The organism is Gordonia otitidis NBRC 100426, from assembly GCF_000248075.1.
GTDB lineage: Bacteria > Actinomycetota > Actinomycetes > Mycobacteriales > Mycobacteriaceae > Gordonia > Gordonia otitidis.
Genome location: NZ_BAFB01000204.1, coordinates 1 through 43,961 on the forward strand (window position 1 = coordinate 1; position 43,961 = coordinate 43,961).

Below are 43,961 nucleotides of genomic sequence, written 5' to 3' on the forward strand. Positions count from 1 at the left end.
AGTACTTCACCGGACCCGACGGCAAGAAGCATCTTATGGTAGCGAGCTCTCCAAGGCCGCCCTGGCGGGCTGGGAGCTCATCAGTCTGAACGTCGAGGAATACAGGCACTTCGACTCTGCCCGCGACAAGCGGGGGCTACAGCTTGGCCGAATACCCGTATCAGCAGACGAGGGCCATTAAACAGCGCGCCGTCTTCAAGAAGCCCTGACCAACCCTCACCCTGAGATCCCCGGTTGCCCAATGGTGCGGGGGTCTCATCTTTCTGCGGTTCCATCTAAGACGGACGTGCCGATAGGTCCAGATGATCGCAAGTGATCGTTCCAGACATCGTCACGGTAGAGATCTTGGCAATCGCCTCTTCGCCGGCGGTTGCCGATGCGGGGGCCGCGACGCCAGCGCCGGCGAAGGTTACAGTCTTGCGATCCGCGCTGATCGCGATACGGTCCGGCCCGAGTTCCATGTCGGTAAGACTGCTCGCCGTCCAGGATGTCCCCTGTGGGACTTCGGCGTCGATGAAGTTGACCGTCACGGTCGGATTTCGCTCGCCCTCCACCCCCTCCGACCAGGTGATTCTAATGGCCGCATCCCCCGCGGGCCCTTTGCCCGCCACGAACTCCCACCCGACCGGATCATCGTCGACATATCCGTACTTTGCGATGCAGGCAGCTTTGCTGGCCTGCACTATGCCGGTCCAACTGCCGCCGATCACGGCATTCGCACCAGGTCGCGCCAGCGGCCTCAGCGGCGGTACCGGCGGCGGCAGTGGATCGGGTTCGACACGGCGAACGAAGCGCAGCGCGGGTGGACGTTGAGGTCTGGCGCTCAACGTCGCCGCGGACGACGTCGGTGGTCGAGTCGGTGCCATCGCTGTCGGTGATGGCACAACGGCGCTGAACACTGGGCCAGCCGATTCAGACCCGCCGGGATCGTCGATCGAGCATCCCGCCAGTGCTGATGCCGTCACGACAAGCATCACCGATAGCCGACACCCGATGCCCCAGCCACGCGTTACCATGGCGTGATCATGCCAGGAGCGACCACTGCCTGAGTCGTCGCATCTCTAGTGCATCAGTCCGACCATCCGGCCGTCACCGCGTGTCCGCAAGGCGGTCGTTCAGCGAGACACCCTTCGGACGGCCGGCGGATAGCCAGGCCGACTAGGTCGCGCAGTCTCATAAGCCCCGTACGGTGGCGTGTCCCGAAAGCTGCTCCCTATTCGGCGTCCGGTGCCCTTTGAACTGCGTGACATCCTTGGCAATAGCGTCCTTTGGCCATTCAGCAACGCGGGATGTAGCCGAAGTGCGAAGTGCGAGTCGTCGATTCTACGTCAGATCACGGCGTCCCAACATGCCTGCTTCGCGAGATCCATCGGTGTTTCGTACGTCGATTCGAACCAGTCCTCGAAGGATTCGCTGCGCTCGCCGACGGTTAGATACGCCCTCAGATCGGCCACAGCCTTGTAGGCTTGCTTGACCGCGGGGAAGTGGAGATTGGGCCTCACAGTATTATCATCCTCGTCAACAATGAGCCGACCCTGCTTGTTCTCAGTTTCGATATCGTCACACCTATCTGGGAAGTTGTAACGTTCCGGTGTGCGCATTTCTTGACCGGCGGCCTCGTGCCACACGGCCTCAGCAACTACCGTGCTCAATTTGCGAAGTGCCGTTGCTACGGTATCGCGTAGCGCCGCGAATCGCTCGTATTCATCGGCAGGAAGGTCGGCTTCCTGAATCGCAGCTTCGGTTTTGGCCTTCTTGAGTTTCGCGTAGCGATCCTTCAGTTTCGTCAGTTCGTCGTTCTTCTTGTCAAGTAGCTCCTCTGTGCTTTTGAGTTCCTCCTCGAGGCGCTGCATGTCATCAGCGCTGGGCGGAGCCTTCAGCGGCGCAGGCACAAGCCCCTTACGTAGCTCCGACTTCCATTCGGCCTTACCCTCACCGAACGACGTCGACTGAAACTCGAAACCCAGCTCACGGATCCGATCGGACAACTCCTCCAGAACGGCACTGTCGTCAGCTTGCTTAATCAAAAGGCCGGGCAGTACGCCCTCCAACTCGGACCTATCCATCCCCGGCGCAAGGACAGGGAAGAGCACATCACGGGCCCAGGCCGCGCCCAGTTCCGCCACACACACTGGCCGTGCCTGGTAGGTCGGAGTGACCATGGCGATGATGAGCGCGGAGCCGGAAGCCTCACGGTGTACTCGATCCATCAAGGGCTCGCCCGATGAAACGCCCATGTCCGCAGCCGATGAATAGAAGATGTCGCGTGCATGGAGAGCTGCGCCCCGCACCAAGATGCTTGTTACGAACTTCTTTACGTATTCACCGTCCGCGTGCGCGTGCGAGACGAAGATCCGTGGCCCATGCTTGTTGTCACTCAACTGAATCCCCTTGCAGTGATGATTGTGCCATTCGGACCCTAATGGGTTAAAGGCCAAAGTGTGTGTACAGATCCCCAGATTTCGACCTCGGGTGATGGCGGGTTAGACATGCGCTGAAAGCATGTTCGGTGTCAGGTCGTCGGAAATCACCGGTGTGTGGTGTACGCGGCCATAAGCTCGTCAAGAACGGAACCACCAGCGTCGGCCGGACCCGCTGGCGCTGCAAAGACTGCGGCGCCTCCAGCACCCAGAAGCGCCCCGACATTACCCGCAAAGCCGAACTCACTGCTTTCCACACCTGGCTCCTCGACGGTCGACAACCCGACCACGTCAGTACCCGCACCTTCCGCCGCTCACGCTCCTGGTGCTGGAACATCGACGTCTCACCACCCACGCCAACGACCGAACCCGCACACGTTGTTGATGCTCGATGGCACCTACTTCCAATCCTATGCCTGCTGATCGCCTTCGACGGCACTCACGTCGTCGACTGGCAATGGTGCGACCGCGAGAAGGGGTCGCTGGCAACAGATCCTGCAACGCAAACCCGCACCGCACATCGCGGCCATCGACGGCGGCCAAGGACTGCGCGCAGCGATCGCCGACGACTGGCCCACCACCAGGGTCCAACGCTGCTACTTCCACACATTCCAGACCGTCCGCCGCCACCACACCTACAACCCGAGAACCGATGCCGGACGCGGAATCGTCACACTGACAACAGCTTTGATGAACATCCGCAACGCCGACCAAGCCGTGCTGTGGCTGCAGGCCTACAACGACTGAGAACAGGAACACGACCGATTCTCCGACATCGGACCTAAGCCCGCACACACACCGACCGCCCCAAAGGCGTCGCCGAGGCCAGCACCTGGTGGTACACCCACCGCGATCTACGCAAGACACGCAGCCTGTTCCTAAAGCTCATCGCCGCCGACCACCTGTTCACCTGGATCGACCCCCGACTGACCAACGAAGAGCACCCGCTGCCGCGGACGACCTCGCCGCTTGAGGGCGGCCCCAACAAGGCCCTGTTCCGCGCGCATCGCGGATTCCTCACCGAACACGCCCGCCGCGCCGCGGAATGAATACTTAACAGCCTCACCGCCCATCACCACGACCCGTGGAGCATGGTCCGCGCCGAGCACTACAACCCTCCACCTGCGCGACCCAAGCAAACATCGCTCGACGACGAACACATCGGCCCCGCCACCGACGACGCCGGCTTCAACTGGGAAGATGGCAACGGCATCCAACACGGTTGGGGAGGCCGAAACCGATAAACCGCCCCCACGCCACGCCCGGGCCGTACACACATCTTCGCCTTTAACCCCACAGCCGGTCGGCCGCTTGGTGCGGATCTGTAGCGCCCCATAACCATTTATGTCTGATCCCAGACTACCGAGACTCCGCGAGTAACCACAGCCATGCCGATTCCTGAGTACCGCACAAGAACCGCGACCCCTCGCCACAAGCCTCATCGGAAAGCAGAAAACCCGCCGTGACCAGCGGGTTTATCTTCGTGGTCCCGGCTGGGATCGAACCAGCGACCTCCCCGGTGTGAACGGGACGCTCTTCCACTGAGCCACGGGACCGCGCGCGACGCCGCAAGGCGTCGGTGCACGAGGGGAAAGACTACACGGATCGACGCCGGGAACCCAAATCGCGGTCTACGTGTGCGTCCCGGTGCGATCGCGACTCCCACCCGCTGCACACTTCCTACTTTTCGAGCCTCTGACCAGGCGATTTGGTAGAAGCGTGTCCGTCGGATAATGTTCTGCATCGCATCGCGAGCAACAAACGGTCCACAAGATCAGCTCGCGAAGCATGCGGATGTAGCGCAGCTGGTAGCGCATCACCTTGCCAAGGTGAGGGTCGCGGGTTCGAATCCCGTCATCCGCTCGGCGCGAGTCGACTCGCATCTGGTGGTGTGGCCGAGTGGTGAGGCAACGGCCTGCAAAGCCGTGTACACGGGTTCGATTCCCGTCGCCACCTCCAAACCACCAATTTCATACCCGCGCGATTAGCTCAGTGGGAGAGCGCTTCCCTGACACGGAAGAGGTCACTGGTTCAATCCCAGTATCGCGCACCATGAGATCCCGCTGTTCGCAGCGGGATCTTTTCGATTCGCGCCAGGTTCCAGTTGTGTGGGATGCAGGGGTACAAAAATGCCCCCGAGGATCCCACGCAACACCGGACCTACCCCCTCCGGATGGCTTCGACACTGCGTTGCGCAATGACTGCCTCATCCAGAGACGCGGGGCGCACACCATTCGGCCGGCCCGCGAGCTGATCAAGGAAACTGAGCAATGCCGTTCTGGCGTCTGGGCCGGACGCCTCGACGACGAGGTCGTCGTTCACCCGCAGAGTCCCGTCGTCGACCCGATAGAGGCGACCGACATCGTCACGCGCCGCCACATAGAATCCGAATGCGACTTCTGCGGACACCTGGACATGGACCTCCGCCGCTCCGACACGCAGCAAGGCGCGCCCACCGCTGTCACTCAATCCATCAGTGGCTGAATAGAATTCAGTGTCAATCACCTCCACTTCCGTATTCGGCCAGATGAGATCAATGAGGTGAGTCAGGTGTATCCCGAGATCGACAAACGATCCCGATCCTCCGCTGCGGGGATCGACCATCCACGACGCGTCGCCGTCGAACACGCCACGACGTCTGCCGTCGTGTCCGAAGGTGAACGACGCACTCACTGGGGGCGCGGCAAGGAGTTCCAGGAAGCGCGCCACGGCAGGCACGTGGTGTAAGAAGAAGCCTGTCGCCGTCGGCACGTCACGCAGCGTTGCCGCAACGACCAGAGCCTCGTCCTCAGTGCGGCCCAACGGCTTTTCGATGAAGCATGCGACGTGCGCACTCGCCACCTCGCGCGCCTGGCGCAGGTGAGCAGTGGTGTTTCCGTTCAGGATCACTGCGTCGACGGAGGCGAGACAGTGAGGTGTCTGGTCCGCGGGGATGACATCGACCATCCCTACGGCAGGATGTGCGTCGAGAGCAGCGAGATGGTCGCTGACGTGGACGTGGGTTCCACCCCACAAAAGAACTCGCACGTCTTCACGCTACGAGTTCTGTGCGGTGCGTGCGTTGTGCTTGCGTTCGCCGCCCGAGTGCGATCTGATGACCGACTGACACGGGGTGCCGACACGAGGTCGGCTGAGATCACACCCGTCGAACCTGCTCCAGCTAACACTGGCGAAGGGATGGTCTGGAAATGCCTGTGGCGCTACCACTTTCCGAGCATGTCGTGATCATCACCGGAGCCGGGCGGGGTCTGGGTGCCGCCATCGCACGTGCCGCCTCCGCCGAGGGCTCCCGAGTGGTGATCAATTACCGGAACAGCGCCGACGCGGCGCTGGCACTCGCCGACGAACTCGGGGATCGTGCCCTCGCCGTGCGCGCAGATGTCACCGATCCCGCAGCCGTACGCACCATGGTCGACGAGGCGAGCGCGTACTTCGGCGCACCGATCACCGCGGTCGTCAACAACGCGCTGCCCGATTACTCGTTCAACGGTGACGCCCGGTCCACCGCCGACACCCTCACGACCACTGAACTCGACGCACAGTTCCGTGGGATCGTCGGCGGCGCGCTCACCGTCACGCAGTCCGTTCTCCCCGGCATGCGGGAAGCCGGCATCGGACGCATCGTCAACATCGGGACGAATCTCGTGCAGAACCCGGTCGTCCCCTACCACGACTACACCGCGGCCAAGGCCGCACTCCTGGCGCTGACACGCACCCTGGCCGCCGACCTCGGGCCCGACAACATCACCGTCAACATGGTCTCGGGCGGGCTGCTGCGCACCACGGACGCGAGCTCCGCCACACCGCCGGAGATCTTCGACGCGATCGCGGCGTCGACCCCGCTGCGGTCGGTCACGACTCCCGAGGAATTCGCCGACGCGACACTGTTCTTCCTGTCGCCGTGGTCGAGGTCCGTGACCGGCCAGAACTTGGTGGTCGACGGCGGTCTCGTCAAGGACTGACCGATCGCAGGCATACTGCGACCATGAACATCGACTACCGCGCGGGAAGTTTCACCGTCTTCGACGCCGCGGGCAACGGCACGAGATTCGACGGCGACAGCCACAAGTGGGAGATCACCGACGGCATGTTGATCGTCAACTCCACGACGACCACCGGCGACACCGGTGCGATGGCCTACGAAGTCACCGAACTCCGTGAGGTGTTCGCGGGATCGTGGCGCCTGCAGATCGAATGACGGCACACAGCAGGAGTGCCGGGCAAACGACGGTTCGACGCAGCGGGCGAGAACTACACTGATATGCATGGATGCTCATATGACTGCGCCCGCGTGTGACAACCCCGACTGCACCTGCGGTCCCGAGTGCCAGTGCGGGGACAACTGCACGTGCGGAAAGAAGTAACGCCGATCCCGTCGAATCGTTCGGTCGAGGTCGGATCCGTCGGGAACGCCGACAGGTCAGACGCGGATGGCGAGACCCGACAGGTGGTCGTCGAACTCGTCTCCGATCCCTCAGAGGCTCCCGACGTGGCCGCCGTTGCGGCAGCGACCTTTCCGCTCGCCTGTCCCCCGCATTCGGCACCCGGCGACATCACCGAGTTCATCCGAACCAGCCTCGACGCACAGTCCTTCGCCGACTACATCGCCAGCGACCAGAGTGACGTCCTCGTGGCGCGCACCGGAGAAGGCACGATCGTCGGCTACTCGCTGGTGCACCATCGACCCCCCTCCTCGCCGGAGGTGGCTGCTGTGATCCACGAGCGGCAGTCCTCGGAGATCTCGAAGATGTACGTGCTTCCCGATCACCACGCCCGCGGGCGGAGCACCTCACCGTCGCGAGCGCTGATGGCCGCCGCGCTCGACGCCGCCCGCGCGCGTGGCAGTGTACTCGCCTGGCTCGGGGTGAACCAGGAAAACACTCGCGCACAACGGTTCTACGCCAAGATGGGATTTCAGCGCGCAGGCGTGAAGACCTTCGACCTCAACGGCAGCATCGAACACGACTACATCCTGACCCGGCCCTTGTGACCGCTCGTCTGTGATGATCGCTCGGTGGGGATCGCTCTGTGGTGATCGCTCTGTGGTGATCGCTCTGTGGTGATCGGCGACGGTCAGCGCACCGGAACGTCGAGCGCCCTTGCGAGAGTCGGCCATGCGCGGTGCAGATCCTCGTTCCAGTAGCCCCACGAGTGCAGTCCCTGCCGAAAGTTGTAGGTGATCGTCACGCCTGCGCGATCAGCCTTCTGCTTGAACGCCTCGGTGCACCGCAATGCCGCGTTCTCGAGGACACCTCCGACCGGCGATGCGATCCCGGCGATGCCGAGTGAGAGGTCGGGCAGCCCGTTGCCGACGGCAACGTAGATCGGCTTGCCGCGCAGCGCCGCGATGTGTTCGGCGGGGTCGTGCGCCGCCCACAACGGGTCGGTGATCGGCCCCCACATGTTGTCGGGATTGCCGCCGCGGGTCTGCACGGTTGCCGCCGTGGCGCGACGGAAGTCGGGCGTTCCCTGGTCCAGACATCCGCTGAACGCCGCTACGCCCGAATACATCTGCGGGTTACGTACCGCGATCGACATCGCGCCCAGTGCACCCATCGACAGCCCGCCGATCGCGGCGACGCCATTGGTGTCGAACCGCTGCGCGATCAGCGGCGGCAACTCTTTGGTCAGGAACGTCTCCCACCGGTTGTTTTTCAGGACCGGGTCACTCGAACGCCAATCGGTGTAATAGGAGCCCGTGCCACCGATCGGAAGCACCACGTACACCTGCTTGTCGGCCATGAACTTCTCGATGTCGGTCTGATCGGTCCAGCCGCTCTCGGTGTAGTTGGTGTAGACACCTCCGTCGATACCGTCGAGAAGATACAGCGTCGGATGCGGCTTCGAGCGATCGCGCGGCATCAGCACACTGACGGTGATCCGTCGTTTCATCGCCGCGGAGTACGTCGTCACCTGCGCGCGCGTCGCGGTAGCCATCCGTACTGCCTCGATGCGCGACGCATCGGTGGCGACGGCCGGTGCCGCGGACGCCGGTGCCGAGACCGCCACCCCCGCACCCACCATTCCCGAGCACAGTGCCATCACACACGCGGCAACAGTCATCTTCAGACGCACAATCAGCCCCCCAGGATCGAGTTGGGCGAGATGCCGACACACCTCGCCGCCGAGCGTGCGGGTCTCGCCCCCGATTCCGCCACGCTACTGACGAGTAAGTACATCATCTCGGGGCTTCAGTGCACACGTGAACACTGAAATTCGCACCGCGCCGACGATCCAGCGCCTCCGCGCCCATGCGGCGTCGACAATCGACGTCAGCCCACGCACTGGCGACGCCAGCAACGGGATGCGAGTCGGGTGGATTCGGTCCAACGACCGCGAAAAACGGTCAGCCGATGGCTGATTCAGACGATCGCGACAGAGCGAGGAGACGCGACGTCGCGCGCAGATACTTCTTGCGATATCCGCCTGCGAGCATCTCGTCGGTGAAGATCTCGTCCAGCTTCCCGCCGGAGACCGTCACCGGGATGTCGGCGTCGTATAGGCGGTCGGCGAGTACGACGAGACGCAGCGCCACGGACTGGTCCTTCGCGGGGTGCACACCACTGATGCAGACCAGCGAGACGCCGTCGACCAGCGCCTTGTACTTCGACGGATGCAGCGTGCTCAGATGCTCGCAGAGCGCGTCGAAGTCGTCGAGTGTCGCGCCCGGCGTCGACTCCGCCAGAGCGACCAGATCGGTCTCGCTGCGCGGATCCGGGGCGGGCGGCAGGTCACGATGTCGGTAGTCGGGACCGTCGACACGGACGGTTTCGAACACTGACGCGAGTTTGCGGATCTCGCGCAGGAAGTCCTGCGCCGCGAAACGGCCCTCACCGAGTTGTCCGGGGAGCGTGTTCGACGTCGCCGCGATCGAGACGCCCTGTGCGGTGAGTTCGGCGAGCAACCGCGAGATGAGCATGGTGTCGCCGGGATCGTCGAGTTCGAATTCGTCGATACACAACACCGAGTGATCGGAGAGCCGCTCCACGGCCTGCATGAATCCGAGCGCGCCCACGAGATGGGTCACTTCGACGAACGTCGCGAACGACTTCGGCTCGGGCATCGCGTGGTAGATCGACGCCAACAGGTGCGTCTTGCCGACGCCGAACCCGCCGTCGAGGTAGAGGCCGATGCCCTGCTGTTGTTTGTTGCGGGAGAACAGCCCGCGTTTGCCGCTGCGGACCTTGCGTGCGCGCGTCACGAAGTCACGTGCCGCGGCGACCGCCTCCGACTGCGTAGGCTCGTTCGGGTCAGGGATGTAGGAGTCGAAGCTGACCTCGTCAAAGGTCGGCGGCGGCACCATCTCATCGATGAGAGCGTCGGGAGACACGACCGGATTGCGGTCGACAAGACTGGCCACCATAACCGGAGCCTAGCGATAGCTGTCGGAAGGACGGGATGCTCTACCTGCAGAAAGCGACCCAGGTCACATTCTCGCCGGACAACGACCTCGACGGTCTGGCTGATCTGTACGCCTATCCATCCGATCTGGATGGGTCGTGGTTGCGGGTCAACATGGTGTCGACGCTCGACGGCGCGTCGGCGTTCCAGAACAAGTCGGGCGGCCTCGGGGGTGCGGGAGACAAGGCGATCTTCCGGGTTCTCCGCGGTCTGTGCGACGTCGTACTCGTCGGCGCGCGCACCGCGACCGCCGAGGGATACGGTCAGCCTGAACCCGACACCGCCTTCACCGAACGGAGGTCGGCGGCGGGTCAGCGACCCGCACCCCGCCTGGCCCTGACGACGCGGTCGCTGACGATCGACCCCGACTTCGCGCCACTGCGCGATCCCGGCACAGTCGTCATCACCACCGCCGGAGCCGACCCCGAGCGTCGGGCACGCCTCGTCGACGCCGGCGCCACGCTCGTCGATTGCGGCGACGACTCGCTCGATCCCCACGTCGTCACGAACTACCTGGCCGCCAGTGGGTCCCCGCGAATCCTGTGCGAGGGAGGCCCGAGCCTGCTCGGCTCGTTCGTCGACGCCGATCTGGTCGACGAACTCTGCCTCACGATCAGCCCGAACCTGGTGTCCGGCGACGCGCCGCGTATCGCCCACAGCGACAACGACGACGCGGCACTGCACCGTCTGCGCCCCGTGCATCTCCTCACCGACACCGACGGCTATGTCTTCAGCCGGTGGAGCCGTTGACTACGCTCGCCCCCATGCGATCTGCGCGAGGCGGACACCGACGGTCCGGACGATTCCGCCACCCGTGGACGTCCGCTGCCGTCGGCATCTGCGCAGTCATCATCGGTCTCGTGACGTCGTCGTGTGCGGTCGGACCCGACACCGGGCCCGGGCTGGTGCCTGCCGGCGAGGGTGGCGGCGGACAGTCGGCGCCACCGTCGAGTGCCGCACCGCAGATCCCGGCGCTGCAGACACCGCGCAACGACCTCGACTGGAAGGACTGCGGCACTCGCGTCGCCGCCGACTACGCGACGTCGGCGCCCGGTGGGGTCACGATCGAGTGCGCGAGTCTGCCCTCGCCGATCGACCCCGACCGTCCGGGAGACACCATCGACGTCGCCCTCACGCGCGCGCGGATCTCATCCACCCCCGCCGACGCCCCTCCCCTGGTGCTGACGTCGGGTTCCGACCTCCCGTCGTCGCGCACCCTCCTGCTTCTCGCGGGCGGCGCGGGCAAGAAACTGCTCGCAAGCAACCCGGTGGTGGCGGTCGACAGGCGCGGAATCCAACAGAGCGGCGCCCTTGACTGCCTGACGCGCGACGAACGCCAGACGATCCAGAACAACGGGCTGACCAGCGGCTCGCCGGAGACGCCTGCGCGGCTGACGCGGCTGTCGGCAGCGGCGTCGACCGCTTCGGACGGCTGCACCGAGACACTGACACCCAACCAACTCCACTTCGGCATCTCCTACGCCGCATCCGATCTCGAATCGTTGCGTAAGCGATGGGGCGTCGACAGGCTCGGGCTGATCGGCGTGGGCGAAGGCTCCGACGTGGTGATCGCCTATGCCGCCCAGTACGGGGGGCGCACCGGGCGCATGATCCTCGACACTCCGACGCCGTTCGGCGCGAATGCTCGCGACACGGGCGCCAGCAAGGCGACCGGGGTCCAAGCGGCACTGCGGACCTTTGCACAGCGCTGCGCCTCGCTGCCGTCGTGTGCTTTCGGCGCGAACGGAACCCAAACCATGCAGAGCGTGCTCGACAAGGGTCGCGACGGCAGATTGGGGGCGCTGTCGGACACCGACGCGCTCGCCGCGATCACCACCGCCCTGGCCCTGGCCCCCAACGACGCGGACGGCATCGATTCGGTGGCCTCAGCCATCGAATCCGCTGACAACGGCGATACCCGCGCACTCGCCGGGTTCGCCGCAGACGCGACCTCGTTGCGAACCTCCGACGGACAGATCGTGGCCGCGTGCAACGACGTTTCCGGTCCGATCGGCCAGAACGAGATACCCGGACTCGCCACGACGTGGAGCAAGCAGAACCCGCTCACCGGAACCAACACGGCTCTGTCACTCGGTCGGTGTCTCGGCTGGGCGTCGACGCCCACGGTCAATCCACCAAACTCCTACCCCGTTCCACCGCTGCTCCTCAACGGCTCCGGCGACCCGATCAACGGTGGCGACGGCATCGCGACCGTCACCACTGTGCTGACCAAGGCCGGCGCTGAGTCGGTCAGCGTGACGTGGGACGGCCTCGGCTACTCGGTGCTCGCCCGCAGCGACTGCGCGGCCGACGCGGTGGCCGACTACGTCAGGCAGGCGCCGCTGAGCGGACCGTCGGAGCGCGGCTGTCCGGCGTGACCGCCCTCTGCTGCGCAGACGGGCGAATTGCACGGTGATCACTCGGCGGGGCCGCCTCGGTGTCGCGGGCCACTCGTAGTACGGTTCGCGGGTGGCCTCTCTCGACCGGATTCTCTACCCACAGATGAACGTCCAGCGGATCATCCCACTGGTGCTGTGGCCGCTCACGATCATGACGGCCATCCACCGGTCGGTGATCCTCGCCGTCAACGGCGACCGCACCGACGACTTCACGCCTGTCTATCAGGCGGCGCTGCGGTTCATGAACAACCAACCGGTCTACAACGAGAACCTCAACACCGTCGATCCCCACTATTTGTATCCGCCGTCGGGGACGCTGTTGATGGCGCCCATCTCCGTGATCGACCCGCAGACGTCACGCTGGGTCTTCATCGGGGTCAGCGTGCTGGCGCTGGTGATTTCGGCGATTCTGCTGACCAAGCTGTTCGGCTACTCGATCAAGTCGTGGGTGTTGCCGACCATCCTCTTCTTCTTCTTCATGACGGAGTCGACGGCACACACTCTGATCTTCACAAACTTCAACGCCTTTGTGCTGCTTGGCATGTCGGCATTCATGCTGCTGATGATGAAGCGCCAGGACCTCTGGGCCGGGGTGCCGATCGGCCTGACCATCGCGGTCAAGCCGGTCCTCGCACCGCTGCTACTACTTCCGCTGCTCAATCGTCAGTGGCGCATTCTCGTCACCGGAATCGGTGTGCCGCTGATCCTGACGATCATCGCGTGGCCGTTGTCGGCCGATCCGGACGCCTTCATCCACAGAACACTTCCCTACCTCGGTGAGGCCCGCGACTACTACAACAGCTCGATCGCGGGCAACGGCGCCTACTTCGGCGTCGCACCGTGGCTGGTGCTCGTCCTGCGCATCGCGTTCGTCCTGATGGCAGTGTTCGCCCTCTGGTTCCTGTATCGGTACTACCGGACCACCAACGAACTGCTGTGGCTGACGACATCGTCCGGGGTGCTACTGACGACGACGTTCCTGGTGGGCGCTCTCGGCCAGGGCTACTACTCGATGCTGCTGTTCCCGCTACTGATGACCGTCCTGATCCCCGGGTCGACGATGCGGAACTGGCCAGCCTGGCTCGGCGTGTACGGATGCATGACGTTCGACTCCTTCTATTCGCAGAAGTGGACGGCCTTCGGCTGGATGCTCGAGTACAACAAGGTCACCTACGGCTGGTCGTTGTTGATGATCGCCGTGTTCTGTTCACTGTTGTTCCGCTACCTCGACATCCGCGGCCAGGGCCACTCAGTGGTGCAGCGCAGGCCCGAGGTGTCCGCAGCCACGTCAACGCCGAAGGAGTCGGCCGCGGCCACACCGTGACTCGGCTTGCCGGTGGTGGCGGAGCCACCCCTCCACTCGTACCGTTGGGGTATGACCTCTGAGCTTTCCGGAAACCCGTCGACGTCGGATCCGCAGACGCCCGACCAGCTGTCCGACCTCACCGATGAACAATGGCGCGAACGCCTCTCCCCACAGGAGTACCGCGTCCTGCGGCAGGCGGGTACAGAAGCCCCGTTCGTCGGCGAGTACACCGACACCAAGACCACCGGCGTCTATCGCTGCCGGGCATGCGGCGCCGAACTGTTCCGCAGCGATCAGAAGTTCGACTCGCACTGCGGCTGGCCGTCGTTCTTCTCACCGTTGGCTGGTGACGCGATCATCGAACGCACCGATGATTCGTTGGGAATGACACGCACCGAGGTGCTGTGCGCGAACTGCGGAAGCCACCTCGGCCACGTGTTCGCCGGCGAGGGATACGACACGCCCACCGATCTGCGCTACTGCATCAACTCGATCAGCCTGACCTTGGAGCCGGACGAGGACTGAGCAGCCCGGCCGATCAGCAGCCGAGTTGATCGGCCAGGTCGTCAAAGCCCGTGGCGCGGAAGTCGTCGAGGGGATTCGGGGTTTCATCCTTGTGTACCGCTCCCCACTCCCGGGGGCGTTCGATGTAGGCGGTGCGCAGCCCGCACGCTCGAGCCGCGTCGAGGTCCGACGCGTGCGTGGCGACCATCAGGACATCTGACGGCTCCACCTGCATGAGGCGCGCGATCCCGAGATATACCGCCCGCGAAGGTTTGTAGTGCCGCCACAGGTCAGCCCCACCGAGAAAATCCCAGTCGAATCCGTTGTGCTTGGCCATCTCGGAGAGCAGTGCCACGTTGCCGTTGCTCAACGCGGAGACGACGAACTTCGACGTCAGTCTGCGAATTCCGTCTGCCGAGTCGGGCCACCCCGGGATGACGTGCCAGGCGTGGACGGCGGTGTCCAACTGCTTCGGAGTCGCCGTGATGCCGTATGAGTCCCGCAGTAATTCGCGGTGCAGATCGTCGAGCAGTGTCCACTGCCTGGCACCTGATTCGACCTCCCCCAGCGCCGGCGCGTAGGTGCCTCGCCAGTCGCGTGCGAGCTGCGCGCTGTCGACAGTCGGAAACTGTTCGGCCAGAACGGCGCTCACACCGGAATGCCAATCGGTGACGGTACCGAAGGTGTCGACGGCCAGGACCGTGACCACGTGCCCTCCTTCTTGACCTGAGGAGTTCTTGAGCTGAGGGTCTTTGGCCTAGGGCAGTGCGTCGACGAGGTCGGTGACCTCGGTGCGTGGCCCCGTGAAGAACGGGACCTCCTCGCGCACGTGACGGCGCGCCTCGGTGGCACGCAGGTCACGCATGAGGTCGACGATGCGGTGGAGTTCGGGCGCCTCGAAGGCGAGCAGCCACTCGTAGTCGCCGAGCGCGAACGACGCGACGGTGTTGGCGCGCACGTCCTTGTAGCCGCGCGCGGCCATGCCGTGCTCGGCGAGGATCGTGCGCCGCTCGTCGTCGGGCAGCAGGTACCAGTCGTACGACCGCACGAAGGGGTAGACGCAGATGTACTTGCCCGCCTCCTCGCCCGCCAGGAACGCGGGGACGTGGCTCTTGTTGAATTCGGCGGGACGGTGCAGAGCGGCGGCACTCCACACCGGGTCACATGCCTGGCCGAGCAGGGTCTCGCGGCGGAATCGGCTGTAAGCGGCCTGTAACTGTTCGATGGTCTCGGCGTGCCACCAGATCATGAAGTCGGCATCGGCACGCAGTCCGGACACGTCGTACACGCCGCGCACCACCACCCCCTCGTCCTCCAGCGACTTGAAGAAGTCGGTGGCATCGGACTTCGCCTGGTCGCGGTCGTCGCCGAGCTCACCGGGGCGCACAGCGAAGACCGAGAACATCAGGTAGCGAATCGTCGAGTTCAGTGCGGAGTAATCGAGGCGGCTCATACGGTCAATCGTGCCACCGCGGTGCTGATCGGCGACAGTCAGGTGGCGGTCTCGACAAGCTCGACCAGTGGGGCCTCTACGTGGGCCTCTACGTTCCGAGTTCGGCGACGAGACGTTCGACGGAGCGGCCCGCCTGACCGATGCATGCGGGCACTCCGACGCCCCGCACCGCGTTGCCCGCGAGGACCAGCCCGGCGGGGAGTGCCTCTTCGGCCACGGCCATCACGGCGAGATGGCCCGGTGCGTACCGCGGGAGCGTCCACCGTTGCACCACCGTGTCGACGACGTGTCCTGCCACCGGCTCGATGCCCGCGGCCACGCACACGCGGTCGAGATCAGCCATCGCCCACTCGCGCAGCCGCCCGTTGATGCCGGGCTGCCGATCCTCGTCGGGAATCGGTTGCCCGTACCGCCCGAACGAGGCACGAACCGACACCGGCGCGCCGGACTCACCGAGGTGCGCCCATTTGCGTGAGCTGAGAGTGAATGCCTTGGCGCGCAGATCTTCTCCCGTCGCGACGAGGACACCGGAGTTGTCGGGGAGCGCGGTGTGCGGTGCGAGCGTGATGGACACGACCACCGACTTCGCCTGCTCGACGGCAAGCAGCGCCGAGGCGACCGTCGACGCCGCATGCCGCAACATGTGTCCCGTGGCCCAGGCGGGCGCGGCGAGAACGACACCGTCGTAGGTCGCGTCGGCGGCTGCCGGTCGATCACCGGTGAACAGTGCCCACCGCCCGCCGTCGCGTCGGATGTCGGTGACTGCGGTGGAGAAGCGCACATCGGGGCGTGCGGCGTCGGCCAGCGCATCGACGAGCACACGGTAGCCGCCGACGAGGGTGCCGAACACCGGTCCCGACGCAGTCGGGTTGTCGAGGAGTGCGCGCACGGCTGCGGTCAGGCTCGTTGCCCCCGCGTCGAGCCGTGCCGCCAGGGCGGGAAGCGCCTCGCGCAGCCCGATGTCGGCGGCGAGGCTCGAGTACACACCACCGAGCATCGGATCGACACTGCGCGACACGACCGTCGGTCCGAACCGATCGGCGACGAGGTCTCCCACCGAGGCGTCTGTGCCCGGCACCCAGTCGAGCGGGCGCTCGGGTTCGGCCGCCATCCGCGCGAGATCGGCCGGATCGACCAGGTCAGCGACCGCGTCGGGGGTGGCGGGGATTCCCATCAGCGCCGGGCGCGGCATGTCGTGCAGGCCGCCGCAAACCCAGAGCCCGGGACGGCGTCCGGTCGGCGACACCATCCGGTCGGCCAGACCGAGTTCGGTCACCAGACCCAGCGCCTCCGGGCGTCGCACGATGAACGCCTCCGCCCCGACGTCGACGCCCGCCGAATCCACGCCCGCACCACCGGCGTCGACGGTCTTGAGGATCCCACCCATCCGCTCGCCCGCCTCGTAGACGTCGATGCGCGAATCAGGACCGAGTCGCTGCCGCAACCGATATGCCGCGGTGAGGCCCGAGATGCCCGCACCGACAACGGCGACGTCGATGGTCATGTCCTCGCCTCCCGAGCGTTCAGATCGAGTGGACCAGTTCGACGGTCCGCGTGATCACGTCGGGATCGGTTCCCGGGAGCACACCGTGTCCGAGGTTGAAGATGTGTCCTGTCGCGCCGTGCACGATCGCGCGCTCACCCTCGGCGACGATACGTCGCACATGCTCGTCGACAGCGGCATCGCCCGCGAAAAGCACTGTGGGATCGAGGTTTCCCTGGACGGCGACTCCCCCACCCACCCGACGCGCGGCCTCGTCGAGCGGCAACCGCCAATCGACGCCGATGACGTCGGCCCCGACCTTGGTCATCGAGGAGAGCAGTTCCCCGGTTCCGACGCCGAAGTGGATGCGCGGGACCCCGAAGTCGGAGACCTCGGCGAGCACGCGGGCGCTGTGCGGCGCGACGAACGTCCGATAGTCGGCATCCGACAGTGCTCCCGCCCACGAGTCGAAGAGCTGGATGGCGTCGACTCCGGCGTCGAGTTGCGTGCGCAGGAAGGTGATCGTGATGTCGGCGAGGCGTCCCATCAGCGCGTGCCAGAGCTCCGGGGCGGAGTACATCATCGCCTTGGTGATCGTGTAGTTGCGGCTCGGCCCACCCTCGATGAGATAGGAGGCAAGGGTGAAGGGCGCGCCTGCGAATCCGATGAGCGCGGTCTCGTCGTCGAGTTCGCCGAGGATCAGCTCCACCGCATGTGCGATCGCGCCCACCGACTGCGGGTCGAGAGCCGGAACGTTCGCGACGTCGTCGGCGGTGCGTACCGGGTGCGCGATGACCGGGCCGGTGCCTGCGACGATGTCGAGATCGACACCCGCGGCCTTGAGTGGCACGACGATGTCGGAGAACAGGATGGCCGCGTCGACGTCGTGTCGACGTACGGGTTGCATCGTGATCTCACAGACCATCGCGGGGTCGAAACACGACTCGAGCATGCCGTGGTCGGCGCGGATCGCCCGGTACTCCGGCAGTGAGCGCCCCGCCTGCCGCATGAACCACACCGGGCGGCGGGTGGGCCGGCCACCGGTCGCTGCGGTGATCAGCGGCATCGTGGCATGACTTCGTCGGGTGCGGGCGGTGTGTGACATCACCGCTCACTCTGCCATGCAGGACGAAGCCGCAGGCCGATGAGGTCGACCTTGCCCGGCGCGCCTCCTGTCGGTGTCGCCGACCTGCCCTTACCGTCGAGGTGTGACCTCCTCTGGAGCTCCGACGGAGCCTGCTGACTTCCGCACCGCGGTCGAGTCGCTGCACACCGCCCAGATCCGGCGCGATATCGAGGTCGGCCCGATCCGTCCGCCGCAGCGCCTTGCCCCCTACAGCTACGCGGTCGGTGCCGAAGTTCGCGTCCCCGACGTCGACGACGACGTGCCGGTCGACTCGTCGGGAAGCGCATTCGGTCGATTGGTCCTGCTGTACGACCCGGACGGACAGGACGCGTGGAACGGCACGATGAGGCTCGTGGCGTACATCCAGGCGGAGGTCGAGGCGGCACTCGCCATGGATCCACTGCTCCCCGAGGTGGCGTGGAGTTGGTTGGCCGACGCGCTCGGCGTCGAGGTGGGCGCGACGTCGACCGACGGCACCCAGACCTCGCGTACCGGCGAACTGATCGTCGTCACCGCGCTCGGCGGTACCGTCACGTCGACGACGTCGGTGCGCTACGGCGACATCGCGGGCCCGCCGCGCGCTCACCAACTCGAACTGCGCGCGTCCTGGACCGCGCCGACCTCCGATGGCCTCGGCGGTCATCTCGAGGCGTTTTGCGACGTGCTCTCCTCAGCGGCGGGCCTGCCACCGGTCGGGGTCACCGAGCTCGGCTCGGTATGAGCGCGCCGGACGACCCCCGCGAACAGATCGACGCGGAGCAACCCTCGGCGGTTGAGACCGAGGCCGAGGCCGTTGTCGAGCCACTGCTCACACCGGTGGACGGAGTGCCGCCGGTGTTGTCGCACGCAACGGAATTCGCCGAGGTCGCCGAACGCCTGGCCGCCGGAACCGGACCGATCGCCGTCGACACCGAACGCGCGTCGGGTTACCGATACTCACAGCGGGCCTACCTGGTGCAACTACGTCGCGCCGGATCGGGAAGCTTTCTGCTCGATCCGATCAGCGAACCCGACGCACTGGCCCCGGTGATCGAGGCCCTCGACGGACCGGAATGGGTTCTGCATGCCGCCGACCAGGATCTCCCCTGTCTGCGCGAACTGGGCTTCCGGTGCGAGACGGTGTTCGACACAGAACTCGCGGGACGGCTACTCGGCGTTCCCAAGGTCAATCTGGCGGCGATGGTGTCGACGTTCCTCGGCCTTGGCCTTCAGAAGGGCCACGGCGCCGCCGACTGGTCGCGACGCCCCCTTCCCGACGACTGGCTCAACTATGCCGCGCTCGACGTCGAGGTTCTCGTCGAACTGCGTGATGCCGTGCAGCAGGCACTGCTGGAGGCGGGTAAGGACGAGTGGGCGCGAGAGGAATTCCGCTATGTCCTGGATCGCCCGGCACCTGCACCGCGTACCGACCGGTGGCGACGGACGGCCAATGTGCACACTGTGAAAAGCCCTCGTTCGTTGGCCGCGGTTCGCGAACTGTGGACCGCGCGTGAGGAACTCGCACAGCGAAGGGATGTCGCACCCGGCCGGGTCCTCCCCGACTCGGCCATCGTCACGGCCGCCAACGCCATGCCGACGTCGATCGCCGACCTGACCCGACTGCCGGTGTTCGGCGGGCCCCGCCAGCGGCGTCAAGCGCACGTCTGGTTCGGTGCGATCGAACGGGCGCGAGCGCTGCCGGAGTCGCAGTTGCCATCGAAACGCGGCCAGACCACCGGACTTCCGCCGATCAGCAGGTGGGAACAGCGCAACCCTGAGGCGGCCAGACGCATCGCACGGGTACGGCCGACAGTCAAGGACATCGCGGAGGCCAACGCGGTGCCCGTCGAGAACCTGCTCGCACCCGACCTGATGCGTCAACTGGCGTGGGACGGAGTCGAGCTGCCCGCGACCCCGGACATCGTCGATGCTCATCTCGCCACCGGCGGTGCCAGGCCCTGGCAGCGCGAACTCGTCGACGAGGCGCTGGCGGACGCACTCAACACCGCAGAGACACCCGCGGCGCCACAGCGCGATTCGACGAGCTAGATCGCAGTCAGCTGCGGTCGCCCTCTGTGGTCTCGACCTCTTGTTTCGGCGCATCGCTGTCGTCGAGGATCTCGCGCCCCGAGTCGCGAGCACTGACGGGCTCGTCGGCGTGCTCGAGTTCGGGCACCGTCTCCATGCCCGACACCGTCGCCGTGATCGAACGGGCGACGTCCTGGGCGGTGAGCCCGAGATCGGTGAGGATCTCGCCGCGTGACGAATGGGCGACGAACCGCTGCGGGACCCCGCGGACCTGGACCGGCACATGGACGTCGGCGTCGGCGAGCAGTGCGCTCACCGCGGCACCGACGCCACCGCTGACACCGCCGTCCTCGAGAGTCACCACCAGCCGGTGCCTGCGGGCGAGATCGATGATCGACGACGGCACGGGCAGCACCCACCGCGGATCGACGACCGTTGCCTCGATGCCCTGCTTGGCCAACCGGTCGGCGGCGTCGACGGCGAGGCCGCAGAATGCGCCGACCGCGACGATGAGGACGTCACCGGTGGCCGCGCCTACTCCCGGGGACGAACGTCGGAGCACGTCCACCCCGTCGTCGAGTCGCTCGACGGCTCGGATGTCTTCGGGTACAGCGCCTTTCGAGAAGCGCAGCGCGGTCGGACCGTCGTCGACGGCGAGTGCCTCGTCGAATTCCTCGCGCAGTCGCACGGCGTCGCGCGGAGTGGCCACCCGCAGGCCGGGGACCATGGCCATGAGCGAGAGATCCCACATACCGTGGTGACTGGGGCCGTCGGGCCCGGTGATTCCCGCGCGGTCGAGCACGAGCGTCACCGGTTGCCGTAACAGAGCAACGTCCATCAGGAGCTGGTCGAAGGCGCGGTTGAGGAACGTCGAGTAGATCGCGACGACGGGGTGCATGCCACCGAGTGCGAGTCCTGCCGCGGAGGTCAACGCATGTTGTTCGGCGATCCCGACGTCGAACATCCGGTCGGGGAACTTCTCGCCGAACGGTGCGAGGCCCGTGGGGCCGGGCATCGCGGCGGTGATGGCGACCACGTCCGGACGGGTCGCGCCGGCTTCGAGCAACGCTGCGGAGAACACCGATGTCCAGTCCTGCGCCGACACCGACTTCGCGCGGCCCGTCTTGGGGTCGATCACACCGGTCGAGTGCATCTGATCCGCCACGTGATTTTCCGCGTGCACATAGCCGTTGCCCTTGCGCGTGACGGTGTGCACGATCACCGGACCCCCGAACGACCGCGCGTGGGTGAATGCGGCCTCGAGCGCTTCGACGTCGTGTCCGTCGACCGGGCCGACGTACTTGAGTCCGAGATCGGTGAACATCTGCTGCGGCGCGAGGAGGTCTTTGATACCGCTCTTCATGCCGTGCAGAACCGCGTACGCGGGGCCTCCCACGACGGGCAGCATCTGCATCACGCGCCGACCCTCGTCGAGCAATCGCTCGTATCCGGGCTGCAGCCGCAGACCCGACAGGTGCTTGGCGACGCCGCCGATGGTCGGTGCATAGGAGCGGCCGTTGTCGTTGACGACGATCACGACGGGACGGTCGGAGTCGGCGATGTTGTTGATCGCCTCCCAGCACATGCCGCCGGTGAGCGCTCCGTCGCCGACGACGGCGACCACGGTGCGGTCCTGACCGGTCAGCGCGAACGACTTCGCCAGCCCGTCGGCGTAACTGAGCGCGGCGGACGCGTGCGACGACTCGACCCAGTCGTGTTCGCTCTCGGCGCGATCCTGATACCCGGTGAGCCCATCGCGTTGGCGCAACACGTCGAAGCCCGCCGCCCGGCCGGTGACGATCTTGTGCACGTACGACTGGTGACCGGTGTCGAAGATCACCGGGTCGACGGGCGAATCGAAGACGCGGTGCAGCGCGAGCGTGAGTTCGACCACGCCGAGGTTCGGGCCGAGGTGACCACCGGTCGCCGACACCTTCTCGACGAGGAACTCACGGATCTCCTCGGCGAGAACAACGACCTCCTCGGGCGACAACGCCTTCAGGTCGGCCGGAGACGAGATCCGCTCGAGCACACTCATCGAGTCCTCCTACTACGCGCACCGGCCGCGCGGGCTTGTCGCGGTCGTGTCGCACAGTCTACGGATCTCGGGGCAGTGCCCTGGGTCACCACAACGGGGAGTTCCTCACACATCGGCCGACGCGATGGGCACGAGCAGTGCGATCGCCTCGACGTGGTGCGTGAGCGGGAACGCGTCGAATGCGCGCATCTGAGTGACCGCGTAGCCGCGCTCGCCGAACAGTGCCAGATCGCGCGCGAACCGTGCCGCGTCGCACCCGACGTAGACGACGGCTTCCGGCAATGCGGCGACGATCCGGTCGACGACCCGGGTGCCAGCACCGGTTCGCGGCGGGTCGAGGACCACCACGTCCGGGGACGGCAACGCCTCGATGACCTCGGCGACCTCGCCGCGATGTGTGGTGACGGGCGAACCCTCCGCGGCGAACACCTCGTCGGCCGCGTGCAGGGCCGCCGCGTCGGAGTCGACGATGTGCACCGCGCGAGGGGCGATGGTGTCGAGGAGCGCGCCCGCGAAGATCCCGGCGCCGCCGTAGAGATCCCAGCACGTCGCCGACCGCGTGGTCGACGTCGAGCTCACGAACTCGGCCACCGTGGCGGCATAGACGGTCGGAGCAGCGCTGTGCGCCTGCCAGAATCCCGTCACGGGGATCGTCCACTCGCGGTGCCCCACGCGCTGACGTGCAGCCTCGTCTCCCTCGAGGACTGTTGTCGCCCTGCGCGATTCGACACGTCGACGTCGTCGTTGCGCTGCGCTCCTGCCACGGTCACGGCGTGCGCCGCGGCGGGTCGGCTCGACGGGCGCGAGTTCGGTGATGTGCCTGCGACCTTCGTCGTCGGCGACGATCGCCAACTCACCACCGGGGGTGAAACGTCGCTCGTCGAGTCCGTCGAGCAGCCCGGTCACGGGTTGCACACAGTCGACGCCGACGACGAGTTCGCCGCTGTGGAAGCGGTGCTGCCCGCAGCGACCCGCGTCGTCGACCGCCAGTCGGGTGCGCACGCGCCAGCCCGTGGCGTCGTCGGACAGCGAACGAATGCCGATGGCCGGCGGCGCGTCGGGATCGGCGTCGACCGCGCACCAGTCGTGCACGCGGTCGGCGGCGAAGTGGCCCACGCGCACGAGCACGTCCTCGAGTGCCTGCGCCTTCAACGTGCGTGCGTGACCCGGCTCGATGAACGCCAGATCACAACACCCCGCACCGTGCGCCGCTGCCGGGCAGATGACGTCGACGCGGTGCGGCGACGGGTCGAGGATGTCGACCGCCTCCGCTCGCCAGAAGGAGTCGGAGCGGGTGTCGACCACCCGCGCCTCGACCATCTCGCCGGGGATGGCGCCGCGGACGAAGACCACGCGGCCGTCCTCGAGCCGTCCGACCGCGTCCCCCCCGTTGGCCGGACGGTCGACCCGCACGGTGACCACGGGCATCGACCCGGGCCGCTGCGACGGGGAACTCACTGGCCGCCGAGAGCACGTCGGGTGTCTCCCGGTGCGTTGTATTCGAGATCGTCGCGTCGACGATCCGACGAGGTGAGCTGCCAGGGCACGGAGGTGACCATGACGCCGGGCTCAAACAGCAGCCGGGTCTTGAGCCGCAGCGCCGACTGATTGTGCAGGATCTGCTCCCACCAGTGTCCGACCACGTACTCGGGGATGAAGACCGTGATCACGTCCCGCGGATGCTCGCGCCGGACGCGGCGGACGTATTCGATGACAGGTCGGGTGATCTCTCGGTAGGGCGATGCGATCACTTTCAGCGGCACCTTGATGTCGCTTTCCTCCCACTGCGACACGAGGATGCGTGTGTCGCGGTCGTCGACGTTGACCGTGATGGCCTCGAGCACGTCCGGTCGTGTCGCGCGGGCGTAGAGCAGCGCACGCTTGGTGGCCATGTGCAGCGTCGACACCAAGACGATCGAGTGCGTGCGACTCGGCAGTACCTGCTCGTCCTCGGCTTCGACTCGCTCGAGTTCACGCTGCACCGACGCGTAATGATGGTGGATCAGCTTCATCAGCACGAAGAGGATGACCATGGCCAGGATCGCGATCCAGGCGCCCGCGGTGAACTTGGTGATGAGGACCACCACGAGCACGGTCGCCGTCATCACGAGGCCGACCGAGTTGATGATCCGGGACTGCTTCATCCGACGCCGCGCACGCGGGTCGGTCTCGGTGCGCAACAGGCGCGTCCAATGTCGCACCATCCCCGCCTGGCTGAGCGTGAACGACACGAACACACCGACGATGTAGAGCTGGATGAGCGCTGTCACCTCACCGCCGAAAGCCACCACGAACGCGATGGCCGCGACGGCGAGGAAGATGATCCCGTTACTGAAGGCGAGCCGGTCACCGCGGGTGTGCAGCTGACGGGGCAGAAACCGGTCCTGGGCAAGGACGGAGCCCAGGACGGGGAACCCGTTGAACGCCGTGTTCGCGGCCAGCATCAGGATGAGCGCCGTGGCCACCGCGACGAAATAGAACCCGAACGGGAAACTCTCGAACACCGCCTGCGCCAACTGCGCGATGAGCGCTTCCTGCTGATATCCCGGCGGTGCCCCGATCAGATCCCGCGCGGGATCTGACACGTACTTCGCGCCCACCCGCTCGGCGAGCATCACGATGCCCAGCAGCAGGATGATCGCGATGGTCCCGAGCATGAGCAGCGTCGTCGCCGCGTTGCGAGACTTGGGTTTCCGGAACGCCGGTACGCCGTTGCTGATGGCCTCGACACCGGTCAGCGCCGCGGAACCGGACGAGAAGGCCCGCGCGACCAGGAAGATGAATGCGATGCCGGCGAGATGTGTGTTCTCGGCGCGGATTTCGAAATCGGCGGTCTCGGCACGCACGTCCTCGCCGAGAACGAAGATCTCGATGACCCCCCACAACAGCATTGCGATCACGCCGAAGATGAACGCATAGGTCGGGATCGCCAGCACCGAACCGGATTCCTTGATGCCGCGCAGATTGACCGCGGCGAGCACGACGATCGCGGCGACGCAGAACCACACCCGGTGTTCGTGCACGAACGGCAGCGCCGACCCGATGTTCTCCGCGGCGGAGGAGATCGACACGGCGACGGTGAGCACGTAGTCGACCAACAGTGCGCTGCCGACGACCAGCCCGGCGTTGGAGCCGAGATTGACCGTCGCGACCTCGTAGTCACCGCCCCCGGACGGATATGCGTGCACGTTCTGCCGATAGCTGGCGACAACGACGGCCATCACGACCGCGACCGCGAGAGCGATCCACGGGGCAAGCGTCATGGCTGACAGGCCCGCGACCGAGAGCACCAGGAAGATCTCCTGGGGCGCGTAGGCGACCGACGACATGGCGTCAGAAGCGAAGACGGGTAGCGCGATCCGCTTGGGCAGCAGCGTGTGGCCCAATGTGTCGCTCCGGAAGGGTCTGCCGAGAAGCAGCCGTTTCGTCGCGACAGACGCCTTTGACACGGTGGACACCACGCAACACTAAGACCTCGCGCTGGTCTGCGGCCACTACGGTCCCGAGGTCCCCTGTTTCGCGCCACAGCGGGCTCGTCTCCGCGCGTCTCGGACGAGTTCGAGCGGCCGGATGTCGCCGAGGTGATCGGGCGGGTAGGTTCAAGTCGCGGAGGATCGGCCACAGCTGCCGGTTTCGACGTCCTCCGCGCGTCCGGAGCCGGTGTCCCCACGAAAGGATCGATGTGCGCGTAGTCATCATGGGGTGCGGACGCGTCGGGTCGTCCCTGGCGATGGCCATGCAGAAGCGTGGCCATCAGGTGGCCATCATCGATCGCGATCCGACTGCCTTCACGCGACTTCCCGACGACTTCGCCGGCGAGCAGATCGTCGGTGTCGGGTTCGATCGTGACGTCCTCGGACGGGCGGGAATCGAGGAGGCGGATGCGTTCGCCGCGGTCTCGTCCGGCGACAACTCCAACATCATCGCCGCACGGGTGGCCCGCGAGACCTTCGACGTCCCCCGCGTCGTCGCCAGGATCTACGACGCCAAGCGGGCACAGGTCTACGAGCGATTGGGTATCCCAACTGTGGCGACGGTGCCATGGACGACCGAGCGTTTCGTCTCGGCACTCGGCGAGACGTCGACGACGACCGAGTGGCGCGATCCGTCGGGGACCATCGCGATCGCCCAACTCGACGTGCACGAATCGTGGATCGGTATCAGCTCGGGGAAATTCCAGGAGCTCAGCGGGGCTCGCCTGGCATTCCTCAACCGACACGGCAAACCGATCCTGCCCGAAGCGAAAACGGTTCTGCAGCAGGACGACATCGTCTTCGCGTCGGTCCGCCTCGACGATCTCGCTGCGGTACGAGCACTCGTCGCCGCCCCGCTGGCACATGCCGATTAGCGGCCCTGAGCGTCGACGTCGACCAGCGGGCCCACAGCCCATGCCGAACAGAGGAGAGACATGAAAGTCGCCATCGCCGGTGCGGGCGCCGTCGGCCGTTCGATCGCCCGTGAACTCATCGCAGCCGGTCACGAGGTGACCCTGTTCGAACGGCTCGCGAGTCACATCGACGTCGACGCCGTGCGCGGAGCCACATGGCTGTTGGCCGACGCCTGCGAACTGGCCAACCTCGAACGGGCCAACCTGCAGTCGTTCGACGTGATGATCGCCGCCACCGGTGACGACAAGGCGAACCTCGTCGTCAGTCTGCTCGCGAAGACCGAATTCGCCGTCAGCAGAGTCGTCGCCCGGGTGAACGATCCGCGCAACGAGTGGTTGTTCGGCGAGGACTGGGGCGTCGACGTCGCCGTGTCCACCCCCCGCCTGCTGGCCTCGCTCGTCGAGGAAGCCGTATCGGTCGGTGACCTCGTTCGGCTCATGACGTTCCGCCAGGGGCAGGCCAACCTCGTCGAGCTCACACTCCCGCCCGATACCCCGCTCGCGGGCAAACCCGTACGCAAGATCGACCTGCCCCGCGACGCCGCCCTGGTGGCCATCCTGCGAGGAGGCCGAGTGATCGTGCCCGAACGCGACGACCCACTCGAGGGCGGCGACGAACTCGTCTTCGTTGCCGCCGTCGAGGTCGAACCCGACCTCCACACGGCGATCCACGTCAGCTGAGCGTCGCGCGCGGCGTCTCCTACTCCGCGTCTCCTACTCCGTGCGCGTGACGCGCTCGACGGACTCACGTGCAGCCCGTCGGACGAGCAGGACCGTCACGACGACCGCGAGCACAGTCAAAGGCCAGCCCATCGCGATCCGGGCAAGAGCAAGCCAGCCGGTGTCGCCGCTGTCGTAGAGCGACGACTGTGCGAGGTACCGACCCGCGAACACCAGCATCCAGAACGCCGTCGCCACGTCGTAGGCGATCAGCGTCCTGCGGTTGCGCCGCCACGCGACACCCGCGCCGGTGGCGTAGTTCCACACCACGCCGATCAGCGGCCAGCGCACCAGAATCGAGGCGAGCAGGACGCCCGCATACGCGAGCGAGGTCCAGATACCGAAGAGAAAATAGCCCTTGGCGTCACCCACGCGGTGGGCGATGAAGACGCAGATCGCCACACCGAGGAAACCGGAGAGGGCGGGGGCGAGTCCCTCGTGTCGGAGCAGACGGACACCAGTGATCACCCCCGCCGCGACGAGAGCGGCGATCGTCGCCGCCGTCAGACCCGACAGCGCGTTGGCGGGAACGAACACCACGACCGGGATGGTCGACGAGATGAGGCCGGACACGCCGCCGAGTTGGTCGAGGACCGTCGGCGCCGGATGATCGCTCGGCGCGGCTGCGCCGGTGTGCGGCGGAGCGTCGGAGCTGTCAGTCTTCTCCGGCGCCATGCAGCTCGTAGTCGGGGTTGTAGATCACCTTGGTGCCGTTGTGCTCTCCGACACGTCCGCTCACCGTGATCTTGCGGCCGGGCTCGATGCCGGGGATTCGGTTGCGGCCGAGCCACTTGAGGAACACCACGTCGCTGCCGTCGAAGAACTCGGCCTTGACCCCGCTCTTGGCGGTTCGCGAACAGGTCTCGACCGCGCGCAACTCGCCGTGCATCGTGACCTCGTCGCCGCGGGAACACTCCACCGCGCGCTGGGCGCCGGTGGCGGCGGATTCTGCGGCGATCTTCTCCGCATCGGCCTCGCCGAGGTCTTCGGTGAGCCGCTTCGTCAGCCGCTTGAGGTAACCGGCTGTGGGCATCACAACCTCCAGGTAGACGTTGTCTTGCGGGCCCGGCCAACCGAGCCACTTCCGGCCAGCGTAGACCCCTGCGTTCCTTCTGGACAACGCACGGCATCATCAGTTCATGCCCTCAGCCGACGCCGCGTCCCCACCAGCACCGACGGCGCTGGTCGTGATGCCGGGAACCGGCTCGGACGACGACTACGCGCGGCGGGAATTCGGCGTCGCCGCGGAGCTCCTCGGCGTCGAACTGATCACGCCGGCACCATCTGCCGACCTGATCGACGGGTATCTGCGCGACATGGACGCCGCGGTGCGTGAGCACGGCGCGATCCTGGTCGGAGGTGTGTCGATCGGCGCGGTAGCAGCGCTGCGATGGGCGCTGCAGCAGCAGTCCGCGCATCGTTCCCCCGGAACGTGCTCGGGTGTTCTCGCGGCACTGCCGCCGTGGAGCGGCGAGCCGACAGGGGCCGTGGCCGCCGCGAGCGCTCGCCTGACCGCTGATGCTGTCGACCGCGACGGTCTCGATGCGACGATCGCCGCAATGGTGTCGACGAGTCCCGATTGGCTCGGCGTCGAATTGAGCCGCTCCTGGCGCGCGCAGGCCGACCATCTGGTCGAACAACTGCGCGCCGCGGCGGACTGCGTCGCGCCGACGCCTGCAGACATCTCGAAATTGGCTGTGCCCCTGGCGATCACCGCCTCCATCGACGATCCACTTCATCCCTGGGAAGTGGCACAGCAGTGGGCGTCCGCTGCGGGTTGCGCAGCGGTCGTCGGCGTTGAACTGTCCCGTTGGGGCACCGACCCCGCTGTGCTCGGCACGTCATGCGCACGCACCTGGCTGCGATTGCGTCACAGCGAGACGGCCGAGTGAGCCGGCCGCCGTGCCAGCCGGGCGTCATGCCACCCGGCCGTCGATTCAGCGACGCCGACGGAAGCGCTGCATGGCCGATCCGGCCGAACGCGGCTCTTCGTCCGCGAACGAACCGTCCTCGTCGGCGGTGTGTGTCGACTCGACGGCGGGCGCGTCCGCGACGGGGTCGGGGACACCACCGGAGCGCTGCTGATCGTCGCCCGCGACCGCCTGCGCGCTGTCGGACTCACCGACCTGAGTCGGGCTCTCGCCGCCCTGAGCGCCGTCGAACATCTGCTGCTGTGCAGCCGCGACCTGCTCGGCGAGAACCGGCGGAAGTACCAGCGGCAACATCTCCCGGGGTGGTGCCGGATCGGTGCCACGCCGGACAACGGATTCGGCGAGAACGGCACGCGAGAGTTGGGCCAATTCGCCCGCGGTCTCGTCTGGACCACTCGCGACCAGTCGGACCATCCAGCGGGGACCGTCGACACCGATGAAGCGATGACTCCCGCCGGGAACCTCCGCGACGATTTCGCGGCCCCAGTGACCGTCTTCGATGCTCGTGGTCGCGCCGTCGTTCTTCAGTGAATCGACGAGCTCGCCGACCACCTCGCGCCACAGGCCGGGCGATTTGGGCGCCGCGAACGCCGCGACGGTGATGCGACCGTACGGGGTCACGAGATACACGGCCTCGGGCTGATGGTCGGCACTCATCTCGACCGTTACCTGCCCGCCCTCTACGACAGGCACGAGGACGGCGCCGAGATCGAGGTGGGACTTCTCGAGATCGTCGGCGGGCGTGTCGAGTTCGGTGATGTCGTACGGACCTCGTGCCTGACCGATGAGCAGCGGCTCATCGGATGCGTCCGATGCCGACTTCGATTCGGGATCTCGTGCCATCACGTCGGGTTCTCCTCGCTCGCGTTGTCATCTGCGGACTCCGAGCCAGCGCCCGGGTCGACGGGTCCCCCGCTCGTCAGTATGGCGTGTCCACCGCTCGATCCGTAGCCACCATCGCCGCGTGCCGTCTCGTCGAGTGCGTCGACCTCCGCGAAGTCGGCGAGCTCGACCCGTTGGATCAGCAGCTGTGCGATCCGATCGCCGCGCGCGATGCTGATCGTCTCCGACGGGTCGAGGTTGATCAGACACACCTTGATCTCGCCGCGGTACCCGGCGTCGATGGTCCCCGGTGTGTTGACGATGGACAAACCCGCACGTGCGGCGAGTCCGGACCTGGGGTGGATCAGCCCGACCATCCCGAACGGCAGGGCAACGGCTATGCCCGTACCGACGAGCTGTCGGCGTCCGGGGGGTAGTTCGAGATCTATCGTCGAACACAGGTCGACGCCCGCGTCACCGGCGTGTGCGCGTGTGGGCAGCGGAATGTCGGGATCGAGTCGCTTCACCGGGATGGGACCGATCGCTGCAGCGCCAGGGGTGGATTCTGCGGTCACGCACGCAGACTACGCTGACCGGTGTGAGCTCATCCGAACCACCCGAGGACACCGGGAACCTTTCTTCAGGACCGGCCGATCCGGCAGCAGATCGCTACAGCGAGCGTCTGTGGGTGCCCCTGTGGTGGTGGCCGGCCGCCGCTGTGGTGACCGCCGTGGCCGGATACGAGATCCAGCTCTCGGCGCATCGCTCGTCGTGGAGCTTCGTCGGCTATATCGCCGTGGGCCTGCTGTGCGCATTACTGCTGTGGTCGATGGGCCGGACCCAGGTCAGGGTGAGCGCCGACGGCGTGTTGCACGCCGGAAAGGCACAACTGCCCAACTCGGTGATCGCGCGCGGCGCGAGTATCCCCGCATCGGCGAAGAGCGCTGCTCTCGGCCGCCAGCTCGACCCGGCGGCGTATCTGGTCCACCACGCGTGGATCAAGACGATGGTGTTACTGGTGTTGGACGACCCCGACGATCCCACGCCGTACTGGCTGGTGTCGACGCGTCATCCCGAGCAGGTTCTGGCCGCACTCGGCATCCCTGATGCCAGCGCGACCGACGCCGTGAACCCACAGCGCTCGGACCACGAACAGGGCTGAGCCTGGGACGTCCGAGCTGCACGGAGAGACCTCAGACGAGGTCTCTCCGGGTACCGCTCAGTGCAGGTGCCGGTGTCCGGCACGACGTAGAGCCCTCAGGCGCAGTCGACGCAAATGAGCGAACTGCCGTTCTCGCGGGCGAGACGACTGCGGTGGTACACGAGGAAGCAGCTGCTGCAGGTAAACTCGTCAGCCTGCTTGGGGATCACACGGACCGACAGCTCCTCACCGGAGAGGTCGGCACCCGGGAGCTCGAACGATTCCGCGGTGTCGGTTTCGTCGACATCCACCGCGGAGGACTGGGCCTCACTGCGGCGAGCCTTCAGCTCTTCGAGCGAGTCCTCGTTCAGATCTTCGGTCTCCGTACGCCGTGGCGCGTCGTAATCAGTAGCCATTGTGTGCCTTACTTGGTTGGAGTGGGAGCCGAGGTGGACTGGCTTGTGGCCGGTCGACCAATGAGCACGATGCCTTGCCGGGGGACTGTTTTCGCCGACGTCACAACAACTCGTGGCGCCTGCAATTCGTTACCCGCGACCGAACAGATTTATGTGATGTGCGTCACATAAGCCGTGGCTTGTCCGACCTCTGTCGAGGACGGGGCGCCCGAACTGTAGTGCATCGCTTGTCCGCGGTCAACATCACGTGTACGCCGATTCATTCCCCGACTTCGGTGAAACGCTCGACTCGCGCAGGCGGCACCTTGCCCACACGCACGTGTCGACGCTCTACAGTGAAGCTCATGCCGCTCGCCGCGCGATGAGCGCGGGCGTGCGTCGACGAGAGAAGGAGCAGGTCACCGGTGGTCTCGAGGATTACGGTTGGTTACCCCACCGACGACAAGGGACGGCCTTATCGACGTCGGCACGCGAGACCCGCCGTCATCGTCGCGGTCATCCTGCTCGTCGTCGGCGTGATCGCGTGGGCTGTCGCGCTGTCGAAGTCGACGGCGGATGCCACCCCCACCAGTTGCAATCAACCGACCCCCGCCAGCTCGTCCGTCGCAGCACCGCCCGCGGCGAACGGTCCCGCTGCACCGTCGGCGAAGACACCGAAACTGACCGTCGTCAGTCGTGACGACATGCTCGAGGTCGCTCCCGCGGCGCTGTCGACCTTCCAGGTGCGCGTATTGAACGCGTCGACGGAGCGCGGTGAAGCCCAGACGGTCTCCGACGATCTGACAGCGCAGGGTTTCAACCCCGTTCCCGACGGCGCGTACGCCGACGACGCCCTCTACCCCAACCACGACCTCGACTGTGTGGCGCAGATCCGATTCGGTCCCGCGGGCAAGGCGGCCGCGGCGTCGGTCTGGATCGCGATCCCGTGTGCCGAACTCGTCGACGACGGCCGCACGGGCACCTCCGTCGACGTCGCACTCGGCCAGTACTACAAGGCACGCGAGCAGTCACAGGACACACAGGCCGCCCTCGAAGCGCTTCGGTCGGCCGATCCTCAGAACCCCAAGACAGGCGCCGACCCGGGCGTCGTGCGGGCAGTTCACGCCCAATCCTGTTGATCTGAGGGGAGATTCAGCGCCGTCAGGTGCGAGGCCGGCCTGGGGTCGACGCCGTGAGGGGTGCCAGCGCACCGATCTCATCGAGGAGTCCGAAGAATTCGTCGGCAATTCCCGGCGCGACCGCCACGGTGGCGTCGCCGTCGGCCGATCGGGACTCCGGCGGAGGCGTGCGCACCACCGCTCCCGCCTCGGCGGCGACGAGCGCTCCGGCGGCCCAGTCCCACGGACTCAGACCGTGCTCGATATGTGCGTCCACAGCCCCGGACGCGACCATGCACAGATCGAGGGCCGCTGCGCCGACGCGTCGGAGATCACGCACGCGCGGCAGAAGCCGTGCCATGAGTTGGCCCTGCGCACGCCGACGGTCGACGTCGTAGCCGAATCCTGTCGCGACGAGCGCCAGGTCGGCGCGCGAGATGGGATTGGCCCGGAGCCGGACACGTTCACCGTCGCGTAGCTCGTACGCGCCGCCTCCCGATGTGGCCGTGTAGACGACGTCGCGCGCGACATCGACGACAGCACCGGCCACCGATCTGCCGTCGATCTGCGCTGCGACGGACACCGCGTACGCGGGAATACCGTAGAGAAAATTGACCGTGCCGTCGATGGGATCGATCACCCATCGCACACCTGACGGCACCTCGACAGTGCCGCCCTCCTCCTCCCCGAGGACGGCGTCGTCCGGGCGCAGTCGGTGCAGGCGCGAGCGGATGAGTTCCTCGGATTCGGTGTCGGCAAGCGTCACGGGATCCGTGGGCGTCGATTTCGTGGACACCGCCGTATTCGAGTCGTCGCCGGTCACCGTCGAAGTTCCGGTGCGACCGAACAACTCCGGGCGACGACGCCGTACGTGGCGAGCCGCATCGGTGGCGACCTCGAGTGCCACTGCGCCGAGCTGTGCCACGTCGACACCGGCGATGGTCGGAATCGTCTCGACTTTCTCGCGTGGGATGTTCACCAGACCATCATGTCAGCCGCCTGTCGCCGGACCGGGTCGGCGCCCGCCGGCCACTCGGCGGTCACGCACTCGTCACCATGCGACACGATTTCCGGCAAGGTCCGCCCGCTTGACCTCACGCGTGGATAGCCTGAATAGCGCACGATTGCGGACACCGCGATCCCCCGAGAGAGGAAGCCGTCATGACCGACTCATCCACCTCCGCGAAGGACTCCGCCGGACCCCGTGCATTCGGAGTCGACGTAGGAGGGTCGGGGATCAAGGGCGGGATCGTCGATCTCACGACGGGCCAGCTGGTCGGTGAACGATACAAGGTGCTCACCCCCCAACCCGCGACGCCCGAGGCTGTCTCGAAAGGTGTTGCCGAGGTGGTCGGCCACTTCAACTGGGAAGGGCCTGTGGGGATCACGCTGCCCGGAGTCATCACCGACGGGACCATGCGCACCGCGGCGAACATCGACAAGGGCTGGATCGGCACCAACACCTACGACCTGTTCAGCAAGGATCTCGGCGGGCGGCCGCTCTCCGTCGTCAATGACGCCGACGCCGCAGGCATGGCCGAAGACGCGCACGGAGCCGGAAGCGGCGTCGACGGCGTGGTCATGCTGTTGACGTTCGGCACGGGCATCGGCTCGGCGATCCTGGTGAATGGCACGCTCGTGCCGAACACCGAGCTCGGACACCTTGTCGTCGGCAAGAAGGAGGCCGAGCACCAGGCGTCGTCTCGCATCAAGGACGAGAAGGGCTGGTCGTACAAGAAGTGGTCGAAGAAGGTCAGCAGGGTTCTCGAGGAATACGAAGCACTGTTCTGGCCGACGTTGTTCATCGCGGGCGGTGGGATCAGCCGTAAGGCCGACAAGTGGATTCCCCTGCTGACCAACGACACCAAGGTGGTCCCGGCGGCCCTGCAGAACACCGCCGGGATCGTCGGCGCGGCGATGGCGGTCGATCAGGGTCTCAGGCCCTGACCCGACCGGCGTCAGTCCCTCTCCCGTGGGGCTGACGCCGATACCCGACACGCCCGCGATGACCGCTTTCGCGGGCGGGCGACAGCCTGCCTGACCTGGCATTTGTCACATTCGGAGTGATGTTGTCGTTACAATGGGTTCCACCGGTGACGATGCACCGAGAAACCAGCCCGATCCGCAGCGGTTCCCCGCTGTGAATCAGCGTGTCAGATTTTGTTCGGAAAGGTTGTACGTGGCAGCCACCCAGACCCGCCAGAGCGACGCCGAAGCCGAGGATTCGACGGCGACGTCGGCCCCGGCTGCAGAGAAGGCAACGCCGAGAAAGACCGCCAAGAAGGCGGCCAAGAAGGCCACTGCTCGTAAGGCTCCCGCCAAGAAGGCCGCGAAGAAGGCCGCCCCCGCGAAGAAGTCGGCCAAGAAGACGACAGGTCCCGCCGACGGCGTCGACGAGGCCGACGGCGCAGAGGATCTCGACGACGGCGGCTCGATCGACGACATCGACGGCCCTGACGCCGAACTCGACGACGTCGAGATCGACGACGAGGATCTCGACGTCGACGACGACGATGTCGAGGATTCCGCCGAAGACGACGAGGACACCGCCGAGGAGACCGAGACTCCGGCGAAGACCACCGCCGGTGCAACACCTCCCGTGGCACCTCCCGCCGACAAGTCCACGAAGGACGCCGACGCGAAGACCGCAGGCGACTTCGTCTGGGACGAGGAAGAATCCGAGGCTCTCCGCCAGGCACGCAAAGATGCCGAGCTCACCGCCTCCGCGGACTCGGTTCGCGCCTATCTCAAGCAGATCGGCAAGGTCGCCCTCCTCAATGCCGAGGAGGAGGTCGAACTCGCCAAGCGTATCGAGGCAGGCCTGTACGCCACGGAGCGTCTCCGCCGGATCATGGAATCCGGTGAGAAGCTCTCGACGGCGCAGAAACGTGACCTGAACTGGATCTCGCGCGACGGAAACCGCGCCAAGAATCACCTGCTCGAGGCGAACCTCCGCCTCGTCGTCTCGCTGGCCAAGCGCTACACCGGCCGTGGCATGGCCTTCCTGGACCTCATCCAGGAGGGCAACCTCGGTCTCATCCGCGCCGTCGAGAAGTTCGACTACACCAAGGGCTACAAATTCTCGACGTACGCCACCTGGTGGATTCGACAGGCGATCACGCGCGCCATGGCCGACCAGGCCCGCACGATCCGCATCCCCGTGCACATGGTGGAGGTCATCAACAAGCTCGGACGCATCCAGCGTGAGCTGCTGCAGGATCTCGGCCGCGAGCCGACACCCGAAGAGCTCGCGAAGGAAATGGACATCACACCCGAGAAGGTGTTGGAGATCCAGCAGTACGCGCGTGAGCCCATTTCCCTCGACCAGACGATCGGTGACGAGGGCGACTCGCAGCTCGGCGACTTCATCGAAGACTCCGAGGCCGTTGTCGCGGTCGACGCGGTCAGTTTCACACTCCTGCAGGACCAGTTGCAGTCGGTGCTCGAGACCCTGTCCGAGCGTGAGGCCGGTGTGGTTCGCCTGCGCTTCGGCCTCACCGACGGGCAACCGCGGACGCTCGACGAGATCGGACAGGTCTACGGCGTGACCCGCGAGCGTATCCGCCAGATCGAGTCGAAGACCATGTCCAAGCTGCGCCACCCGAGCCGGTCACAGGTCCTGCGCGACTACCTCGACTGAGAAACCTCAGTCGACGGCTCGGTTCTGAATCCGGGCGAGTCCTAGCGGCTCGCCCGGCCCTCACCGAAGGGCGGGAACCTGCCGTCGGCGCCACGCGGATAGCTGGTTTCCTCGACGACGGCTGTCAGCGGAAGAGGACCGTACAGGTGCGGGAATCGCATGTCTGCAGGGTCGTCGGAGGTGCCGGGTTCCCATCGGATCTCATCGTCGATGAGTGCAGTGTCGACGATTAGCGCGACGAGGTCACGTTCATCCTCGTAGAACGGGTTCGCCGGGAGGTGCACCTGCTGCGGAGTGGACAGATGCACGAATCCGACCTCGCTCAGCGAGGGAGGACGCAGCTCGGAGTACTCGGCGCCCCGTGATCGCTGCACAGCCTGCCAGTCCGCATGGGACATCAGGTGGACGAGGTACCGGGTTGCCTGCCGCTCGGTGGATCGCGTCACGGCAGCACCATAGCCACCACGAGTCTCGTCGAACACCGGATGTGAGCCAGATCGCGTCCCACGTAACGGGTTCGTGTTGCCGTGTTGCACCTTGGAGAACCGCTGTTAACGGTGAGTGACGACACACCCGGGAAACCCGCGGAACAATACGAGCATCCCAAACGTCTGACACAGTGAGGTTGACGCATCGTCCGGATGCGTTGGCTCTGAAGGGAAGGCGACCACACAGGCGCCGGACCGGGACGGAGGAAAATGTCTGACATCGCCACCACAACCCCGATCTCCATACCGCTCACTGCTGCCGATCGTTGCGATCGCTGTGGCGCAGCCGCAAAGGTTCGTGCCGTCCTTCCCAAGGGCGGCGAGCTTCTCTTCTGCCGCCACCACTTCAACGAGCACGAGGCGCGACTCGTCGAGCTGAGTGCCACCGTCGAGGAGTCAGCGGGAGAGCTGGTCTAGAGACCGACAGACGTACTCAGAACGCCCCGACCGCCCGATGCGGTCGGGGCGTTCTGTCGTTTCGACTGCGACGGCTCTGGCCGGGGTTCACGTGCCCGTGCCTACCCGCCCTGTGTCAGCGCCACTCTCGCAGTGCCTTGATCCGTTCACGCAGCTGGTCGGCTGTCGCCATCGCCGTGGGAGGCCCGCCCAGCCGGCTGCGCAGTTCGTTGTGCACCATGCCGTGTGGTTTGCCGGTGCGGTGGTGGTGCATCGCCACCAAACCGTTGAGTTCCTTACGCAGCGCGTGCAGGTTCTCCCCCGGGGCCGGCTGAGGGGGCGTCTGGGCAGGGGTGATCTGGGTGACCGTCGACCGTTGCGCCACCTGTTCGGCCTGTTTCTTCCGTAGCAACGCTCGTACCTGATCGGCGTCGAGCAGTCCCGGCAGACCTAGGTAGTCCGACTCCTCGTCGCTGCCGGCGAACGTCGCGGTACCGAACGACGAACCGTCGTAGATCACCTGATCGAGCTCGGCGTCGGCGTGCAGCGACTGGAAGCCCTTTTCCTCCTCGCCCGGTTCGTCCTTCTGCTTGTTCGCGTCGATCAGCAGTGCATCGTCGAGTCCGTCGCTATCGCGATGGGGCTTGCCGAGTACATGGTCGCGTTCGGCTTCCATCTGGCTCGCGAGGTTCAGGAGCACAGGAACCGACGGCAGGAAGACGCTCGCGGTCTCCCCTGGGCGCCGCGATCGCACGAATCGCCCGATCGCCTGCGCGAAGAACAGCGGCGTCGACGCACTCGTCGCGTACACGCCGACCGCAAGCCGCGGCACGTCGACGCCTTCGGACACCATGCGCACAGCGATCATCCACTCGTCGTCGGACTCGGCGAACTGCGAAATGCGCGACGTCGACTTCGGGTCGTCGGACAGGACCAGGACCGGTTTGCGCCCTGTGATCGATTCCAGGAGCTCTGCGTAGTCACGGGCGACCGTCTGATCGGTCGCGATCACCAGCCCTCCGGCGTCGGGGACGCCTGCCGCGCGCAGCTGGCCGAGTCGGGTGTGCGCCGCCTGGAAGACCGAGGGAATCCAGTCGCCGTGGGCGTCGAGCGCGGTTCGCCAGGCGCGTGCGGTCTGTTCGGCCGACAACGGCTCGCCCAGGCGCGCGGTGTACTCCTCGCCTGCGGAGGTCCGCCAACTCGCCTGACCCGAATAGGCGAGGAATACGACCGGCCGCACGACGCCGTCGGCCAGCGCGTCGGCATAGCCGTAGGTGTGGTCGGCACTCGACCGCAGCACGCCGCCCTCCTCCGGCTCGTAGGTGACGAACGGGATGGGCGAGTCGTCGGAGCGGAAAGGTGTTCCGGTCAGCGACAACCGGCGGACAGCGTCGGAAAACGCCTCGCGGATCGCCTCACCCCACGATTTCGCGTCACCACCGTGGTGGATCTCGTCGAGGATCACCAGGGTCCGGCGATTCTCGGTGCGCACCCGGTGCCTCGACGGGTGGGCCGCAACCTGCGCATAGGTCAGTGCGACGCCGTTGTAGTCGGAACTGGTCTGACCGTCGGAGTTGCGGAACCGCGAATCGAGTGCGATGCCGACACGCGCGGCGGCCTGCGCCCACTGATGCTTGAGGTGTTCGGTCGGGGTGACGACGGTGACCTGCTCGACGGTGCGGTCGTCGAGCAGCTCGCGCGCGACGCGGAGTCCGAAGGTCGTTTTTCCGGCGCCGGGAGTCGCCACGGCGAGAAAGTCGGTTGGTCGAGAGGCCAGATACTTCGTCAGCGCCCGCCGCTGCCAGGCACGTAGCGGCGGACCTGCGGGTGTTGCGGACGATTGGGCAGAAGTCACGTAATCAAAGCTCCCGACGGCGCGAAGGCAAGAAACAACCCCTCGGCCAGATGGACGGTGCCGGAACACATTCACTCAGAACACATTCACTCAGAACGCATTCACTCCGAGGGGACTTCACGATCTTAACCGCTGCCCCCGACGCTCCCGACGCCAGACACGTGACACGCGGCGAGGGGTGTGTCGCACGCAACCTCGGGCTATCAGGGATGCTGGACCCATAGCAACCCCACGCCGAAACCCCGTTCCGATGACCGGCGACGACGCCCCGTCGCCGGCCGTCGGGGATCGCACACGCCGGTCACGGCGACGGCCCGCACCGGTGTCGATGGATCTGACCGCGGGACAGGATCGCAGGCCAAGCGACGCCCCACGCGCCCCGAGCCGTGATACCCCGCCGCCGAGCGCCCGCGGTCACGGAGGCGACGAGACATCGGGTTACCGCGACGAGGAAACCGCACCGACGGGCACCGACGACCCGCAGGCCCATCAGCCGCCGCCGCCCGGGCCGCCTGTCCTGCCGAACATCCACCGCGTCGTCTGGCGCACGATCAAGAAGGCGTGGGACGACGGAATCGTCGGCTGGGCCGCACAGGCGGCGTTCTGGCAGGCGCTGTCGTTACCTCCGCTGCTTCTCGGACTCCTCGGCAGCGTCGGCTACATCGCCGGATGGTTCGGCCCCGACACGGTCGAGGTCATCTCGGCACGGATCATCAGCTTCTCCGAACGCACGTTCTCGGCGAGCGTGGTCACCGATCTCATCACCCCGACCGTCGACAACGTGCTCGGCCGCGGCCGTGTCGGCGTGATCTCGATCGGCTTTATCCTGTCGCTGTGGGCGGGTTCGTCGGCCGTGTCGTGCTTCGTCGCCTCGATCGTGCGCGCCCACGACCAGCACGAGGTACGCAATCCGGTGTGGCAGCGGATCTTTGCTCTGCTGCTCTACGTGTGCTTCCTCATCGTCTCGGTATTCCTGCTCCCGCTGGTCGCGCTCGGCCCGAACTACCTGCGCGAGATCGTCCCCGACTCCTGGGACCGCGGAGTGAGCACGCTCATCGACTACGGCTACTTCCCGTTCGTGGCGCTGCTCCTGTTGCTGGTCCTGACGACCCTCTACCACCTGGCGCTGCCCAACCCGCTGCCATGGCACCGGCTCGTCGGAGGCGCGGTGATCGCGGGCATCTTCTTCTGGATCGCCAGCTATGTGCTGCGCATCTATCTCGCGGCGATCACCCGCGCCGGCTACACCTACGGGGCGTTGGCGACACCGATCGCCTTCCTGCTCTTCACGTTCTTCCTCGGCTTCGCCATCGTGATCGGTGCCGAGTTCAACGCCGCAGTGCAGTCATTGTGGCCTGCCAAACCCCCCGCCACCGCGCATGTCCGACACTGGGTTCACGAACAGACCTCGGATATCACCGACCACATCCGGTCGCTTCCCGAGCGCCTCGCCACCGGACCCATCCGCAAGCCACCCCACGGCACCCGACCAGCGCGGGAGGACGAATCGGTGCGCGGGAACGAATCGGGTCGCCGAGACCCGACGAGCAACCACAACGTCGGTCCGCGGAATCACTAGCCGATCACCGGGTCACCAGTCCGTCGCCGTCGGTGCGCACGGCAACTGGCTGGAGTGTCAGTCCTTGCGCATCCGGTTGTAGATCTTCTTGCACTTGGGGCACACCGGCGATCCCGGCTTGGCCGACCTGGTCACCGGAAATGTCTCGCCGCACAGCGCCACCACGTGGTTGCCCATGACCGCACTCTCGGCGATCCTGTCCTTCTTCACGTAGTGGAAAAACTTGGGCCGGTCGTCGTCGCCTCTGTCCGTGGCGTCGGCGTCTGGCCGCTCGTCGGTCTTGGTGTCCGACCATTCGTCGAGGTCGGGCCGCTCGATGGTTTCGGTTGCCATGCGATCCATTGTGCCCCTCACCGCCCGATTCCGGCGCACTGACCCGCGACACGTGCCGACCTGGGACGATTCCCACCGACGCGACACGCCCGAACGCGTCACGTCACGCACGGCCCGTCGGTGCAATCGGGAACCGAAAGTGGAACAGTGGAGACATGCGAACCCACGGAGCGAAGCGCAGTCATGGTTGCCGCTGACGAACCGAGGCGCGATCACTCGTCGTCGGAGACCTTCCTGATCACCGACGCACAGGAATCCCTCGACGACCAGCACAGAGCTCGGGTGCGCAAATATCTGACGCTGATGGCGTTCCGCGTCCCGGCGCTGATCGTGGCAGGCATCGTCTACAGCGCGACCGGGTCGGGCTGGTGGGCGCTGGGCATCGTCGCGTTGTCGATTCCGCTCCCCTGGGTCGCCGTGCTGATCGCCAACGACCGTCCACCCCGCAAGCGCGGCGAAGTCGCCCACTACAAGTACGGCCCGGACCATCGCGTCGTCGGCCCTCAGGCCCTGGGTCCCGAGTCGACCGTGATCGATTCCACCGTCTCCGATCACAGACATCCCCACTGACGTGGCCGTCCCGCTGTCCCCGCTTGCCGCCTGACCGACACCCCGTCTGAGGCGAGACGGCGCGATATCTCAGTCGATTCTCAGTCGCATCGAGTCGCCGGAAACACTGTTCGCGCAGGTCAGCGCGTGAAAGCTCGACACGGAGCCGCGGGAACTTTCATGGAGTGCATGTCGTTGCACTCTATGAACGCACTCGATTAGGAGGCCAGATGTCACGCTCCACCGTCACACGCTCCACCTCGTCCACAGTCGCCACAGACGACGCCACCCCCGCTCGTCCGGCGATGACCGAACAAGATCTCGACGCACAGTCACCTGCGGCAGATCTGGTCCGTGTTTACCTCAACGGCATCGGCCGTACCGCTCTCCTCAACGCCGAGCAGGAAGTCGAACTCGCCAAGCAGATCGAAGCCGGTCTCTACGCCAAGCATGTGCTGGAGAACCGCAAGCGACTGACCGCCGCGAAGAAGCGTGATCTGGCCATCGTCGTCCGTGAGGGCGAGATCGCTCGTGCCCATCTCCTCGAGGCCAACCTGCGGCTCGTGGTGTCGCTTGCCAAGCGCTACACCGGCCGCGGAATGCCGTTGCTCGACCTCATCCAGGAGGGCAACCTCGGACTGATCCGCGCGATGGAGAAGTTCGACTACGCAAAGGGCTTCAAGTTCTCGACATATGCGACCTGGTGGATTCGTCAGGCCATCACCCGCGGAATGGCGGACCAGAGCCGCACCATCCGTCTCCCCGTCCACCTCGTCGAGCAGGTCAACAAGCTGGCACGCATCAAGCGTGAGCTGCATCAGCAACTCGGGCGTGAGGCAACCGACGACGAACTGGCCAACGAATCGGGCATCCCCGCGGAGAAGATCGCGGACCTGCTCGATCACAGCCGCGACCCGGTGAGCCTCGACATGCCGGTCGGTAGCGACGAGGAGGCTCCGCTCGGAGACTTCATCGAGGATGCCGAAGCCACGTCGGCGGAGAGTGCTGTCATCGCGGGTCTGCTGCACTCGGATGTGCGTGCCGTGCTCGCGACGCTCGACGAGCGTGAGCAGCAGGTCATCCGGATGCGCTACGGACTCGACGACGGACAGCCACGCACCCTCGACCAGATCGGCCGCATGTTCGGACTGTCGCGGGAACGCGTCCGTCAGATCGAACGCGAGGTGATGGGCAAGCTTCGCCAGGGCGAGCGTGCCGAGCGCCTGCGCGCCTACGCGAGCTGACCTCGCACTCCTAACTCAGACGTCTCGGTCCGGTGTCCGCCATGGTGGGCACCGGACCGATTCGTATCCGGGCATTGAGAACCGCGGCACCCTCAGGCGAACACAGCACCGGATCCACGACGATCTCGCGGATCTCCGGGATGTCGTCGGCCATCGTCGAGATCCGGATCAGCAGGTCGACGAGTGCTCCCCTGTCGACGGGTGATTCGCCGCGGTAACCGTAAAGCAGCGGCGCCGACCGCGGCTCGTCGATGAGTTCGTCCGCGTCGAGCGCGGTGATGGGGATCGCGCGATACCCGTCGTCGCCCAGTAGCTCGAAGGTTCGTCCCGACAGTCCGAACGAGATCAGCGGCCCGAACGACGGATCGTCGCGCATCCGCACCATCGTGCCGACCCCCTTGGGCGCCATCTTCTGCACGTGCAACATGTCGTCGCCGGTCAACTCGGCCAACTCCGCGAAAGCGGTGACCACGGCCGTGGCGTCCGGCAGATCAAGCCGGGCCCCCTCGCGGTCCAGTCTTCCGCGCCAGGCCGGCGACGTGGCCTTCACCGCAACGGGGAAGCCCAGTTCCCGCGCCGCCGCCGATGCCTCGTGCATTGTCGAGACCTCGCGAAACGGCACCACCGTCACGCCGTACCAGGCCAACAGCCGCGCGGAATCCAGATCGCCGAGGATCACCTCCGAGTCGGAGTCGTCGTCGGAGTCGGGAAGTTCGCTCATCGCCTCGCGCACCCACATCCGTGCCGCCTCGGGGTCGATGCCGTCGGGTCGCTCGACCTCGGACTCCGGTCGTGCGCACCACCGCGCGTACTGCCACGCCCGCGCGAGTGATGCCGCCGCTCGTTCCGGCGACGAGTACGACGGGATCGAGCCGCGTTCGGGCAACCCCGAAGGACCGGGCTTCATCAACCCGGGCGGAATACCCTCGACCGCGAGGAAGGTGGTAACGATCGGTTTGGGGGCGTCGGCATCCGGTGTGTTCGCGCCTGCCATCAGTGCGCGCGCGTGCCAATCGAGGTCGACGGCGACCGGCGGCACGAACACGACGATCACGCTGTCGACCGCCGGGTCAGCCATCGCCTGCGCGACGGCGGTCTCGAACTCGTCTTCGGAAGCGCCCGCACCGAGATCGATCGTCGACTCGACCTCGAGGCCGCCGGACCGCGCGGTGTCGGCGGCGAGGCTGCCGAGTACCGAGGAGTTGCCGATGATGCGGGTCCGTGGG

General features: G+C 66.2%; 42 protein-coding genes, 4 tRNA genes, 1 pseudogene and 1 riboswitch. Of the genes and pseudogenes, 24 read left to right on the forward strand and 23 right to left on the reverse strand.

Annotation, left to right across the window (positions count from 1 at the left end; all coding sequences use genetic code 11):
* Positions 1–275 precede the first annotated feature (275 nt).
* Both GOOTI_RS19885 and GOOTI_RS19890 read right to left on the reverse strand, forming a co-directional pair.
* Positions 276–710, reverse strand: a complete 435-nt coding sequence (locus tag GOOTI_RS19885) for a hypothetical protein (RefSeq protein ID WP_039994433.1) — start codon at positions 708–710, stop codon at positions 276–278.
* Positions 711–1,328: 618 nt separating this feature from the next.
* Complete coding sequence (locus tag GOOTI_RS19890; protein ID WP_007240409.1) at positions 1,329–2,381, reverse strand: toll/interleukin-1 receptor domain-containing protein; 1,053 nt, start codon at positions 2,379–2,381, stop codon at positions 1,329–1,331.
* Positions 2,382–2,509: 128 nt separating this feature from the next.
* Between GOOTI_RS19890 and GOOTI_RS25340 the strand changes: the two are divergent.
* Positions 2,510–3,664 (forward strand): annotated as a pseudogene (locus GOOTI_RS25340) (IS1249 family transposase).
* 240 nt (positions 3,665–3,904) lie between these two features.
* Here the strand turns inward: GOOTI_RS25340 and GOOTI_RS19905 are convergent.
* Positions 3,905–3,976: transfer RNA gene (locus GOOTI_RS19905), tRNA-Val, on the reverse strand.
* 234 nt (positions 3,977–4,210) lie between these two features.
* On the opposite strand from GOOTI_RS19905, the gene GOOTI_RS19910 reads away from it, so the two are divergent.
* The 3 genes from GOOTI_RS19910 to GOOTI_RS19920 all read left to right on the forward strand — a co-directional run bounded on the left by GOOTI_RS19910 (position 4,211) and on the right by GOOTI_RS19920 (position 4,473).
* Positions 4,211–4,283 (forward strand) — tRNA-Gly (locus GOOTI_RS19910).
* Between the two features lie 22 nt (positions 4,284–4,305).
* Positions 4,306–4,379: transfer RNA gene (locus GOOTI_RS19915), tRNA-Cys, on the forward strand.
* 19 nt (positions 4,380–4,398) lie between these two features.
* Positions 4,399–4,473, forward strand: a tRNA-Val gene (locus tag GOOTI_RS19920).
* A gap of 107 nt (positions 4,474–4,580) precedes the next feature.
* Here the strand turns inward: GOOTI_RS19920 and GOOTI_RS19925 are convergent.
* On the reverse strand, positions 4,581–5,447 hold the full coding sequence (locus GOOTI_RS19925; RefSeq protein ID WP_007240411.1) for a Gfo/Idh/MocA family oxidoreductase: 867 nt from the start codon (positions 5,445–5,447) through the stop codon (positions 4,581–4,583).
* Between the two features lie 71 nt (positions 5,448–5,518).
* Positions 5,519–5,615: riboswitch (TPP riboswitch) on the forward strand.
* Between GOOTI_RS19925 and GOOTI_RS19930 the strand changes: the two genes are divergently transcribed.
* The 3 genes from GOOTI_RS19930 (at position 5,609) to GOOTI_RS19940 (ending at position 7,410) form a co-directional block, all read left to right on the forward strand.
* On the forward strand, positions 5,609–6,382 hold the full coding sequence (locus tag GOOTI_RS19930) for a 3-oxoacyl-ACP reductase (RefSeq protein ID WP_007240412.1): 774 nt from the start codon (positions 5,609–5,611) through the stop codon (positions 6,380–6,382). (Overlaps the previous riboswitch by 7 nt.)
* A gap of 23 nt (positions 6,383–6,405) precedes the next feature.
* The gene (locus tag GOOTI_RS19935; RefSeq protein ID WP_007240413.1) at positions 6,406–6,618 is read left to right on the forward strand and encodes a hypothetical protein; all 213 of its coding nucleotides are present in this window, start codon (positions 6,406–6,408) and stop codon (positions 6,616–6,618) included.
* Positions 6,619–6,867: 249 nt separating this feature from the next.
* Positions 6,868–7,410 carry a GNAT family N-acetyltransferase gene (locus tag GOOTI_RS19940; protein WP_007240414.1) on the forward strand — a complete coding sequence of 181 codons (543 nt, stop codon included), beginning with the start codon at positions 6,868–6,870 and terminating at the stop codon, positions 7,408–7,410.
* 83 nt (positions 7,411–7,493) lie between these two features.
* Here the strand turns inward: GOOTI_RS19940 and GOOTI_RS19945 are convergent, their stop codons facing one another.
* Together GOOTI_RS19945 and zapE are read right to left on the reverse strand one after the other, a co-directional pair.
* Positions 7,494–8,483 carry an alpha/beta hydrolase gene (locus GOOTI_RS19945; RefSeq protein ID WP_039994439.1) on the reverse strand — a complete coding sequence of 330 codons (990 nt, stop codon included), beginning with the start codon at positions 8,481–8,483 and terminating at the stop codon, positions 7,494–7,496.
* A gap of 283 nt (positions 8,484–8,766) precedes the next feature.
* A complete protein-coding gene (gene zapE, locus GOOTI_RS19950; RefSeq protein ID WP_007240416.1) occupies positions 8,767–9,783 on the reverse strand; it encodes a cell division protein ZapE in 1,017 nt (338 codons plus the stop codon).
* Between the two features lie 35 nt (positions 9,784–9,818).
* Between zapE and GOOTI_RS19955 the strand changes: the two genes are divergently transcribed.
* From GOOTI_RS19955 to msrB, 4 genes are all read left to right on the forward strand, one after another.
* The gene (locus GOOTI_RS19955; RefSeq protein ID WP_007240417.1) at positions 9,819–10,571 is read left to right on the forward strand and encodes a pyrimidine reductase family protein; all 753 of its coding nucleotides are present in this window, start codon (positions 9,819–9,821) and stop codon (positions 10,569–10,571) included.
* A gap of 14 nt (positions 10,572–10,585) precedes the next feature.
* On the forward strand, positions 10,586–12,199 hold the full coding sequence (locus tag GOOTI_RS19960) for an alpha/beta hydrolase (RefSeq protein ID WP_083835969.1): 1,614 nt from the start codon (positions 10,586–10,588) through the stop codon (positions 12,197–12,199).
* Between the two features lie 91 nt (positions 12,200–12,290).
* Complete coding sequence (locus tag GOOTI_RS19965) at positions 12,291–13,544, forward strand: glycosyltransferase family 87 protein (protein ID WP_007240419.1); 1,254 nt, start codon at positions 12,291–12,293, stop codon at positions 13,542–13,544.
* 51 nt (positions 13,545–13,595) lie between these two features.
* Complete coding sequence (msrB, locus tag GOOTI_RS19970; RefSeq protein ID WP_007240420.1) at positions 13,596–14,051, forward strand: peptide-methionine (R)-S-oxide reductase MsrB; 456 nt, start codon at positions 13,596–13,598, stop codon at positions 14,049–14,051.
* A gap of 13 nt (positions 14,052–14,064) precedes the next feature.
* On the opposite strand, the gene GOOTI_RS19975 is transcribed toward msrB, so the two are convergent.
* From GOOTI_RS19975 to hemE, 4 genes are all read right to left on the reverse strand, one after another.
* Positions 14,065–14,739: a haloacid dehalogenase type II gene (locus tag GOOTI_RS19975; RefSeq protein ID WP_007240421.1), complete on the reverse strand. Its 675-nt coding sequence runs from the start codon at positions 14,737–14,739 to the stop codon at positions 14,065–14,067.
* Positions 14,740–14,787: 48 nt separating this feature from the next.
* Positions 14,788–15,483, reverse strand: coding sequence for a hydrogen peroxide-dependent heme synthase (gene hemQ / locus GOOTI_RS19980; protein WP_007240422.1), 696 nt, complete (start codon positions 15,481–15,483; stop codon positions 14,788–14,790).
* Positions 15,484–15,571: 88 nt separating this feature from the next.
* The gene (gene hemG, locus GOOTI_RS19985) at positions 15,572–16,987 is read right to left on the reverse strand and encodes a protoporphyrinogen oxidase (RefSeq protein ID WP_007240423.1); all 1,416 of its coding nucleotides are present in this window, start codon (positions 16,985–16,987) and stop codon (positions 15,572–15,574) included.
* 19 nt (positions 16,988–17,006) lie between these two features.
* Positions 17,007–18,032, reverse strand: a complete 1,026-nt coding sequence (gene hemE, locus GOOTI_RS19990) for a uroporphyrinogen decarboxylase (protein WP_007240424.1) — start codon at positions 18,030–18,032, stop codon at positions 17,007–17,009.
* Positions 18,033–18,174: 142 nt separating this feature from the next.
* On the opposite strand from hemE, the gene GOOTI_RS19995 reads away from it, so the two are divergent.
* The gene (locus GOOTI_RS19995; RefSeq protein ID WP_007240425.1) at positions 18,175–18,813 is read left to right on the forward strand and encodes a DUF3000 domain-containing protein; all 639 of its coding nucleotides are present in this window, start codon (positions 18,175–18,177) and stop codon (positions 18,811–18,813) included.
* The gene (locus GOOTI_RS20000) at positions 18,810–20,120 is read left to right on the forward strand and encodes a ribonuclease D (protein WP_007240426.1); all 1,311 of its coding nucleotides are present in this window, start codon (positions 18,810–18,812) and stop codon (positions 20,118–20,120) included. Before GOOTI_RS19995 ends, GOOTI_RS20000 begins: the two co-directional genes overlap by 4 nt.
* A 7-nt stretch (positions 20,121–20,127) precedes the next feature.
* Here GOOTI_RS20000 and dxs read toward each other — a convergent pair whose 3' ends face one another.
* From dxs to GOOTI_RS20015, 3 genes are all read right to left on the reverse strand, one after another.
* Positions 20,128–22,137 carry a 1-deoxy-D-xylulose-5-phosphate synthase gene (gene dxs, locus GOOTI_RS20005; protein ID WP_007240427.1) on the reverse strand — a complete coding sequence of 670 codons (2,010 nt, stop codon included), beginning with the start codon at positions 22,135–22,137 and terminating at the stop codon, positions 20,128–20,130.
* A gap of 105 nt (positions 22,138–22,242) precedes the next feature.
* A complete protein-coding gene (locus GOOTI_RS20010) occupies positions 22,243–23,565 on the reverse strand; it encodes a class I SAM-dependent RNA methyltransferase (protein ID WP_007240428.1) in 1,323 nt (440 codons plus the stop codon).
* A gap of 26 nt (positions 23,566–23,591) precedes the next feature.
* The gene (locus GOOTI_RS20015; RefSeq protein ID WP_174299162.1) at positions 23,592–25,595 is read right to left on the reverse strand and encodes an APC family permease; all 2,004 of its coding nucleotides are present in this window, start codon (positions 25,593–25,595) and stop codon (positions 23,592–23,594) included.
* Between the two features lie 224 nt (positions 25,596–25,819).
* On the opposite strand from GOOTI_RS20015, the gene GOOTI_RS20020 reads away from it, so the two are divergent.
* Together GOOTI_RS20020 and GOOTI_RS20025 are read left to right on the forward strand one after the other, a co-directional pair.
* Positions 25,820–26,485, forward strand: coding sequence for a potassium channel family protein (locus GOOTI_RS20020; protein ID WP_007240430.1), 666 nt, complete (start codon positions 25,820–25,822; stop codon positions 26,483–26,485).
* Between the two features lie 60 nt (positions 26,486–26,545).
* Entirely contained in the window at positions 26,546–27,205 is a 660-nt protein-coding gene (locus GOOTI_RS20025) for a potassium channel family protein (RefSeq protein ID WP_007240431.1), read from the forward strand.
* A gap of 33 nt (positions 27,206–27,238) precedes the next feature.
* On the opposite strand, the gene GOOTI_RS20030 is transcribed toward GOOTI_RS20025, so the two are convergent.
* Together GOOTI_RS20030 and GOOTI_RS20035 are read right to left on the reverse strand one after the other, a co-directional pair.
* Positions 27,239–27,919, reverse strand: coding sequence for a DUF3159 domain-containing protein (locus GOOTI_RS20030; RefSeq protein WP_007240432.1), 681 nt, complete (start codon positions 27,917–27,919; stop codon positions 27,239–27,241).
* The gene (locus GOOTI_RS20035; RefSeq protein ID WP_007240433.1) at positions 27,900–28,277 is read right to left on the reverse strand and encodes an OB-fold nucleic acid binding domain-containing protein; all 378 of its coding nucleotides are present in this window, start codon (positions 28,275–28,277) and stop codon (positions 27,900–27,902) included. Before GOOTI_RS20035 ends, GOOTI_RS20030 begins: the two co-directional genes overlap by 20 nt.
* A gap of 106 nt (positions 28,278–28,383) precedes the next feature.
* Between GOOTI_RS20035 and GOOTI_RS20040 the strand changes: the two genes are divergently transcribed.
* The gene (locus tag GOOTI_RS20040) at positions 28,384–29,136 is read left to right on the forward strand and encodes a hypothetical protein (RefSeq protein ID WP_007240434.1); all 753 of its coding nucleotides are present in this window, start codon (positions 28,384–28,386) and stop codon (positions 29,134–29,136) included.
* Positions 29,137–29,181: 45 nt separating this feature from the next.
* Here GOOTI_RS20040 and GOOTI_RS20045 read toward each other — a convergent pair whose 3' ends face one another.
* Entirely contained in the window at positions 29,182–30,018 is an 837-nt protein-coding gene (locus GOOTI_RS20045) for a DUF3710 domain-containing protein (RefSeq protein ID WP_039994437.1), read from the reverse strand.
* The gene (dut, locus tag GOOTI_RS20050) at positions 30,018–30,572 is read right to left on the reverse strand and encodes a dUTP diphosphatase (RefSeq protein ID WP_007240436.1); all 555 of its coding nucleotides are present in this window, start codon (positions 30,570–30,572) and stop codon (positions 30,018–30,020) included. The genes GOOTI_RS20045 and dut overlap by 1 nt, the downstream gene beginning before the upstream one ends.
* A gap of 23 nt (positions 30,573–30,595) precedes the next feature.
* Here dut and GOOTI_RS20055 point away from each other — a divergent pair, with 23 nt between their 5' ends.
* Entirely contained in the window at positions 30,596–31,159 is a 564-nt protein-coding gene (locus GOOTI_RS20055) for a DUF3093 domain-containing protein (protein ID WP_039994438.1), read from the forward strand.
* Between the two features lie 95 nt (positions 31,160–31,254).
* Here the strand turns inward: GOOTI_RS20055 and GOOTI_RS20060 are convergent, their stop codons facing one another.
* The gene (locus GOOTI_RS20060; protein ID WP_005173015.1) at positions 31,255–31,554 is read right to left on the reverse strand and encodes a DUF4193 domain-containing protein; all 300 of its coding nucleotides are present in this window, start codon (positions 31,552–31,554) and stop codon (positions 31,255–31,257) included.
* A 404-nt stretch (positions 31,555–31,958) separates the two neighbouring features.
* On the opposite strand from GOOTI_RS20060, the gene cei reads away from it, so the two are divergent.
* Entirely contained in the window at positions 31,959–32,672 is a 714-nt protein-coding gene (cei, locus tag GOOTI_RS20065) for an envelope integrity protein Cei (protein ID WP_007240438.1), read from the forward strand.
* A gap of 22 nt (positions 32,673–32,694) precedes the next feature.
* Here cei and GOOTI_RS20070 read toward each other — a convergent pair whose 3' ends face one another.
* The gene (locus GOOTI_RS20070; RefSeq protein ID WP_007240439.1) at positions 32,695–33,630 is read right to left on the reverse strand and encodes an inositol monophosphatase family protein; all 936 of its coding nucleotides are present in this window, start codon (positions 33,628–33,630) and stop codon (positions 32,695–32,697) included.
* 182 nt (positions 33,631–33,812) lie between these two features.
* Here GOOTI_RS20070 and ppgK point away from each other — a divergent pair, with 182 nt between their 5' ends.
* Positions 33,813–34,598, forward strand: a complete 786-nt coding sequence (gene ppgK / locus GOOTI_RS20075; RefSeq protein ID WP_007240440.1) for a polyphosphate--glucose phosphotransferase — start codon at positions 33,813–33,815, stop codon at positions 34,596–34,598.
* Positions 34,599–34,830: 232 nt separating this feature from the next.
* Entirely contained in the window at positions 34,831–36,291 is a 1,461-nt protein-coding gene (locus GOOTI_RS20080) for an RNA polymerase sigma factor (protein WP_007240441.1), read from the forward strand.
* A gap of 41 nt (positions 36,292–36,332) precedes the next feature.
* Here the strand turns inward: GOOTI_RS20080 and GOOTI_RS20085 are convergent, their stop codons facing one another.
* Positions 36,333–36,773: a DUF952 domain-containing protein gene (locus tag GOOTI_RS20085; protein ID WP_007240442.1), complete on the reverse strand. Its 441-nt coding sequence runs from the start codon at positions 36,771–36,773 to the stop codon at positions 36,333–36,335.
* Between the two features lie 216 nt (positions 36,774–36,989).
* On the opposite strand from GOOTI_RS20085, the gene GOOTI_RS20090 reads away from it, so the two are divergent.
* A complete protein-coding gene (locus tag GOOTI_RS20090; RefSeq protein ID WP_005173003.1) occupies positions 36,990–37,196 on the forward strand; it encodes a DUF7455 domain-containing protein in 207 nt (68 codons plus the stop codon).
* Positions 37,197–37,311: 115 nt separating this feature from the next.
* Here the strand turns inward: GOOTI_RS20090 and GOOTI_RS20095 are convergent, their stop codons facing one another.
* Entirely contained in the window at positions 37,312–39,030 is a 1,719-nt protein-coding gene (locus GOOTI_RS20095; RefSeq protein ID WP_007240443.1) for a DEAD/DEAH box helicase, read from the reverse strand.
* A gap of 328 nt (positions 39,031–39,358) precedes the next feature.
* Between GOOTI_RS20095 and GOOTI_RS20100 the strand changes: the two genes are divergently transcribed.
* Entirely contained in the window at positions 39,359–40,609 is a 1,251-nt protein-coding gene (locus GOOTI_RS20100) for a YihY/virulence factor BrkB family protein (protein WP_007240444.1), read from the forward strand.
* A 57-nt stretch (positions 40,610–40,666) separates the two neighbouring features.
* Here GOOTI_RS20100 and GOOTI_RS20105 read toward each other — a convergent pair whose 3' ends face one another.
* Entirely contained in the window at positions 40,667–40,942 is a 276-nt protein-coding gene (locus tag GOOTI_RS20105) for a DUF3039 domain-containing protein (RefSeq protein ID WP_039994443.1), read from the reverse strand.
* 183 nt (positions 40,943–41,125) lie between these two features.
* On the opposite strand from GOOTI_RS20105, the gene GOOTI_RS20110 reads away from it, so the two are divergent.
* Both GOOTI_RS20110 and GOOTI_RS20115 read left to right on the forward strand, forming a co-directional pair.
* The gene (locus GOOTI_RS20110; protein ID WP_007240446.1) at positions 41,126–41,512 is read left to right on the forward strand and encodes a DUF3099 domain-containing protein; all 387 of its coding nucleotides are present in this window, start codon (positions 41,126–41,128) and stop codon (positions 41,510–41,512) included.
* Positions 41,513–41,721: 209 nt separating this feature from the next.
* Positions 41,722–42,735, forward strand: coding sequence for a sigma-70 family RNA polymerase sigma factor (locus tag GOOTI_RS20115; RefSeq protein WP_007240447.1), 1,014 nt, complete (start codon positions 41,722–41,724; stop codon positions 42,733–42,735).
* A 10-nt stretch (positions 42,736–42,745) separates the two neighbouring features.
* On the opposite strand, the gene GOOTI_RS20120 is transcribed toward GOOTI_RS20115, so the two are convergent.
* On the reverse strand, positions 42,746–43,961 hold a 1,216-nt coding region (locus tag GOOTI_RS20120; RefSeq protein ID WP_007240448.1), incomplete at its 5' end, for an acetate--CoA ligase family protein.

Excerpts from the sequence above, each read along its gene's own strand:
- GOOTI_RS19930 (WP_007240412.1), top strand. The coding sequence starts at position 5,609 with ATGCCTGTGGCGCTACCACTTTCCGAGCATGTCGTGATCATCACCGGA.
- GOOTI_RS19935 (WP_007240413.1), top strand. The coding sequence starts at position 6,406 with ATGAACATCGACTACCGCGCGGGAAGTTTCACCGTCTTCGACGCCGCG.
- GOOTI_RS19945 (WP_039994439.1), bottom strand. The coding sequence starts at position 8,483 with ATGACTGTTGCCGCGTGTGTGATGGCACTGTGCTCGGGAATGGTGGGT.
- zapE (WP_007240416.1), bottom strand. The coding sequence starts at position 9,783 with ATGGTGGCCAGTCTTGTCGACCGCAATCCGGTCGTGTCTCCCGACGCT.
- GOOTI_RS19955 (WP_007240417.1), top strand. The coding sequence starts at position 9,819 with ATGCTCTACCTGCAGAAAGCGACCCAGGTCACATTCTCGCCGGACAAC.
- GOOTI_RS19960 (WP_083835969.1), top strand. The coding sequence starts at position 10,586 with ATGCGATCTGCGCGAGGCGGACACCGACGGTCCGGACGATTCCGCCAC.
- msrB (WP_007240420.1), top strand. The coding sequence starts at position 13,596 with ATGACCTCTGAGCTTTCCGGAAACCCGTCGACGTCGGATCCGCAGACG.
- hemQ (WP_007240422.1), bottom strand. The coding sequence starts at position 15,483 with ATGAGCCGCCTCGATTACTCCGCACTGAACTCGACGATTCGCTACCTG.
- hemG (WP_007240423.1), bottom strand. The coding sequence starts at position 16,987 with ATGACCATCGACGTCGCCGTTGTCGGTGCGGGCATCTCGGGCCTCACC.
- hemE (WP_007240424.1), bottom strand. The coding sequence starts at position 18,032 with ATGCCGCTGATCACCGCAGCGACCGGTGGCCGGCCCACCCGCCGCCCG.
- GOOTI_RS20000 (WP_007240426.1), top strand. The coding sequence starts at position 18,810 with ATGAGCGCGCCGGACGACCCCCGCGAACAGATCGACGCGGAGCAACCC.
- dxs (WP_007240427.1), bottom strand. The coding sequence starts at position 22,137 with ATGAGTGTGCTCGAGCGGATCTCGTCTCCGGCCGACCTGAAGGCGTTG.
- GOOTI_RS20010 (WP_007240428.1), bottom strand. The coding sequence starts at position 23,565 with ATGCCCGTGGTCACCGTGCGGGTCGACCGTCCGGCCAACGGGGGGGAC.
- GOOTI_RS20025 (WP_007240431.1), top strand. The coding sequence starts at position 26,546 with ATGAAAGTCGCCATCGCCGGTGCGGGCGCCGTCGGCCGTTCGATCGCC.
- GOOTI_RS20030 (WP_007240432.1), bottom strand. The coding sequence starts at position 27,919 with ATGGCGCCGGAGAAGACTGACAGCTCCGACGCTCCGCCGCACACCGGC.
- GOOTI_RS20035 (WP_007240433.1), bottom strand. The coding sequence starts at position 28,277 with ATGCCCACAGCCGGTTACCTCAAGCGGCTGACGAAGCGGCTCACCGAA.
- GOOTI_RS20040 (WP_007240434.1), top strand. The coding sequence starts at position 28,384 with ATGCCCTCAGCCGACGCCGCGTCCCCACCAGCACCGACGGCGCTGGTC.
- GOOTI_RS20045 (WP_039994437.1), bottom strand. The coding sequence starts at position 30,018 with ATGGCACGAGATCCCGAATCGAAGTCGGCATCGGACGCATCCGATGAG.
- GOOTI_RS20060 (WP_005173015.1), bottom strand. The coding sequence starts at position 31,554 with ATGGCTACTGATTACGACGCGCCACGGCGTACGGAGACCGAAGATCTG.
- ppgK (WP_007240440.1), top strand. The coding sequence starts at position 33,813 with ATGACCGACTCATCCACCTCCGCGAAGGACTCCGCCGGACCCCGTGCA.
- GOOTI_RS20090 (WP_005173003.1), top strand. The coding sequence starts at position 36,990 with ATGTCTGACATCGCCACCACAACCCCGATCTCCATACCGCTCACTGCT.
- GOOTI_RS20100 (WP_007240444.1), top strand. The coding sequence starts at position 39,359 with ATGGATCTGACCGCGGGACAGGATCGCAGGCCAAGCGACGCCCCACGC.
- GOOTI_RS20105 (WP_039994443.1), bottom strand. The coding sequence starts at position 40,942 with ATGGCAACCGAAACCATCGAGCGGCCCGACCTCGACGAATGGTCGGAC.
- GOOTI_RS20110 (WP_007240446.1), top strand. The coding sequence starts at position 41,126 with ATGGTTGCCGCTGACGAACCGAGGCGCGATCACTCGTCGTCGGAGACC.
- GOOTI_RS20115 (WP_007240447.1), top strand. The coding sequence starts at position 41,722 with ATGTCACGCTCCACCGTCACACGCTCCACCTCGTCCACAGTCGCCACA.